54 protein-coding genes and 2 pseudogenes (1 of these 56 only partly in view) are annotated in these 57,671 nt (G+C 26.6%); 13 read left to right on the top strand and 43 right to left on the bottom strand.

Features of this window, described 5'->3' with window-relative positions:
- Positions 1-17 precede the first annotated feature (17 nt).
- Both N747_RS04255 and holA read left to right on the top strand, forming a co-directional pair.
- Positions 18-62, top strand: a pseudogene (locus tag N747_RS04255) (DUF4044 domain-containing protein); the annotation flags it as partial.
- 66 nt (positions 63-128) lie between these two features.
- The gene (holA, locus tag N747_RS0100625; protein ID WP_024563381.1) at positions 129-1,100 is read left to right on the top strand and encodes a DNA polymerase III subunit delta; all 972 of its coding nucleotides are present in this window, start codon (positions 129-131) and stop codon (positions 1,098-1,100) included.
- Between the two features lie 8 nt (positions 1,101-1,108).
- Here holA and N747_RS0100620 read toward each other — a convergent pair whose 3' ends face one another.
- The 11 genes from N747_RS0100620 to N747_RS03985 form a co-directional block, all read right to left on the bottom strand.
- Entirely contained in the window at positions 1,109-1,696 is a 588-nt protein-coding gene (locus N747_RS0100620; RefSeq protein ID WP_024563380.1) for an L-threonylcarbamoyladenylate synthase, read from the bottom strand.
- 166 nt (positions 1,697-1,862) lie between these two features.
- Positions 1,863-2,918, bottom strand: a complete 1,056-nt coding sequence (gene prfA, locus N747_RS0100610; RefSeq protein ID WP_024563379.1) for a peptide chain release factor 1 — start codon at positions 2,916-2,918, stop codon at positions 1,863-1,865.
- A gap of 68 nt (positions 2,919-2,986) precedes the next feature.
- Entirely contained in the window at positions 2,987-4,330 is a 1,344-nt protein-coding gene (dnaB, locus tag N747_RS0100605) for a replicative DNA helicase (RefSeq protein WP_024563378.1), read from the bottom strand.
- Positions 4,327-6,876, bottom strand: coding sequence for a 50S ribosomal protein L9 (gene rplI, locus N747_RS0100600; RefSeq protein ID WP_024563377.1), 2,550 nt, complete (start codon positions 6,874-6,876; stop codon positions 4,327-4,329). The genes dnaB and rplI overlap by 4 nt, the downstream gene beginning before the upstream one ends.
- Positions 6,877-6,969: 93 nt before the next feature.
- Entirely contained in the window at positions 6,970-7,209 is a 240-nt protein-coding gene (gene rpsR, locus N747_RS0100595; protein WP_024563376.1) for a 30S ribosomal protein S18, read from the bottom strand.
- A 243-nt stretch (positions 7,210-7,452) separates the two neighbouring features.
- Positions 7,453-7,605 (bottom strand): single-stranded DNA-binding protein, encoded by a 153-nt coding sequence (locus tag N747_RS04195; protein ID WP_275039423.1) that lies wholly within the window; start codon positions 7,603-7,605, stop codon positions 7,453-7,455.
- Positions 7,583-7,717 (bottom strand): single-stranded DNA-binding protein, encoded by a 135-nt coding sequence (locus N747_RS04190; RefSeq protein WP_275039422.1) that lies wholly within the window; start codon positions 7,715-7,717, stop codon positions 7,583-7,585. The genes N747_RS04195 and N747_RS04190 overlap by 23 nt, the downstream gene beginning before the upstream one ends.
- 14 nt (positions 7,718-7,731) lie before the next feature.
- Positions 7,732-8,019: a 30S ribosomal protein S6 gene (gene rpsF / locus N747_RS0100585; protein WP_024563375.1), complete on the bottom strand. Its 288-nt coding sequence runs from the start codon at positions 8,017-8,019 to the stop codon at positions 7,732-7,734.
- A 705-nt stretch (positions 8,020-8,724) separates the two neighbouring features.
- A complete protein-coding gene (locus N747_RS03995) occupies positions 8,725-8,877 on the bottom strand; it encodes a hypothetical protein (protein WP_240992282.1) in 153 nt (50 codons plus the stop codon).
- Between the two features lie 4 nt (positions 8,878-8,881).
- Positions 8,882-9,052, bottom strand: coding sequence for a hypothetical protein (locus tag N747_RS03990; RefSeq protein WP_240992281.1), 171 nt, complete (start codon positions 9,050-9,052; stop codon positions 8,882-8,884).
- Between the two features lie 95 nt (positions 9,053-9,147).
- The gene (locus tag N747_RS03985) at positions 9,148-9,318 is read right to left on the bottom strand and encodes a hypothetical protein (protein WP_240992280.1); all 171 of its coding nucleotides are present in this window, start codon (positions 9,316-9,318) and stop codon (positions 9,148-9,150) included.
- A gap of 977 nt (positions 9,319-10,295) precedes the next feature.
- Here N747_RS03985 and N747_RS03330 point away from each other — a divergent pair.
- The 9 genes and pseudogenes from N747_RS03330 to N747_RS0100510 all read left to right on the top strand — a co-directional run bounded on the left by N747_RS03330 (position 10,296) and on the right by N747_RS0100510 (position 21,377).
- A complete protein-coding gene (locus N747_RS03330; RefSeq protein WP_051345683.1) occupies positions 10,296-10,505 on the top strand; it encodes a single-stranded DNA-binding protein in 210 nt (69 codons plus the stop codon).
- Positions 10,502-10,799, top strand: a pseudogene (locus N747_RS03325) (HU family DNA-binding protein). Before N747_RS03330 ends, N747_RS03325 begins: the two are co-directional and overlap by 4 nt.
- 519 nt (positions 10,800-11,318) lie before the next feature.
- The gene (gene nrdE / locus N747_RS0100550) at positions 11,319-13,847 is read left to right on the top strand and encodes a class 1b ribonucleoside-diphosphate reductase subunit alpha (RefSeq protein WP_029783861.1); all 2,529 of its coding nucleotides are present in this window, start codon (positions 11,319-11,321) and stop codon (positions 13,845-13,847) included.
- 386 nt (positions 13,848-14,233) lie between these two features.
- A complete protein-coding gene (gene nrdF, locus N747_RS0100540) occupies positions 14,234-15,286 on the top strand; it encodes a class 1b ribonucleoside-diphosphate reductase subunit beta (protein ID WP_024563372.1) in 1,053 nt (350 codons plus the stop codon).
- Positions 15,287-15,795: 509 nt separating this feature from the next.
- Positions 15,796-15,930: a hypothetical protein gene (locus N747_RS04185; protein ID WP_275039421.1), complete on the top strand. Its 135-nt coding sequence runs from the start codon at positions 15,796-15,798 to the stop codon at positions 15,928-15,930.
- Between the two features lie 979 nt (positions 15,931-16,909).
- Complete coding sequence (mscL, locus tag N747_RS0100525) at positions 16,910-17,347, top strand: large conductance mechanosensitive channel protein MscL (RefSeq protein ID WP_024563371.1); 438 nt, start codon at positions 16,910-16,912, stop codon at positions 17,345-17,347.
- 203 nt (positions 17,348-17,550) lie between these two features.
- The gene (locus N747_RS0100520) at positions 17,551-19,275 is read left to right on the top strand and encodes an ABC transporter ATP-binding protein (RefSeq protein WP_024563370.1); all 1,725 of its coding nucleotides are present in this window, start codon (positions 17,551-17,553) and stop codon (positions 19,273-19,275) included.
- Positions 19,272-21,068, top strand: a complete 1,797-nt coding sequence (locus tag N747_RS0100515; protein WP_024563369.1) for an ABC transporter ATP-binding protein — start codon at positions 19,272-19,274, stop codon at positions 21,066-21,068. The genes N747_RS0100520 and N747_RS0100515 overlap by 4 nt, the downstream gene beginning before the upstream one ends.
- A 114-nt stretch (positions 21,069-21,182) precedes the next feature.
- Positions 21,183-21,377 (top strand): hypothetical protein, encoded by a 195-nt coding sequence (locus N747_RS0100510; protein WP_024563368.1) that lies wholly within the window; start codon positions 21,183-21,185, stop codon positions 21,375-21,377.
- Positions 21,378-22,109: 732 nt separating this feature from the next.
- Here the strand turns inward: N747_RS0100510 and N747_RS0100495 are convergent.
- The 6 genes from N747_RS0100495 to N747_RS03970 form a co-directional block, all read right to left on the bottom strand.
- A complete protein-coding gene (locus tag N747_RS0100495; RefSeq protein WP_024563367.1) occupies positions 22,110-22,301 on the bottom strand; it encodes a hypothetical protein in 192 nt (63 codons plus the stop codon).
- Positions 22,279-22,401, bottom strand: a complete 123-nt coding sequence (locus N747_RS03980) for a TGBp1 family protein (protein WP_240992279.1) — start codon at positions 22,399-22,401, stop codon at positions 22,279-22,281. The genes N747_RS0100495 and N747_RS03980 overlap by 23 nt, the downstream gene beginning before the upstream one ends.
- Before the next feature lie 202 nt (positions 22,402-22,603).
- Positions 22,604-23,515: a DUF2963 domain-containing protein gene (locus N747_RS03715; RefSeq protein WP_024563366.1), complete on the bottom strand. Its 912-nt coding sequence runs from the start codon at positions 23,513-23,515 to the stop codon at positions 22,604-22,606.
- A gap of 216 nt (positions 23,516-23,731) precedes the next feature.
- Complete coding sequence (locus N747_RS03975) at positions 23,732-23,986, bottom strand: hypothetical protein (RefSeq protein ID WP_240992278.1); 255 nt, start codon at positions 23,984-23,986, stop codon at positions 23,732-23,734.
- A 787-nt stretch (positions 23,987-24,773) separates the two neighbouring features.
- The gene (locus N747_RS03710; protein ID WP_240992277.1) at positions 24,774-24,884 is read right to left on the bottom strand and encodes a DUF2963 domain-containing protein; all 111 of its coding nucleotides are present in this window, start codon (positions 24,882-24,884) and stop codon (positions 24,774-24,776) included.
- A 20-nt stretch (positions 24,885-24,904) separates the two neighbouring features.
- Positions 24,905-25,072 (bottom strand): hypothetical protein, encoded by a 168-nt coding sequence (locus N747_RS03970; RefSeq protein WP_240992276.1) that lies wholly within the window; start codon positions 25,070-25,072, stop codon positions 24,905-24,907.
- A gap of 706 nt (positions 25,073-25,778) precedes the next feature.
- Between N747_RS03970 and priA the strand changes: the two genes are divergently transcribed.
- A complete protein-coding gene (gene priA / locus N747_RS0100455) occupies positions 25,779-28,220 on the top strand; it encodes a replication restart helicase PriA (protein WP_024563365.1) in 2,442 nt (813 codons plus the stop codon).
- A gap of 387 nt (positions 28,221-28,607) precedes the next feature.
- The gene (locus tag N747_RS0100445; RefSeq protein WP_029783859.1) at positions 28,608-29,873 is read left to right on the top strand and encodes a hemolysin family protein; all 1,266 of its coding nucleotides are present in this window, start codon (positions 28,608-28,610) and stop codon (positions 29,871-29,873) included.
- Positions 29,874-30,226: 353 nt separating this feature from the next.
- Here the strand turns inward: N747_RS0100445 and pth are convergent, their stop codons facing one another.
- The 26 genes from pth to aspS form a co-directional block, all read right to left on the bottom strand.
- On the bottom strand, positions 30,227-30,793 hold the full coding sequence (gene pth / locus N747_RS0100435) for an aminoacyl-tRNA hydrolase (protein ID WP_024563363.1): 567 nt from the start codon (positions 30,791-30,793) through the stop codon (positions 30,227-30,229).
- Positions 30,794-31,089: 296 nt separating this feature from the next.
- Positions 31,090-31,431, bottom strand: a complete 342-nt coding sequence (rbfA, locus tag N747_RS0100430; protein ID WP_024563362.1) for a 30S ribosome-binding factor RbfA — start codon at positions 31,429-31,431, stop codon at positions 31,090-31,092.
- A 3-nt stretch (positions 31,432-31,434) separates the two neighbouring features.
- Positions 31,435-33,306 (bottom strand): translation initiation factor IF-2, encoded by a 1,872-nt coding sequence (gene infB, locus N747_RS0100425; protein WP_024563361.1) that lies wholly within the window; start codon positions 33,304-33,306, stop codon positions 31,435-31,437.
- 154 nt (positions 33,307-33,460) lie between these two features.
- On the bottom strand, positions 33,461-33,718 hold the full coding sequence (locus N747_RS0100420) for a YlxR family protein (RefSeq protein WP_024563360.1): 258 nt from the start codon (positions 33,716-33,718) through the stop codon (positions 33,461-33,463).
- Positions 33,719-33,723: 5 nt separating this feature from the next.
- Complete coding sequence (gene nusA / locus N747_RS0100415; protein ID WP_024563359.1) at positions 33,724-34,797, bottom strand: transcription termination factor NusA; 1,074 nt, start codon at positions 34,795-34,797, stop codon at positions 33,724-33,726.
- A gap of 244 nt (positions 34,798-35,041) precedes the next feature.
- Complete coding sequence (locus N747_RS0100410) at positions 35,042-36,898, bottom strand: DUF2779 domain-containing protein (RefSeq protein ID WP_024563358.1); 1,857 nt, start codon at positions 36,896-36,898, stop codon at positions 35,042-35,044.
- Between the two features lie 199 nt (positions 36,899-37,097).
- A complete protein-coding gene (gene smpB / locus N747_RS0100405; RefSeq protein WP_024563357.1) occupies positions 37,098-37,556 on the bottom strand; it encodes an SsrA-binding protein SmpB in 459 nt (152 codons plus the stop codon).
- A gap of 262 nt (positions 37,557-37,818) precedes the next feature.
- Complete coding sequence (locus tag N747_RS0100400) at positions 37,819-38,361, bottom strand: inorganic diphosphatase (protein WP_024563356.1); 543 nt, start codon at positions 38,359-38,361, stop codon at positions 37,819-37,821.
- A gap of 73 nt (positions 38,362-38,434) precedes the next feature.
- The gene (locus tag N747_RS0100395; protein WP_024563355.1) at positions 38,435-39,139 is read right to left on the bottom strand and encodes a TrmH family RNA methyltransferase; all 705 of its coding nucleotides are present in this window, start codon (positions 39,137-39,139) and stop codon (positions 38,435-38,437) included.
- A gap of 107 nt (positions 39,140-39,246) precedes the next feature.
- Entirely contained in the window at positions 39,247-40,536 is a 1,290-nt protein-coding gene (gene thiI / locus N747_RS0100390) for a tRNA uracil 4-sulfurtransferase ThiI (RefSeq protein WP_024563354.1), read from the bottom strand.
- A 736-nt stretch (positions 40,537-41,272) separates the two neighbouring features.
- Complete coding sequence (locus N747_RS0100380) at positions 41,273-41,482, bottom strand: hypothetical protein (protein ID WP_024563353.1); 210 nt, start codon at positions 41,480-41,482, stop codon at positions 41,273-41,275.
- A gap of 267 nt (positions 41,483-41,749) precedes the next feature.
- Complete coding sequence (locus N747_RS0100375) at positions 41,750-43,390, bottom strand: nucleoside kinase (RefSeq protein ID WP_024563352.1); 1,641 nt, start codon at positions 43,388-43,390, stop codon at positions 41,750-41,752.
- A 195-nt stretch (positions 43,391-43,585) separates the two neighbouring features.
- A complete protein-coding gene (gene cysS, locus N747_RS0100370; RefSeq protein ID WP_024563351.1) occupies positions 43,586-44,902 on the bottom strand; it encodes a cysteine--tRNA ligase in 1,317 nt (438 codons plus the stop codon).
- 162 nt (positions 44,903-45,064) lie between these two features.
- A complete protein-coding gene (gltX, locus tag N747_RS0100365) occupies positions 45,065-46,414 on the bottom strand; it encodes a glutamate--tRNA ligase (protein ID WP_024563350.1) in 1,350 nt (449 codons plus the stop codon).
- Between the two features lie 105 nt (positions 46,415-46,519).
- Complete coding sequence (gene rpsI, locus N747_RS0100360; RefSeq protein ID WP_024563349.1) at positions 46,520-46,912, bottom strand: 30S ribosomal protein S9; 393 nt, start codon at positions 46,910-46,912, stop codon at positions 46,520-46,522.
- A 4-nt stretch (positions 46,913-46,916) separates the two neighbouring features.
- Positions 46,917-47,375, bottom strand: a complete 459-nt coding sequence (rplM, locus tag N747_RS0100355; RefSeq protein ID WP_024563348.1) for a 50S ribosomal protein L13 — start codon at positions 47,373-47,375, stop codon at positions 46,917-46,919.
- A gap of 499 nt (positions 47,376-47,874) precedes the next feature.
- Complete coding sequence (locus N747_RS0100350; protein ID WP_024563347.1) at positions 47,875-48,417, bottom strand: DJ-1/PfpI family protein; 543 nt, start codon at positions 48,415-48,417, stop codon at positions 47,875-47,877.
- Between the two features lie 146 nt (positions 48,418-48,563).
- Positions 48,564-48,788, bottom strand: coding sequence for a 30S ribosomal protein S15 (gene rpsO, locus N747_RS0100345; RefSeq protein WP_024563346.1), 225 nt, complete (start codon positions 48,786-48,788; stop codon positions 48,564-48,566).
- A gap of 76 nt (positions 48,789-48,864) precedes the next feature.
- Positions 48,865-49,188, bottom strand: a complete 324-nt coding sequence (locus N747_RS0100340) for a cyclic-di-AMP receptor (RefSeq protein ID WP_024563345.1) — start codon at positions 49,186-49,188, stop codon at positions 48,865-48,867.
- Between the two features lie 119 nt (positions 49,189-49,307).
- A complete protein-coding gene (locus tag N747_RS0100335; protein ID WP_024563344.1) occupies positions 49,308-50,009 on the bottom strand; it encodes an ABC transporter permease subunit in 702 nt (233 codons plus the stop codon).
- 12 nt (positions 50,010-50,021) lie between these two features.
- Positions 50,022-51,065, bottom strand: coding sequence for a type 2 periplasmic-binding domain-containing protein (locus N747_RS0100330; RefSeq protein WP_024563343.1), 1,044 nt, complete (start codon positions 51,063-51,065; stop codon positions 50,022-50,024).
- 83 nt (positions 51,066-51,148) lie between these two features.
- Positions 51,149-51,844 (bottom strand): ATP-binding cassette domain-containing protein, encoded by a 696-nt coding sequence (locus N747_RS0100325; RefSeq protein ID WP_024563342.1) that lies wholly within the window; start codon positions 51,842-51,844, stop codon positions 51,149-51,151.
- 95 nt (positions 51,845-51,939) lie between these two features.
- Complete coding sequence (locus N747_RS0100320) at positions 51,940-52,860, bottom strand: RluA family pseudouridine synthase (RefSeq protein WP_024563341.1); 921 nt, start codon at positions 52,858-52,860, stop codon at positions 51,940-51,942.
- A 250-nt stretch (positions 52,861-53,110) separates the two neighbouring features.
- Positions 53,111-55,132, bottom strand: coding sequence for an ATP-dependent zinc metalloprotease FtsH (ftsH, locus tag N747_RS0100315; protein WP_024563340.1), 2,022 nt, complete (start codon positions 55,130-55,132; stop codon positions 53,111-53,113).
- 124 nt (positions 55,133-55,256) lie between these two features.
- Entirely contained in the window at positions 55,257-56,567 is a 1,311-nt protein-coding gene (tilS, locus tag N747_RS0100310; protein ID WP_024563339.1) for a tRNA lysidine(34) synthetase TilS, read from the bottom strand.
- Between the two features lie 9 nt (positions 56,568-56,576).
- Positions 56,577-57,671 carry the 3' portion of an aspartate--tRNA ligase gene (gene aspS / locus N747_RS0100305; RefSeq protein WP_024563338.1) on the bottom strand. 669 nt of this gene lie beyond the right edge of the window, so the window shows 1,095 of its 1,764 coding nt (coding positions 670-1,764); its start codon lies beyond the right edge, outside the window; it ends in the stop codon at positions 56,577-56,579.

Here is a 57,671-nt window from a genome sequence, read left to right as displayed (position 1 = left end):
TTTTATAATAATATTTTTTTGATAAAATAACAATAGTGATAGTGATAATAATGTTGAATTAGATCTTTTACAAAACATTAAAAACAAATAATTAATTAATAATAAAAAGGACAAAATGAGGTTTTAATTTGGAAAAAAAAAATAACATACATTTAATTTGGGGAAAACAAAGGTTTTTTCTAGAAAAAAAAATAAAAAAAATAATTAATGTTTGCAAACAACAACAATTAGATGTAGTTTATTATTGTATGCAAAAAGATCTTTTAACAGAACTGAAAAAAGAACTGCAAACCACTTCTTTGATTGAAAACATATGGAAAAAAGTAGTTTTGGTGGATCACAGTGAAATCTTATTTCAAAAAAAACCTCAAGAAATAGCTTTTTTAATTTCTTATTTACAAAATCCTTACAACAATTTAGATTTATATTTTTTTGCAGAAAAAACAACTAAAACATCTGAAGTTCAAAAAATTTGGGAAAAACATTGTCTTTGCAAAACGACAAAAAGTTTAGAAAAAAAAGATTTTTTTAACTATATCATTGATGTTTTTCAAAAAGATGGTTTTAAAATTGATACAAAAGCTATCCAAGAATTGGTGAGCAAAACTAACCATAATCTTTATTTGTTGCATCAAGAAATAACAAAAATCAAATTATGTCAATCAAATGATAAAAATATAACTTGGCAATTGGTACAAAAAATCAATTCTTTTAATAAAAATGACAATATTTTTGGGTTAATTAATCTTTTTTTAAAACAAAATTATATTGATGCTTATCAAATTTATCAAACCTTGAAAATGCAAAAAATCAATGCTTTTCATGTTATAAATCGATTAACTCATAAAATTAAAGAATTGTTATTGGTAAAAGAATTGTTGCAACAAAAAAACAACCTAGAAGAAGTGCAAAAAGTTTTATCAATTTCACAAGGAAAATTATTTTTTTTAATGAAAGAAGCAAAATTGATTGAAACACCAAAATTAAATGCACTGTTTTTAGATTTAATAGAATTAGAATATAAAATTAAAGCGGGTTTTGTAAATAAAGATATTGGTTTGGAAATGTTTTTATTGGGTAAGCAAAATGTTTTTTTGTAATTTTAAAATTAGGCACATAACTTGCAATTTTTTGATGTCCATAAAGGTTTTAAGATTTGTGAAATTTCTTCTTGAGTAATTGTTCCTTGCCTTAAAATAACTGGTTGAAAAGTGGTTAGATCAACAATAGTGGAAGATATTTTTAAAATCGGATGATAGTTTTTATAAATTAAAGCCACTTTATTGTGATAAATATTAAAAATAGTTTGGTAATCATTTAGTGGAGGATGATTGCTTTGGTTAACAGAAGTGGTCTTTAAAGGACCATTTTTTTTTAAAATTTCCAAAGCTAAAGGATGGTTGGGCATTCTTACTCCTAAAGTTTTTTCCTTTGTTTTAGAAAAATATTTCAAAGTGGTATGCAGAATCAAAGTTAAAGGACCTGGCCAAAAATGCAGAGCTAATTTAAGGCTTTGAGGATTAAATTGGACCAATTCTTTTGCTTGTTGTAAAGATGAACATAAAACAACAATACTTTTATTTAAAGGTCTTTTTTTAATTTGATAAATGTAGTTGAGTCCTTTTTTATCATATAATTTAGCGCCCATACCATAAACTGTATCGGTTGGAAAAATAACAATATCTTTTTGTTTCACGATAATTCCTTTATTTATCTTTATTTATCTTTATTTATCTTTATTTATCTTTATTTATCTTTATTTATCTTTATTTATCTTTATTTATCTTTATTTATCTTTATTTATCTTAAACTAATTTTTTTAATTGAATGGTTTTGTTTTTGCAAAAGAAATTGCATCAAAACTAACTTTGGGTAAGTTGTTCTTTTTGGGCTTCATAAATCAAAGGTTCAATAACTAAATCGAGTTTACCTTCCATAATGATATCTAATTTTTTTAAAGTAAGTCCAATTCTGTGATCTGTTATACGATTTTGGGGGTAATTGTACGTTCTTATTTTTTCACTTCTTTCGCCAGTTCCTACTAAATTTTTTCTGTGTTTGTTTTCTTCTTCTTGTTTAGCAGTTAACATTTGGTTATAAATGCGTGTTTTTAAAAGGGTAAATGCTTTGTCTTTGTTTTCGTGCTGGCTTTTTCCTTCTTGACAAGCAACACTGATTCCTGAAGGTACATGAGTAAGTCTAACAGCTGATTTAGTAGTGTTTACTGATTGTCCACCAGGTCCGCTAGAATTAAAAGTGTCGGTGCGAATGTCATGCCAATCAATTTTTAATTCTAATTCTTCTGCTTCAGGAACTACCAAAACAACAGCAGTAGAAGTGTGAATTCGCCCTTGGGTTTCGGTAGCAGGAACGCGTTGGACGCGGTGCACACCTGATTCATACTTTAAAAAAGAATAAATGTTTTGCCCAGAAATTAAAAGTTCTACTGAAGAAAGACCGCCTTTGATACTGGGATTTAGATTTAGGATTTCGACTTTCCATTTTTTGCTTTCGGCGTATTTAACATAGGTTCGTAGCAAATCAGCTGCAAAAAGATTCGCTTCGTTGCCACCAGCTGCACCTTTAATTTCTAAGACAACATTTTTTTTATCAAAAGGATCTTGTGGTAAAAGCAAAATTTTTAATTGATCTAAGGTATTTTTTTTTTTTGACAAAATATTATCTTTTTCTTGACGTGCTAAAATCAATAATTCTTGGTCTTGTTCGGTTTCTAAAATTATTTGGATTTGAGTAAATTCGTTTTCTAAATTTAAGTATCCGTTAAAAAGTTCTACTATGGGTTCTAATTTTGATAAATTTTTTAAAATGTTAATTTTTTGGGTTATATTTTGTTCGTTTAACAAAAGTTTTTGTAAATCTTGATATTTTTGTTTTATTATTTTTAATCTGTCAATCATATTTACCTCTTTATTTTTTAAAAAAGAATGGGGGTAAAAAAAATATTTTAATTAATCAAAATGCTTTTTTATTCGTTTATATTATGTTCTATTTCTGAAAAAAACATATAATCAAAATTAAATTTAAATTCTCTAATGCCAATTGATCCTTGACGATTTTTGGCAATAATAACTTGAGTGTGTCCAGAAGAATCGGGTTTTTTGTTTTTTTCATAATATCCTTCGCGGTACAAAAACATTACAATATCAGCGTCTTGTTCAATTGAACCTGAATCTCTAATGTCAGCCAAAATGGGACGTTTGTCTTCTCTTTTTTCTACATCCCTTGATAGTTGTGAAAGGGCAATAACAGGGATTTTTAATTCACGTGCCATTTGTTTTAAGTTTTGAGAAATTTCTGCTACTTCTTCTTGACGGTTGTGTTTGTTAGTTTTGCGTATAAGTTGCAAATAGTCTATCATTACAATATCAAGTTTATTTTGACTTTTAAGTTTACGACATTTAGCTTTAATATCTAAAATATTTACCGTAGCTGAATCATCAAAATAAATATTTAAATCATCCATTTTTTCCATTGATATTTCTAACAAAAATTTTTCTTCTCTGTTGGTGTTACCCAATTGAATTTTTTTGTGATGTATTTTTGATTGGGTGCTTAACATTCGCATAGCTAATTGTTCATTTGACATTTCTAAACTAAAAATAGCAATATGAGGGGATTGAGAGTTGTGTGTGGGGTTAGCAATTCTGAGAGCTAAATTAAGCATAAAAGTACTTTTTCCCATGGAAGGACGAGCAGCTAAAATAATAAATTCTTCAGGTTTAAATCCTAAGGTAATGTTATTGAGATTTTCATATCCAGTGGAAAGACCTACTAAATCTTTATGACGTTTGGCAAGAATATTTTTTTCTTTAATTTCTTTTAATAAAATTTTTAATTTTAATAATTCGCTGGTTTTTTTATTTTTGGTTAAATTAAAGATTTTTTCTTCCGAAAAATCCAAATATTCTTGGACATCAATGTTTTCGTATCCTTTTTGTGCTAATGAAGTGACAGTTTCGATAATTTCTCTTTTTAAAGCAGTTTCCTTAATTAAATCAATGTATGTTTCTATATGTTGAGTAGAAGGCATCAAATCAGATAATTCATTTAAATAATCGATATTTCCTATTTTTTTTAATAATTTTTCATTGTCTAAAATAACACTTACTGAAGAATAATCAATTTGTTTGTTATTTTCATGCAAAGTTTTCATTGCTCTAAAAATATGTTGATGATTAGGGGTGTAAAAGTCATTTTCTCCAATCATATCTAAGGTAAAAGTTATTTTTTCAGGGTTTAAAAGTAAAACTCCTAATAAAGCGCGTTCTGCTTCAGGACTTGAAGGAGTATTTTTAGAATAATTTGTCATTTGCTTTTTCTTTCAGTTACATTAAGGAAAAAAGTAGCCTTAATTTGATCAGTTAGAAAAACATCAACAGGATAAATACCAATGGCGATAATTTCGCTTTCTAAAGATATTTTTTTGCGGTCAAGAGTAATATTATGAACTTTTAAAAATTCTTCAGCAATTTGTTTTAGAGTAATTTTTCCATAAATTTTTCCTTTAGGTCCTAATTGAATATCTAGAGTAATTTTTTTGTCATCAATTTCTTGTTTTAATTTATGCATTAAAAGTTCATGATTACGTTTTTGTTCTTGTTCTAACATTTGGGATTTTTTAATTGCAGCTAAATTAGTTTTGTCTACTAAAAGAGCTTTTTTATTTTGGATTAAAAAATTGCCATAACCATTATTAACTTTAATAATTTCGTGTTTTTTTCCTTTATTAGGAATATCAGTTAACAAAATAATTTCCATATTCTTTTCACCTTTTTCATATTCTAATTTTAAAAAATGTTTTAAAGTGTCTGTAACTGTTTTGATATTAGTACCTTCTAATTGAGTAGCAGCGCTATTAAGATGTCCTCCACCTTCCATTTGTTCCATGATAGTTTGAACATTAATTTCATTGTAAGAACGAGCACTAATTGCTATTTTATTATCTACTATTTGGGCTATCATAAAAGCAGCATCAACGTTTTGAATGTTTAGAACGCTTTCTGCCACTTGAGCTAAAAAAGAACGATTTTCATAAATTTCAGAACTTTGAATAATAGCAAATCTATCCATAAAAATTTCCATTTCAGAAATCAGTTTATTAATTTCTAAAACTTTGTCAAAGTCTTTACGTAACCAACTTTTAACCTCAATTGCATCAGCGCCTAAATCTTTTAATTTAGAAGCTACTTCAAAAGTTCTAGAGCTTGTACGGTAAATAAAAGAGTTAGTGTCAATTAAAATACCTGCATACATAATGCTTGCTTCAAAAGCAGTAATATGGATTTCTTTTTCCAAAAACCCCATAACTTCAACAAGCAATTCAACAGTTGAAGAAGCAGATGATTCGACATAAGAAAAAACAGAAGGAATAATTTCTTCGGTAGCGCGGTGGTGATCAACAACTACAATATTTGGCGTTAGTGATAAAAGTTCGGGACTATTTACCATATCTTTAGTTTGGGTATCCAAAACTGCAATTAAGGAATTGTCTTTAATCATTTTGGATGCTTGTTGGGTTGTAATAATATTTAGAGATGTTTTTACCTCAGTTTTAATTAATTGATGATAAACGGGGATGAGGCTTTTATCTAATTTTTCTTCATCAAGGATAATATAATTTTTGTTTTCGGGATGGATAGTGGCTGCAATTTTGTAAAAAGCAATGACAGAACCCAAAGCATCAAGATCGGTGTGAGTGTGTCCCATGATAAAACAATGAGGATGTTTTTTCAAAATATCGACCAAATTTTGGGCATTAATACGGGCATGCACTTTGGATTGTTTACTTAAAGAAGCAATTTTAGCACCAAAATATTTAATTTTTTTATTTTCAATATTAACAACTACTTGATCACCACCCCTTTTTTGGGCTAATTCAATTGCATTTTGACTATAGGTAGCAAGTTTTTCATATGACAAATTCCAACAAGCAATTCCCATAGAGAGAGTAACTTTTAATTGATATTTGTGAGAAATGTTACGGATAGTATCCAAAATGCTAAATTTATTTTCTAACATTTTGTCTAAGTTTTGGCGGTTAAGAAGAAGTAAAAAACGATCGTCTATCAATTGTTTTAAATAACCTTCATAAGGTTCAATATAATCAGATAAAGCACTTAAATATTCACCCTGTATTTGTGATTGTTCTGAAAGATCATAACGAATTAAGGATTCTGCTAAATTATCAAAAGCAATCATAGCAAGAGCTAAGGTTTTTTGTAAAAATAAATGTTTAATTTGTTCTTTTTCGGTAGCATCAAATAAGTAAAAAACACTTAAATTTTTTTTATAAAAACATTCAAATTTTTGGTTTTTCAAAGTGATGATTGTTTTGGGAATTGTATCAGAAGCACTTATTAGTTGTGCCATATTTTCATTAATTTGAGTTAAAGGGGAATTAATTTCAGGGTTTTTTAAAATAAAACTAGCATAAGGATTTATCCACTGAATTTCTTGACTAGAAATATCAATTAAAACAATACCAATAGGAAGTTCGTTGATTACTTCTTCTCCAATTTGACTTACGTGAAAAGATAATTTAGACCATAAAGAAAGTTTGTTTTTTAATCTTTTAATTTGTGCGTTTTTTTTAATGTGAAGCAAAAAACTGATAACAAAGGATGCTAAAATGATTTTTCCAAAAAAGTTAAAAATGAAAAAAATGATTTTACGACGCATACTATTCATTTCGCTGGCAGTATTTTGGCTTGGATTTTGATTGTTGGTTAATTGATTAATTGTTTCGATAATTTCTTGGATATTTTGGAAATCCAAACAAAAAAGAATTAAAACCAAAACAACAATTACACAAGCAATTACAATAAATTTTGTGTTATGTTTATTTTTAGAAAACATAATTTTTGCCCTCATTTGCATTTAAATAATTAGATAAAATTTAGTTTTAATATTTATAATTAATAAAAAAAACAGGATGCAAACCCCCTGTTTTTATTGTTGGATAAAATTAATTAAAGCCATATGGCGAGCTCTTTTAATAGCAATTGCCAATTGACGTTGCCATCTAGCAGAAGTATTTGTTATTCTTCTAGAAAGAATTCTTCCACGGTCAGTAATAAATTTTTGTAAAAGCTCTATGTCTTTAAAATCAATTTTAGTTACTTTGTTTTCAGTAAAAAAACAAACTTTGCGACGTTTTTTAAAAGTATTTTTTTTGTTATTAAATTTCATTTTTAGCTCCTTTTGAAATTGAAAATATTTATTATTATCATTATTGTTGTTGTTTATTTTTTTGTATTTTTATTTTTGTTTTAATATTTTTTGATGTTTTAAAGATTTGGTTATGATATTGTTTTTGTTATTTTATATCAGTTAATTTAAGAATTATTTTTAATTGGAATATTGTTCATAATTGTTATTAGGATTTTTTTTAGATTCTAAGAATTGAATATTGTTACAAAAAACACTAGTTTGTCAATTAGTTAAACCGTCTTTTTCCCAAGTTTCTACTCTAATACTTCCTTCAACACCTATTAAAGCGACTTTAGAAATGTATTTTTCTAAATTTTCAGCTTGTTTACCAAAAACAGTACAAGTGATAAAATTAGTTTTTTTCGCTAGAAGCACTTACAATTCCATTAACTGCCAAAGTAAATTTAACAAAATAAGTATCACTATTAGTATTTTTTAATTCTGGATCTTTGGTAATGCGACCTACCAAAATAACTTTATTAATCATATGAATTAAACTCCTTATTCTTTATCTTTGATAACGATAAATCTAATAATTTCTTCAGTAATTTTGACAATACGATTAAATTCTAAAACAGCATCATTATCTGCTTTTACCATTAACCAATTGTAATATCCTTTTTTATGATTATCAATAAGATAAGCTAGGTCTTTTAATCCTATTTCGTTTTGTTCCAAAATTTGATTTGGGGCTTGTAAAAAAACATTTTGCAAAGTGTCATTAATTTTTTTAACGTCTTTGCTGTCTAAATTGGGGCGTAAAATATACATTATTTCATATTTTTTCATTTTTTCTCCTTATGGCCTACGCGGTCTTTATCTCTAAATTGTAAAGACAAGGAATAAGCATTTTATTTTATAATTTATAAGACATTAATATTATAACAAAAAAATATTTTTTTTGAGTTAATTAGATGACAAAACTATAATATTTGTAGGTTTTTTTAGTTAAAGATATTATTTTTTTTATCAAAAATTAAAAATTTATTAATATTTATTGATTGTGATTTGTTTGTTGTGATAAAAAATAAATTTCTAACATAAAACATAAATGAAAGTAAAAAAACCAACTTAAAAATTGTCTCAATTTTATATTTAAATTAAATAAATGAAACATTTAGGTAAAAAGATATATTTTTTTATAATCAAATCTTTTCCGGAGTTTCTTTTTGATGTTAAATTACTTTTATAAAGAAGTAATAATTATAATTAACTGTTTTTGATTATAAATAAAAAATCCATTTTTTGTGTTTAATTATTTTATACCTTCTAATGTTTGATCAAAACTCCATTACACAAGGCAAATAAGCAGCTAGCGCTTCAATATATGTAAGTAAGTCCTTGAGTTTCAAATAAAGATGCATTAATAAATAAATTTTCTAATTGATAATAAATCCCCTAACTTATCATAAGCAACAAACCCTAAAAAAATAATTTTGTTATCTAAGTTAAGTATTTTATACATTGTATGTGTTGTATAAACTAAAGGCAAATTTAATTTTGTTTAGCTAAAAGTCCTAAAGAATCTACCCCAAATTCAGTATGAACATGAATTACATCCAAATTAAGGGCTTTGATTTTAAAAAGATGTTTTTTATAGCTTAAAACCCAACGATGATATTTAAAAATTTTAAAAGGAAATGGCATTCTTTTAATTCTTATTACGCGAGAATCTTTTTTCTTGTTTGATTTTGGGAAAGTTAGTTTTAATGATATAGACTTCATTTTCCAAAACTTCCAAACCTTCTCTTAGAGAATCAACAGAAACAACAATAACACTAATTAAATGTTTATATGCATCGGTAAAAATTCCTATTTTCAAGCAAAAATAATCCTTATTATTGTCATTGTCATACTTTTTTATTTTAATAAAAAAAACAACAATAAAAAAATAATTTTATATTTTTAAAAATTTTATTATTCAATTTTTGCCAAATCAAAAAAATGAATTACTTCTGAGGCAAAATATAGAGATCCTTTAATTAACAATAAATCTTTGCAATTTTGAGTTTGGTTTTGTTGTAAAAAATCCTTTAATTTGTCTTGCCAAACAAAAACTTTTGTAATTATTTGTGGAAAAACTAACAAATATTTTTTGTACTAATTCAATACTATTTGAATTATTAAAAGTTGTTAAATAAATGTGGTCTTTGGGAATTCTTAATAATTGGTGCAATATAGAAACTATATTTTTGTTTTTCAAAGTAGAAAATAAAATAGAAATGCGGTAATTGCTAAATTGTTTAATTGTTGTTTGGACTAATTTTCTTACTGTATGCACAATTGTGAGTACCACCAAAAATAATTAAAGAATTTGAATTTAGTTTTTTAATTCTGGCTGAAATTTGAGTTTTGCTAATACCTGTAAAAACATTTTGTTCCAAGAAAGAAAGTTTTTTCAGCTGACAAAATAAATAATAAAGTTTGATTGCCATTGTAGTATTTGCAAGTTTATATTTTTCTATTTTTTTGAAAAGCAATTTTCTTTAATATATGTAGGCGATTAATGAAATATTAAAAAAATACCAACTTTAAGTTGGTTTCCTTATTGTTTCAAAATCTTTTTCTTAATTAGAGTTATAAAAATAAAAAAAGGAGATTAAAATGGCGAGAAATTACATACGTTATTATTTCAGTAAAAAATCTTTTAGAAGAAAGAAATTAACCTTAGGTAGTTTTTTAAATATTGTTTTTTACCTATATTAGGTATCGTTATTCTTGTTGTTGTTTGTTTTGTTTCAAAAGGTTATTTATCAATAACTAAATAATTATTAAAAAGAAGATTTAAAATAAGACTTTAAGAAAAATTTTAACACTTATTGCTCTTGCCGGTATATTTGTTTTGCTTTATATAAGTTTGGTTTTATTGTTCCTGATACAACTAAAATAACATGGATTAAATAATATTAAATTTATAAAAAATAATAAAGGAATATAATTAATATAATTAATATGATTAATAAAATTATTTTGGTAGATAGTATTACCAAAGACCCATAATTAAGAAATACTAATAGTGGTACTTATGTTGTTAACTTTACTTTAGCAATTAATTGAATTGGTAAGTGCTTCTAGCGAAAAAAACTAATTTTATCACTTGTACTGTTTTTGATAAACAAGCTGATAATTTAGAAAAATACATTTCTAAAGGTGCTTTAATAGGTGTTGAAGGAAATATTAGGGTTGATAATTTGGAAAAAGTAGATGGTACAACTGCTTGGAAATTTAATTTTATTTGTAATAGCGTTCAATTTTTAGAATCTAAAAAAATATGAATAAAAAAGAGTTAATTAAATCAATAGCTGAGATAAATAAAACCTCAATTTCAAAAACAGAAGAATTTTATAATACATTGAGAAATTCTCTAATTAAAGCAATCAAATCAAATGAAGAAGTGGTTTTATCCTCTAAAATCGGCAAATTTCATCTTAAAACCAAGAAAAGCTTACATCGGTATAAACCCTAAAACAGTGAAAAAACTCAAAATTCCTTGTGCCAAAAACAGTTTTTGGTTTTTTAAAATGTCAAAACCAATTAAAAATAAAGTCAAAACACTTAAATTAAAATAAAAGGAGAATTATAAAAAAATATGAGCGATGCCGCCATGAACGAATCATACCAAGGAATTTTCCTTTAAAGACCGTTCTAATTATTCCAAAACTTTAGACAATTAAATATTTTTAAATAATATAAAGACCAAATTTTAAGTTGGTCTTTTTTTCAAAGGGTTTTCTTGCATTTCTAAAAGCCCATTGCATGTTTTGCTTCCTCCTACATTCATGTTTTTCCTTCTTTTTTCATTTATGTATCTGTTCAATTAACTAAATAGTTTAGTAGATAAAATATTTATTTTATACTGAAACGAATTATTTTGACGAATGATTTTTGTCCAAAAAAAATGTATTTTCAAGCTATTTAATGCCACTATATTTTGTTTCTTTTGATATAATATTAATATAAAATAAATATTATCAGATTAATAATATAATCCACACAAATTTAATTTATTAAACTTATTGAAATGCAAATATTAATTAAATCAAACTGCAAAAAAATCAAAAAAGCCAAAGAAGCAAAAGGAGTTTTTAATGCCAGCCTTATTTCCTAAAAAAATTAAAGTTATTTATGATGGTCTCTTGCAAGGTCAAGTTTATGAAATGGCTCAAAGTTTAGACTTTTCCTTTCAACACATCCAAGATGTTGTTTCCAAATTAACCGATGAAAACTTTTTTTTAATTACTCGCAGTGTGAAATTTGGACAAGTATCTGATGATGCCAAAACTTTTTTAGATAAAAATGCTACCAAAGTAATAGGTGTTGCTGTGTCTGGCAACAAAAATTGGGGCAAAAACTATGGCAAAGCAGGCGACACTATCGCTTCTACTTATAATGTGCCTTTGGTTCTCAAATTCGAAGGTTCAGGAATGCCAGAAGAAAGAGCTTTTTTAAAAAAATGGATTGCTTGCTATTGTAACGACCAAAAATTGCCTTCTTATCAATACTCACCCCAATCCACCCCCCAAAAAACCGTCTTGCCACCTTGGATTACACTAAACAATCAAATTATTGACGAAAAAGGAAACATCAAAGACCTCAATAAAGACAAAGAAGCTTTACAAAGTTTTTTGCAAGAAGGAGTTTTCCCCAAACTAAAACGTTTTTCCACTTTACAAGAAAAATTAACTTTTTTACAAGAAAAAGAATATTATGAAAGCACTTTTTTGCAAAAATATACCTATTCGCAAATCAAAGAAATCTACCAAATTGCTTACCAAAAAAACTTCATTTTCCCAACTTTTATGGGAGCTTTCAAATTTTATCACGATTATGCCCTTAAAACTCGTGACAAACAACACTATTTAGAAACCTACGAAGACCGCTTGTCAGTAAACGCCCTTTATCATGCTAAAGGTGACTTTGCAATTGCCAAACGCCTCATTTTATCTTTAATCAACCAAGACTTTACTCCTGCAACTCCCACTTTGCTTAATACAGGCAAAAAACATCGTGGCGAATTTGTCTCTTGTTTTTTGTTAGAAGGTGGCGACTCTTTGAATGACATTGCCCGTATTAATGAATTTTCGATGCAACTTTCCAAAATTGGCGGTGGTGTTTCGATTAACATCACTAATTTGCGTGCCAAAGGTGAATCTATCAAAGGCATCAAAGGTGTATGCAAAGGTGTTGTAGGTGTGTGCAAATTATTAGACCACATTTTTCGTTATGCCGATCAAATGGGACAACGTACAGGCGCTGGTGCTGTTTATTTGAATGTTTTTCACGCCGATATCATTGATTTTTTAAGTACAAAAAAATTAAGTGCTGATGAAGATGTTCGTGTCAAAACTTTATCTTTGGGCGTTGTAGTGCCTAATAAAATGATTGAACTTGCCCGCAATAATGAAGTTATGTATACCTTTTTCCCGCACACCGTTTTCCTAGAATACGGCCAAAATTTTGCTGATATTGCAGTTGATATGGATTATTGGTACGACATTTTAGTTTCTAATCCCAAAGTGCAAAAAAAAGCCATCAATCCACGCCAACTCTTAGAACTTATTGCCCACATGCAAGGCGAATCAGGCTATCCTTATTTAATGTTTTGCGATAACACAAATCAAGCAAACACTTCAGATATGAAAGTCAAGTTTTCTAATTTATGCACTGAAATCCTTCAACCCACTATCACTTCACATTACAAAGATTACCATCAAACCCAAAAAGACGAAATCGGTATGGACGTTTCATGCAATCTAGCATCAGGGCACATGGGAAATATGATTACTAACAATACCATTCAAGAAACTGTTTTTATGGCAATGGAAGTAATGAACTGTGTTTCTGAAAATACCAACATTAGTTATGTTCCAGCTGTTGCAAAAGCCAATTTTCTTAACCGCAGTGTAGGTTTTGGAATTATGGGTCATCACGGCTTTTTAGCTCAAAACTACATTGCTTTTGGAAGTGAAGAAAACAAAGATTTAATTGATGTTTTTTTCAACGCTATTAATTTTTACAGCCTCCTTCATTCTTGCAATAAAGCTAAAACCACAGGTAAAAAGTTTTATCATTTTGAACAATCAAAATATGCTGATGGTAGTTATTTTGACAATCGCGGTGAAATTTTACCCAAAACTACCAAAATCAAAAAAATGTTCCAAAATATCACCTTACCCACTCAAAGCGATTGGCACCAACTAAAACAAGATGTCATGAAATTTGGACTCTACAATTCTCATCGTCTTGCAGTGGCTCCAAACGGATCAATTGGATATATTATGGGAGCAACTCCTTCCTTGACTCCCGTAAAACAATTAGTAGAGGAACGAACCTATGGAAATTCCAAAACTTACTGTCCAATGCCTGCATTAAAACAAGCTTCCTTTATGTACACCACTGCTTATAAAATGAATAAATACGACCTCATTGATGTTATTGCTATTGCTCAAAAGCACGTTGATCAAGGTATTTCATTTGAACTTGGAATTACATCTGATATTACTACGCGCGAATTACAAAAATACTATCTTTACGCTCATCACAAAAAGATAAAAACCCTTTATTACACACGAACCCAAAAGCTAAAAATTGATGAATGTGAGGCTTGTGGCGTTTAAAAAACCCATATAAAACCGAATAAAAAATAATTAATGGAATAAAACTTTGATTAATAAACTATATTTATAAATCTCAGTTAAGTTTGATTGCTTCTCGTACTTGGTTTTTGTGATTTTGTTTTTTTGCTAAAATAAGGCTATCAAATGGATAGTCTTTTTTTATTCTTAACAATAATTTATTTTTTGTATCAACTCCTTTTATATCAAAATAAATAGTTATATTATTTTTCCAAAATATAAATATTAACTTATTAAAATACAAATCTTACCAAAATTAATTCTTCATTATTTTCCAAATTATAATTCTACAAAATAAACCTTTCAATTTTATCTCAATTAATTTATACTTAAAAAACAAAAACTCAAAAAGAAAAAGGAGTAAATCAATGAAAACCAAAAATTCCCAACCCCAAACAACTTTCAAAAGCCCTTTTCAAGGAGCTAATTGGAATGTGTTAGAAGACAAATATACCCATTTTTTTTATGAACAAAATTTAAGTCAATTTTGGCGTCCTGAAGATATTAGTTTGCAAGGAGATCTTGCTGCTTGGAGCGAACTTGCCTTAGAAGAAAAAACTGCTTATTCCCGCAATCTTTTAGTTCTTACTTTTTTAGATACTTATCAAGGTGATTTAGGTATGCCTGTTATTTCTCGTTCGTTAGAAGAACACGAACACCAAAAAAAAGCTACCCTTAATTTTATGGGAGCTATGGAAAATGCAGTACATGCTAAAAGTTATTCTAATATTTTTATGAGCTATTTAACTAACAAAGAAATTAATCAACTTTTTTTGTGGGGCAACCAGCAAACAAATCTTCAAACCATGATGCAAGTAATTGTAAAAGTTTATGAGGCTTTGGAAGACCAGATTTATTTGAAAAAACAAACTGACTTTCAATTTGGTGAATTGGAATTTAAAAAAACTCAGTGGAAAGCTATGGCAGTATCGGTTTTTTTAGAAACTTGGCTGTTTTATAGTGGTTTTTACTATCCTTTATATTTTTATGGTCAAGGAAAATTGATGCAATCAGGAGAAATTATTAATTTAATTATTCGTGATGAAAGTATTCATGGTGTTTATGTGGGACGTCTTGCAACTGAACTTTATCAACTGTTTGATAAGCCCACCAAAAAAACTTTAAAAACATGGTTAGATGATTTGATGCAACAACTCTATCAAACACAAACCTCATTAGTCAATGCCATTTATTATAAATTAAATTTAGAAGATGATGTTAATAAATTTGTGCGTTATAATGCCAATAAAGCTTTAATGAATTTGGGTTTTGATGCTTTTTTTCCATCCGAAAATGTAAACCCCGTTATCATTAATGGACTTAATACTGAGACTAAAACTATGGATAATTTTTCTATGAAGGGAAATGGTTATCAAAAAATGCGCTCTGAGGCGTTGCAAGATGAAGATTTTTATTTTTAAAAGGAATAATCAATAATAAATAATATTTAGTTTTATAATAATTCCTTTATTTTTTATACTAAAATAAGTATTTTGTGTTGCAAACTAGATAATTATTCATTTTGATTTATATATTTTATAATTTTAAATCAAATGAAGAGGTGTTTTGTTAATCATTTAGGAGAATTAAATAATTTAGATAGATAGGGTGTAAATACAATATATATATAATTATTGAATTTATGATAGGATTTTTAATTATTTTATTATTGTTTTAATTCCTTTTTTATTAGAAAAGAAAATTGATAATTTAAAAATTACTTACCCCAATAATTTAAAACATAAAATCATTATAAGAATTTTAGAACTTATATTAATGTTTGTTTTTTGTATTTTTTTATTTATTTTTAAGATATTTTAAAATATTAAATACCCCCCCAGTTAATTGGATTTTTTTTAGTATTATGCTTTTTTTATCTTTCTTATTTATTACTGTTGTTTCACAATCAATTAATAGTTTAAAGAAATGATTGAAAGAATCCCAAAACCAAGAACAAAAAGAAAAAACATTAATTCAAATTAAAATTTTTGAATGGTCTAGATTAGTTGCTAGTATTTCTTATTTGTTTACTATCTTTTTATTTTATTATTTTAGTTTTAAGTAATTAGGAATTGAGTTTAGAAGATTTAATATTGTGTTTTTAATTCCTTTCTTAATATCTAGTTTATTAATGTGATTATAGATGTTTTAATATTGTTTATTGTCAATTTGTTGTTCTAATTCATCGCTTAAACGGTTAATTTTGTTTGCTTGTTTGTTGATGATTTGGTTTAAGTGGGTGATTTCTTGTTCTTTTTGGTAGATAGTTGCTTGATATTCTTTTTCTTTTTGTTGAAAATTATTAGTTAATTGGTTGATTTTTTTTGGAGTGCTTGTTTTTTTCTTGTTCAGATAAAGTTTGGTTGGTTATTAATTCTTGATTTTTAGTTTCAATTAGGGATTTTTGTGCTTGGAGTTGGTTTTGGAGTTGTTCGGTCTATATTTTTCAAAATTTATTTTTTGCAATATTAGTGATTCCTATTTTAGGTAATATATTAATTTTTGTTTTTGGCTAATTTTTTTATATCAAATTAAAAAAATCGAATTTATATCTAAACATAAAAACTTAATTAAAACATTATTTTTTATTTCTTTGTTGGCTAATATATTTTTAGGATTTTTGTATTATGGTATAAATTTAATTTGATAATAATTGTTTTATCTTTAATATTTAGTATTTTTACTTTAATTATGGGCACTTTAATGTGGATTATAACTTTAGAAAATTTAGATCTTTTTATTAAAGAGAGGATGTACAAAAAATATGAATGTATAAATTTATTAGTATTTTATTTTTAAGTTTTATTCAAATTTTTGCTTCTGTTTTAAACATAAATTCATTTTGTAAAATTGCTATTTTCATTTTTTTGGTCCCCTTTTAGATATTTTGCTATTTTTATAATTAAAAAATGTTATAATAAAAATGTAAAAATCCCTTTTATTTAAAGTGTTAAAGGTTGGTTTTTTATTGGTTTGTCTTTTGTGACTTGAAAGTAGTATTGTTTTGTGTTTTTTTAATTTTTTATTAAAAAAGGAGTTTTAAAATGATAGAAAATTATAATTTTACCTCTAAATCTTTACAATTTGCTAAAGGTTTTAAAACTTTTATTGCCCGTGGAAATGTTATTAATTTAGCTGTTGCAGTTTTAATAGGACAACTTTTTGCCAAAATTTTAAGTTCTTTGGTAGCAGATATTATTATGCCTCTTTTTTCTTTGTTGTTTGATTATACTGGGGCTTTAAAAGATTTGAAATTTGAAATTAAAACTAACACTTATCTTGGTTATGGTAATTTTTTGCAAACTATTTTAGAGTTTTTGTTACTTTCTTTTATTATTTATACTATTTTAAATTTAATGTCGTGGAAAAATCCTTTGCAAAAGGACAAAACCGATAAAAATATGTTGTTTTTACAAGAAAATCTTAATAAAGAAATTGCTTTATTAGAAGAAATTAAAGATATTTTGAAATCAAATAAGTAATTACAAGTTATTATATTATTAACAATAAATATTATTTAGTTGTTATTAAAACAATTATAAGGGACTATTTTTAATAGTCTTTTTTTTTATTACGTTTTATTATTTTAATTATATTTATTACTCTTTTTACCCTTATTATTACTTGAAATAAATTGTAACAAAAAAATTAACCATATAAACAAAGGAATTGTGAGTTTAGACTAATGAAAATTATTTGGAAATATTTATTCAAATACAAAATGTTGTTGTTATTAAATTTAATTGCTGTTTTGTTTGTTTGTTGTAGTGAATTGGGAATACCTTTTATAATTGGTAAGTTTATTATTGATTATAATAAAAACCAACTTGATCCTTTAGCACTTTTAGGGCTTTTAACTTTATGTGCTTGTTGTGGTTTTATAGGGAATTTAATCCTTAATTATTGTGCTTCCAAAGTATCATCCTTGCTTTTTCAAGATTTAAGTGGTGATATTTTTAAAAAAGTACAGACTTTTTCGCCCACTGAGATGAAACAATTAGGTATTTCTTCTATCCTTAACTATACTACTTTGGATGTTTTTCAAGTAATGAATTTTATTTCTGTTTTTTACCGTACTGCTGTTGTATCTCCTATTATGTTTGTAATTAGTGTTATTGCTATTTTTTATGTAGCTTCTTTTTTGCTTTTAGGAATCCTTTTTGTTGCTCCTTTTTTAGTTTTAACACTATTTATTATTCTTAAAAAATCCTATATTTTATCACAACAACAACAAAAAAAATTAGATGAATTAAATGTTATTACTCGTGAAAATTTGATTGGGATAAAATCTATTCGTGCTTTTCGTCAAAGTCAATATGAAACTTCTCGTTTTTCTAAAGTAAATCATAAATATAGTTTTTTTTCTATTAAATTATTTAATTTTATGGTTGCTATTGATCCTATCTTTTATTTGTTTTTAAATTGTTCTATTTTGATTAATGTTGGGGTAGGAGTGTATTTTTTAACCCAAGAGCATCCTGGTTTTACTACAGGTAAACTTCTTTCATGTATTGATTATCAATTTCATGTTTTATTTGCTATTTTGGATTTTTTATTACTCTTTATGATGTTTCCTAAAACTTTGGTATCTGTTAGAAGAATTGAAAATGTTTTAAATATTACACCTAAAATAAAAAATGTTTGCAAACCTTTAAAACCTCAAATACCTTTTAAAACTTTGTCTTTTGAAAATGTTACTTTTACTTATCCTGATGCTACACAACCTATGTTAGAAAATATTAATTTTAGTATGAAACAAGGACAAATTGTAGCTTTTGTAGGTGCTACTGGTTCAGGGAAATCCACCTTAATAGGGCTTATTCCTCGCCTTTATGATGTGTGCGAAGGTACTATTAAAATTAATGATATTGATATTAAAGAATATGATCTTAATTATTTGCGTAATAAAATTAGTTTTATTTCTCAAAAAAATGTTTTATTTAAAGGAACTATTAGAAGTAATTTAGCTTTTGGTAAACAAAATCCTCACGAAAACCAAATGACAGAAGCATTGCAAATTGCTCAAGCTTATCAAATTGTACAAAATAAAAATCATAAATTTAATGAAAGAGTAAGTGAATTAGGCACTAATTTTTCAGGTGGACAAAAACAAAGACTTTCTATGGCAAGAGGATTTCTTAAAAAACCTGATATCTATATTTTTGATGATTCTTTTTCAGCTCTTGATTATAAAACTGAATATGAAATTAGAAAAGCTTTTTTTGAAATGAAAGGCCAAACCTTAGTTTTAATTGTTGCTCAAAGACTTACTTCTGTTATTAATGCTGATAAAATTATTGTCTTAGAAGAAGGAAAAATGAAAGCTATAGGGACTCATCAAGAATTAATGAAAAATTGTCTTCTTTATCAAGAAATTGCCAAATCCCAAAATTTAGAGGTTGTTGTATGAAAAGAATTTTTAGATATTTAAAACCTTTTAAAAAACAAATTAATTTAGGACTTTTCTTAATTTTTGTATCCTCCCTTTTTAATGTTTTTTTGTTTTATTTTGAAGGTAGATTTATTACTGATGAAATTCAAAAATATTATAAAGATTGCAGTTCCTTTTCTGTTCCTTTTTTTGGCAACAATATTATGCATTATATTATCTTTATTTTATGTGTTAATCTATTTTTATATTTTGTTGTTGTTATGTGTCGTATCTTTTTTAATAAAATGTTAATTTCATCTATTCATCAAGGGATGAGAGATTTGCGTCAAGATGTGCAAAAAAAAAATCATCGTTTACCTATTAAATACTTTGATTCTAATACTTTAGGAAATATTATGAGTCGGATGACGAATGATATTGAAGTTATTTCTAATGCCTTACAACAATCTTTTTCTATTATGTTAGCTTCTTTTTTAATGATTGTAATGATTGTTTGTTTTATGTTTGTTTTACATTTTTTTTTAGGTATTATCGTCTTTATGATGATTCCTTTTTCCTTTTATGCTATTTATAAAGTGTTTACTAAATCACAGAAAATATTTATTCAAAGGTTTGATGCATCAGGGAATTATCATGGTTTTTTACAAGAAAAATATACTGGATATAAAGAAATTATTTTATATAATCAACAAAATACAGTTATTAAAGAGTTTAGTTATCAAAGTAAATATTTAGAAAAGTTAGTTTTTAAATCTAATTTTTTGTCTGGATTAACTTCGCCAATTGTATGTTTGTTTACTCATTTTACTTTAATTGCAGTTAGTATGATGGGTTTTTTTTTGATTGAAGGCCATCATAATACACCTCTTTTTTTAACTAAATTAGGAGTAGGAGTTATTGGAATAGGGCTTTTTAGATGTTTTTTACAATTTGTTTGGCGTTTAGGCAACCCCATTATTGAAATAGGTCATATGTCAGTTTTATTACAATCTGCTAATGCTGCTTCTAAAAGAGTATTTGCTTTTTTAAATGAAATTGAAGAAGCTCCTGAAGTGCTTAAACCTCAAGTTATCGCTAATCCTCAAGGAGAAGTTGTTTTTGAAAATGTTTCTTTTGGTTATAATAAAAGAGATATGTTATTAAGGAATATTAATTTTGTTGCCAAGCCAGGACAAACCATAGCTATTGTAGGTCCTACAGGTTCTGGTAAATCTACTTTAATTAATCTTTTAATGCGTTTTTATGATATTAATGCAGGGTCTATTAAAGTTGATGGAGTTGATATTCGTGAGTTAAAAAAAGATAATTTAAGAACTATTTTTGGAATGGTATTACAAGATACTTGGTTTTTTAAAGATACTATTTGGCAAAATATTAAATATGGTAAACAAGATGCAACTGATGAAGAAGTAATACAAGCAGCCAAACAAGCTCAAGTTAATTATTTTATTAATACTAAGCCTAATGGTTATCAGATGCAAATTAATGAAGAAGCAGATAATTTGTCTCAAGGAGAAAAACAATTAATTACTATTGCAAGGACTATTTTAAGTAATCCTAAAATATTAATTTTGGATGAAGCTACTTCTAATGTAGATACTAGAATTGAAATTTTGTTACAACAAACTATTCAAAAGTTAATTCAAAATAAAACTGCTTTTGTTATTGCTCATAGATTGTCTACTATTGTTAATGCTGATAAGATATTAGTACTTAATAGAGGGGCTATTATTGAACAAGGAACACATCAAGAATTATTAAATTATAAAGGATTTTATTATAAACTATATCAAAGTCAATTTCAAAAATAAGATATAATATTAATATTAAATATAAAGACCAAACTATTTATATAGTTTGGTCTTTTCCTTATTTGTAAGTAATTATTTTATTATTTAAAGATTGTTTAATGTTTAGGAGGTGATATGTTACGCCTTGCAAGTGTTTTTAAAATACTTTTTGGTTCCTTGTATTTTGAGTGGAGTTTATGTCAAAGTATAGGAATTACTTTAATTATGAAAAATAATGCTACTATTGGTGGGAATAATGTTATTCAGTTTATTTTAAAAAATAAATTAAAAATTTCTTTTTCTCTACTGTATTGTGAAAATATGGATTAATTATTTTACTTTGTTTTATCTTGGAATTTTTTCAACCCGTAATAATAAAACTTACGCCAGAAAAAATTTATTTAAATTATCTTAATTCCATTATTATTTTTTGATGATTATCTTTTTAATTTATAAATTGTCATCTAAAATGCCAATTCCACTAAGTAAGAAAAACAAATCTAAGAAAACTAACAAATTTTATAAAGCTAAAATAAAAAAAGCAAAAACACGTAATTACAATAAGAATAAAAATGCCTAGTTTTAATAATATAGAGTATTAAAAATACAAACACTTTAATTAGAAACACACATATGTTAAATTCTAAAGATAGTTTTTTAATAGATTAGCAAATGTTAAGTATACAAACCAATAAAAAGTAATACATATTTTTCTTTTTATGGTTTTTTTTAATATTTGCACTTATAAACTCATATTTATTTATTTATATATATATAAATATATACTTTTGTAATTTGTATTTTAATCCTTGCATTTATAATTACAGACCTTTTCTTTTTAGGTTTTGTTTTTGCCCTAGTTATTACATCTTTAATAGCAGTAGTTAGTTTTTCTTTTGTTGTTAGTGCACTAATCACTCATTTATTTTTATTAATTAAACATAAAGATAGTATAAATTAAACCATTATTTCTTTCAACAAATTCAATAAAATCACTAATTTCAATTAATAAACCATCAAAAGTTATTAAATTATAATAATTTAACTTTTCATAATACAAATTTAATAACAATTCAAAAGATTTTTTAAAACTTTATTATCAATTTTAATAAATGAATAACAGTTTTCTTTTTGAAAAAATGTTCTAATTTCATAATTATCTTTTAAATATTTTTCTAATTCATCATCATTATAAGAAGAATAATCTTCTTTTAATGATAAAAATAATTTATCATAAATAATATTTAGTAGCATTAGTAGATACCAAAATTAAAGGTTTTTCTTTTTCTTTTTTTCTTAATTTTTCAATTAAAATGGTAGTTTTGCCAGAACCAGCTACACCATGTATATACATGCAAGAAGCATCTGAATTAATAATATCTTTGTGTTCTTTTGATAAATCTAAATGACATCTTGTTCTCCTTTATAATATTAAAAACTCCCTAAATCCCCTAAAGGGGACTTTATAAGAGGTGTGTAATAGATATTCTAACGTTGTAACGGCTGGCCGCCTAGTTCGCTCTGCTCGTCTTTGAATACTTTTATATTTAATTTATTTAACTATTCAAACTAAATCCAGCAGCTTTTAATTCTTGCACAGTAAATCCAGCAGTTTTTAATTCTTGCAAAGTAAATCCAATATCTTTTAATTCTTTTGTAGTAAATCCACCATCTTTTAATCCGTATGCAGTATATCCAGTAGCATCTTTTAATTCTTTTGCACTAAATCCAGAATCTCTCAATTCTTGTGTAGTATATCCACCATATCTTAAATCCTCAATAGTATATCCATCATCTTTTAATTCTTTTGCACTAAATCCTAAATCTTTTAATTGAGAAATATCAGCAGATAATTTCTTAAAATCTGAAATATTTTGATAAAGTTTGGTTTTAAAAAATTTAATTTTACCATTTTTATCTATTTCTTTAAATTTTTCTTCATTATCATCAAATTCTTCAATGTAATTATCAATATTTTTACGTTTCATTAATTTTTCATTAACAGGATTATATTCCATCCAAACACCATCTGATAAAGTTTTTTTAATCATTTTCCCATGAGAACCATATATGGTCACAGTATGGTATTTATCAGTTGACTTTAATAACATACCGTTATTAGGTTCATATTCCCAAATTGTATCATCTTTATCAATTTTTTTAACTAATTTATGATTAAATAAATTATAATATTCTTTTGTTCCATCTTCTCTTATAAATTCATAAGGAACAGATTTTAAATGATTTATTTCAGATTGTAATTCCTCATTTTTTTTATGTAATTGTTCGTTTAATTCATTAGCTTTTTTCTCAATATTCGCTTCCAATAAAAATCGTCTTTCTTCGGTTTCTAAATGACATTTATAAGCAATCCCACCTATCCAAAACACAAAAAAAAGTAATGTTCCAGAAGTAATTAAAAAGGGAATCATTTTATAATATTTATTGCCTATTCTAAAACTTGACATTTTTAAATCTCTTTTCTATTATCAAAAATAATTAAAGCGTTTTTTTTATCACTTTCAAATACCCATAAATATAGGAAATTAATGAAAAATGATAAAACAAAACTCAATATTATTATAACTTTTTTCAATAAAAATAAAAAGAATTTTAAAACATTTAAAATAATATCTAATATTATTAAAACAATTTTAAATAAACTATTACCAATAACAACAATATTAAAAATAAAAATTAATAACATTTAAAAGAATATCAACATTATTTTTTAAAGTTCTTTGTGTTACTTCTGCTATTAAAGACGACACGTCTTTAACAGCAGAAGTAACAACTGGCACTGCATTAACCATTATAGAAATAATTCTTGTCAATCCTGCTACAGAAGCGATTGAAGTAAAACCACCCACAGAAGTTAATAATACTAAATTATCTAATATATTAGGTATTTCTTTTAAAAGAACCAATAATTCTTTCATAATTAATTGAAAAATTTCAATAATTAATATAAAAAATAAAAATAAATAGTTAAATAATTTTAAATGATAAATTAAAGTTGTTAATTGTTCCCATATAAAAATAAATATAGTTTTTATAATATTATAAATATTAATAAAATTATTATTCCAACCAACATTAAAACCAAACAAAAAAGATGATTTAGTAAAAAAATACTATAAAAAATAATATATAATAAATAAAAAAAATCTTTAAAATCAAAAGAAATTAAATATTTTAAAAAATTAAAATTTCATATAAATCATTATTATTGTTTTCTTTTTTTCTTTTTCATCAAAAATACCTTCAGAAAAATTAAGATTTCCGTATTCTCCAAATTCTTTAATCATTGTTTCAACATGTTTTCTATATACACCTAAATAATTTCCCATTTCACTAACACTAATTCTACCTTTTTAAAGATAATGATTCACTATATCTCGTAATTCATCACTAAAATCATATTTACTTTTCAATTCTTTAATATACAAATAAAAATAATAAATTAAAAAAAAACAAAAATCATTGAAATTAAAGAAATAAATATTTTAGATTAAAAAACATTAATTATTAATTGTTGTATATCCATTAATCATTCCTTTCTATAAAATTATTTAAAATATTTAATTCCTTTATTATTTCAAAAATAACCCAAATAATTAATATAATTTTTCTTTGCTTATACATTATATGGATAAGTTTTTAATCTATAATAGTTCCGTCGGAATTGTAATAAGTTTCTTTAATAATTTTATCACGAGAGTTATATTATTCAATACAATCAATTGTTTTACCATCAATTTGATAATAAACTGCTTTAATTCTTTTACCTGTATCTTGGTTATATTCTTCAATATAATTAATTATTTTACCATCCATTTTATAATATGTTTTTTTGATTAAATTACTTGTGTATTTGTTATATTCTTCACAATATAATCAATTATTTTACCATAAGATTTATAATGAGTTATTGAGGGATATTTAAGTAATGGAGTTTGATGTTGTTGTTGTTGTTCTATTTTGTCTCTAATTTCTAATTCTTTATTATTTTTCAACCTTTTCATAATCTACTTTTTAAAAACAATGAATTATACTTTATTCAACATTTAAATAATGCATGTAATTTTAGTTGAATCAGGAACAATAATGCCAAACTTATATAAAACAAAAATAAATATACCACTAAGGGCAATAAGTGTTAAAACTTGTCTTAAAGTCATTTTATTATAATCCTTTCTTTTATATACTTATAATAATTACTTAGATAAACTCAAATAACCTTTTGAAGCAAAATAAAGCAAAAAAGGTATAACAATACCTAAAGTAGGTAAAATCCAATATGTAAAAAACTTCCTAAGGTTAATTTATTTCTTCTAAAAGATTTTTTACTGTAATAAGAACGTCTGTAATTTCTCGCCATTTTAATCCTCCTTTTTTATTTTTATTTAATAAGAAAAATATTTTTTAGTATTTAGAAACAATAAAGAAAGTTTTAATTTATACTTTAATCCTGTAAGAAAAACTTTATCTATTTATAAAAAAATATAACATATTATAAATAGCTTACAATTTTAATCAATAAAATATTATAGTTCAAACAACAACAAACAGACATAATTAGAAAAAACACATTAATTACATTCAACCAAACCTTAAAGAGACTTTTTTAAAATTCTTTTTTTTATTAATCCTAAATGATTTATAATTTTGTTATAATTGAAGTATTAAACACACAAACACCAAAGCAATAAGGAAAGCAAGTATAAAACATTGATAGCTGAAATAATTATAGATATAAAAACTACATATCAAGGAATCAACAAACCTTTTGATTATTTGGTACCACCCCATTTTGAAAAGATAATAAAAAGGGCAATGAGAGTTGTTGTTCCTTTTGGTAATGCTAATTTACAACGCTTAGGCTACGTTATCAATTTAAAAGAAAATAGCCAATTCAATAAGAGCTTAAAAGAAATAATAACTATTTTAGATGAAACTCCTTATTTTAATCAAGAATTTTTTTTATTATCTCAAGAAATGTTAAAAACTCCTTTTATCATTAAAGCCTTAGTTTATGAAACTATTTTCCCCAAAGAATTTGTAAAATCTTTTTTAAAAGAAATTAAAATTATAAACAAGGAGTTTTTACCTGAAAATCTCAAAGGTTTTTTCACAAACAAAAATAAACTTTTTTTAAATCCCAAAAATAAATCCCAAGAAAAACTTTTAGAACATTTCACAAAACTATCTAAGAAAAAAATTGTCATAATCAAAGATATTTTACAACTCAAAGAAAAAAACACTGAAAAAAAAATATGCATTTACCACCTTAATCCAAAATCAAGCGAACAAAAAGACACAAAATTAACACCCAAACAAAAAGATTTTGTTGAAAAATTAAAACAATTAAAACCTTTGAAAATGTTAAATAAAACAAACTCAAATGAAATCAAACATAGCAAACAAAAAATAGAAATTCAAGAAATCACAAGAAAAAAAGCCTTAGAATTAACTTCAAACAGCATTATTCAATCATTAATCCGCAAAAAAATCATTTTACAAAAAGAAAAAAAAATAAGTATAATTTTGAATCACAACTTTGATTTACTTACAAAAGACAAAAAAATAACTTTGAATGAAGAGCAACAACAAATATTGCAAAAAATAAATCTTAACTGCCATAAAACTTATCTTTTGCATGGAAAAACGGGATCAGGAAAAACTGAAATTTATCTCCATTTAATTACCAAAGTTCTCAATCAAAATAAGCAAGTTTTATTATTGGTACCCGAATTAATATTAATAGCTCCTTTAATGCAACGTCTCCAAGCCAAATTTACAAACAAAAATATAGCTATTTTACATAGTTATTTAAGCCCCAAAGAACATTTAGACCAATTTTTAAAAATCAAAGAACAACAAGCCTGCATTGTTTTGGGAACTCGTAGTGCTATTTTTGCTCCTTTAAATAATTTAGGAATTATCATCATTGACGAAGAACACGACGAGGCTTTAATAGAAAAAGAGCGCGCCACTTATGATGCAAGAAACTTAGCACAAATAAGGGCTAAATACCACAAAATTCCTTTAATTTTAGGAAGCGCAACTCCTTCTTTGGAAAGTCATTATCAAGTTTTACAAAAAAATTATCAACTTTTAAGCCTTACCAAAAGAGCTTTAATTGATGCTTTTCCACCCATCGAACTTGTTGACATGAAAGAAGAATTAAAAAAAGGCAGTTTAGAACCTTTTTCCCAAACCCTCCAAAATGCCTTAAAGGAAGTTATAGCCAAACAACAACAAGCCATTTTATTTATCAACACCAAAGGTTTTGCGCCATTTGTTTTATGCCGTTTTTGCGGCTTTGTCCCAAAATGCCATAAATGCAACAATAGTCTTACTTTTTATCAAAGACAAGAGCTATTAAAATGTAGTCATTGCAACTATAAAGAGCAATTTACAACAAAATGCAGACGCTGTTCCAAAGAACAAATAAAAGAAGTCGGCGTTGGTATCGAATACATCGAAGCTTATCTCCAAAAAGAATTTTTACATGCAAGGATTATCAAATTTGATTCAGATACTATCACAAAAATTGGTCAATACGAAAAATTATGGAAAGATTTTAATCAAGAAAAAGCAGATATTTTGTTAGGAACTCAAATGATTGCCAAAGGACTTGACTTTCACAAAGTTACTTTGGTAGGTATTTTAATGGCGGATTGTTTACTCAAAATTCCTAGTTTTAAAGGCTCAGAAAAAACCTTTCAATTACTCATCCAAGCAGCAGGACGTTGTGGCAGAAAAGAAAAAGGAAAAGTAATTGTACAAAGTTATAATGTAGATCATTTTGCAATTAATGCAGCGGTTAAATATGAAGAAAAGAGTTTTTTGAGAAAACTTTTAGAAGAAAGAAAAATGTCACAAAACCCTCCATTTGGATATATCAGCAAAATTTTAATCTCTCATAAAGATTTTAAAAAAACTTTTGATATTGCTTACCGCATCAAAGGGGTATTGGCAAATCGTTTTTCACATAAAATAACTGTTTTAGGTCCTGTTTTGTCACTTATTCCTAAAAAAAATAACCGTTATCGCTGTTTATTGACACTAAAATATAGCATTTGGCCTTTGAATCTAGATTTTATTTTGGAAAACAACATTCACCAAGATGCTTTAATTATTTTTGATAGGTTCGCTAATTTATTGTAAACAAATTACAAAATCAAAAAATAAATTAAAATTTTATTGAGGAAATAAAAAGCAACACCAAAACAAAATTACCATTCTTTTTTATTGCTTTTCAATATTTCCTATTAACAAAAAAATATGTACTAAAAAAATCCAGCAAAAACAATGCAAAAGCAACAATTATTTCACTTCACAAATTGACATTTTTTATTATTTATGTTAAAATGAAATCAGTTAGTTATTAAAAATATAAATTAAAGGTGAGGTATTGTTTCAAAAACATATGGAAGATAGTGATAGTATAAAATTTAGCACAATAAATATCTTTAAAAAAAAGACGTTTGTAAATAAAAAATCAAATTTAGCAAATAAAAAATTGTGCATTAATGCTAAAAAGTGTTTTTTCTTATGAATCCGATAGTCATATTGATTATTTTAATCGCATTAAATGCTTTTTTTGCAGCTTGCGAAATATCTTTTATTTCTACTAACGAAAGCAAAATTGAATTAGATATAAAAAAGGGAAATAAAAATGCTCTAAGGGTAAAAAAAATCAAAGCCAAACCAACCACTTTTTTATCAGTAATTCAAATTATGATTCATATAATTACTTTTTTTCAAGGAAATATTGTAACATCTTATTGGCTAAGAGAGAAAGAGGGTCATTTTTCATTACATAAAATCGGAATTGAGGCTTTAATTATTACTCTTTCTATTATTTTTGGAGAATTAATTCCTAAACGCATAGCAATGCATGCACCTTCCAAAATTGCTTATCTTTTTTCTGGTTCTATTTCCTTAATTGCTTGGTTAATTACACCTTTAGTTTGGATTTTGACTAAAGTAAGTAATCTTTTTCTTATTGTTTTAGGGCTAAATCCTAACAAAAATAGCATACAAGTTTCGGAAGACGAACTACGCTTAATGTTAACTTCAAGTTATAAAAAAGGCATCATTGACAAAGATGAAAATAAAATGATTCAAAATATTTTTGAATTTGATCACACAAACATTTCTGAAGTAATGCGTCACCGCACCGAAATAGTTGCAATTGATGTTGAAATTACCAAAAAAGAATTAATTAAAACTATCCAAAATGAAAAATACACACGTTTCCCAGTTTATGAAAATAGTATTGATAATATTATAGGCATTTTACATGTTAAAGATATTTTTAATTATTTAATGTCCTCAAACCCAAATAAAATTTTTGATTTGAAAAAATTCATTAGAAAACCTTATTTAGTGCAAGATGTCCAAAATACTAGAGAAATATTTCGCGAAATGAAAAAAAACAAAACCCATATAGCAATAGTAATTGACGAATATGGTGGCACAGCTGGAATAATTACTTTTGAGGATTTAATTGAAGAGATCTTAGGTGAAATTTCTGACGAATACGACAACGAAGAGCTAATGATTAAAGAAGTTGCCAAAAATGAATATATTGTCAATGGATTTGTTAATTTAGAAGAAGTAGCAGAAGCAATTAAATTAGAATTTAATACTGAAGATTACGATACTTTAAGTGGTTTTTTAATAGGCAAATTGGGAAGATGCCCCAACCAAAATGACAAAAATACCGAAATCATTTATAAGAATTTTAAATTTAAAATCTTAAAACACAATGATAAAGTAATTTCTCAAATCAAAATCACAAAAATAGATTTATAACAATAAACAAAATACAACAAAACAAAATACAACAAAACAAAATACAACAAAACAAGTTTTTTAATAGGCAAATTGGGAAGATGCCCCAACCAAAATGACAAAAATACCGAAATCATTTATAAGAATTTTAAATTTAAAATCTTAAAACACAATGATAAAGTAATTTCTCAAATCAAAATCACAAAAATAGATTTATAACAATAAACAAAATACAACAAAACAAAATACAACAAAACAAAATACAACAAAACAAAAAGAGCAAATATTTCTCATATTTGCTCTTTTTTTATACCTTTATAAATTTGTTCAATTAAGAAATCATTTATTTTCAAATAAATAATAAGTAGTAAAAATCAAAGTTTAGAATTATAACCATTCATCAAAATATTAAAATCAACATCTTGAATAAAATTAAATATAATTTTATTAATAATATCGATGTTTTTTAAAATGTTTTTTTGAATTCTTGAATTCACAGGTGTTAAAAGATATTGATCCAAAGGCATGCAAGAATCTAAACTGACTCCTATTTTTAACCTTTTAAATTGTTTAGTGCCTAAACGATCAATAATATTTCTTAATCCGTTATGCCCTCCATGACCACCTTTCATTTTTAACTTTAATTTTCCTTCATCCAAATAAATATCATCTACAATAACTAAAATATTTTCTATCTTAATGCGATATTTATTTATAATTTTTTTCACCACTTCACCTGAAAAATTCATATATGTTTGTGATTTAATCAATAATGCTTGATAATTATTAAAATTAATTTGATAAATGTGGGCATTTGTGTCTTCCTTCAAGATTTGATATTTATTTTGACTTAAAAAAGAATCAACAACAGCAAAACCAACATTATGACGAGTATTTACAAATTTGGTACCTGGATTGCCCAAACCTACAATAAGTTTCATTATTGTCCTTTCTTTTTGTTGTGTTTTATTTATTTCATTTTATTATTTATGATAAGCAAAAACACAAAACAAAAAACCGTTTACAAATTTACTTTTGCAATTATATATTTGAATTATTTTACTAATTACATTATTTTTTTGAATTGCACAAAGAAAAGAAGTTTTAATTTTTGTATTTTGTGATCAAATTATTTTTCAATAACGACAATAACAAAATGCCAATACCAATTAAAAAAAGATGCCTTCATTAAAGCATCTCTTATATAAATTATTGAAACAAATAACAAAGAAAGAAATTATTTATTAATATCTTTTAAAATATTTTCTATATGACGCCCATAAGATAAAGATTTATCATATTTAAAAACTAAATCAGGGATTTTACGAAAATTTTTAATTTTTTTAGCTAATTCCAACCGAATAACAACTTTATTTTGTTCAATAGTTTCTTCTGTTAATTTCAAAACAGTTGGATCATCACTTAAAATAGTGTAATAAACATTAGCAAAAGACAAGTCTTTTGTTACTTTAACATCGGTTAAATTAATATATCCTATTTGTTCGTCTTGAATAATATCATTAATTAACACCAATTCTTTTTGAATTAGACTGGATAGTCTTTCAGCTGTTGTTACCATTTTTTATTCCTCTACTTTGCTTAGTTTAGATGTTTCTATTATATCATTAATTTCAAAATCATTAAAACCATCAAGTAAAATGCCGCACTCATGACCTTGTTTGGCAAATTTAATGTTATCTTTGAGATGTTTTAAGGATGCAATTTTACCTTTAAATAAAACTTCATCATTGCGCATCACTTTAGCAAAATCGCTATTATTGACAATACCTTGTTTAACATAACAACCAGCAATATTACCAACTTTGCTAATATTAAAAATTTTTCTTACTTCTACTTTGCCAGTAACCACTTCTTCAAAAGTAGGCTTAATCATAGATTTTAATTTTTGTTCAATATCTTCGATAATGTGGTAAATAACATTATGAATAGTAATTTTTACTTCTTGTCTTTGAGCAGATTTGAATGTAGAAAAAGCAGGTTTGATATTGAACCCCATTAACAAACTGTCTGATGATTTAGCAAGAGCAATATCTGTTTCTGTGATTGTTCCAACAGTAGCGCGCAAAAGTTGCACTTTAAGATCAGATACTTTAATTTTGGCAATCATACCTTGAAGTGCTTCCAAACTGCCTTGAGTATCGGCTTTTAAAATTATATTTAGTTCTTGCGGTTTTTCGGTTTCTAAGTCTTGTAAAATATCTTCTAAATTAAGAGGTGAAAGAGTTTTGGCTAAAGTTTCTTTAGTTTGGGATTTTTTTTCAGCTACAATTTGGCGTGCTTGTTTTTCATTAGTAACCGCATAAAAAATATCTCCTGCTTGAGGAACTTCTTTTAATCCTGAAACTCGCACAGGTTGCGAAGGTAAGGCTTTGGTTAGTGTTTTTTTGTTTTCATCTTCCATAGAACGAATTTTTCCATAAGAAGTTCCAGCAACAACGATATCGCCTACTTTGAGGCTGCCATCACTTACAATAAAAGTAGCCACAGGTCCTAGAGATTTATCAAGGCTTGCCTCAATAACCGTTCCTTGAGCTTTTTGATCGAGATTAGCTTGTAAATTTTGGATTTCACTAACTAAAAGAATAATTTCTAATATTTTTTCCAAACCTTCTCTTTTTAAAGCAGAAATAGCAATATAAGGAGTGGTGCCGCCCCATTCTTCAGGTAATAAATCATAACTAGATAATTCTTGCATAATTTTTTGTGTATTATTGTTTGGTTTATCAACTTTATTTAAAGCAACAATAATAGGAATTTGGGCTTTTTGAGCGTGTTTCAAAGCTTCTAAGGTTTGTGGTTTGACACAATCATCAACTGCTACTACCAAAATACAAATATCAGTAATTTTAGCTCCTCTAGCTCTCATCTTATCAAAAGCTTCGTGTCCTGGAGTATCAATAAAAGTTATTTTATTGCCTTGGTATTCGACTTGATAAGCTCCTATGTGTTGTGTGATGCCTCCAAATTCTTTATCAACTACACGAGTTTTTCGAATGGCATCTAATAAGGTAGTTTTACCGTGGTCAACGTGTCCCATAATAATTACAATAGGAGGTGTTTTTTGTAAATTAATTTTTTGGTTGGGTTGGATTTGAGGTTTGGATTTAGTTAGGGGAGGCGTTTGTGGTTGAAGTTGTGTTGAGGTTTTTTCTTTTTGGGGTTCACTTACTTTAATATTGTAATCTTTGGCTAAAAGTTCAACAATATCTTTTTCTAAAGTTTGATTAACATCTGATTTAAGTCCTAATTGTAATAATTTTTTAATTAAAACAGCGCTGGTAATGCCAAAAACTTGAGCGATTTGAAAAACTTTGTCTTGGGGATTAAAAACATAGTTTTTACTAGCAAAATCGTTTTGCAAATCTGTTTCCTTGGATAATTTAGGGGTAGTTTTGGATGAATTTTCATTATTTGTTTTTTTGTTAAGGGTCATTTACATCCCTCCTTTAATTTTAATAATTTTGAATACATAAAAATAAAAAATTGCAAAATAAAAAATAAATTTAGTACAAAATAAAAAGTGTGAAGTGTGAAATGAATAAAGATATTTCAAAGATGGAAAAAATGGATAAATATAAAAATATTTACTAAGTTTGTGAAGCAATTAATTTTAAAAGGGTTTGATATATTTCTTCAGGCACTTGGGTTTTGAGTTTTTTATCTAAAAGTTTCTTTTTTTGCGACAAAATAACATATTCAGGTTTTAAAGTTAGATATGCTCCTCTTCCTTGAAGTACTAAATTAAAATCAACAGCTACTTTTCCTTGTTTAGTGCTATTTATTCTAATCATGTTTTTGATATCTTGAATTTTTTTAGAAACTATACAAGTGCGCAAAACAGTCATTACAATTAAATTAATCCTTCTATTTGAGCTTGATCTAAGGTTTTGATATCAATATTCCACTTAGTTACTTCTACTGCTAATTTAACATTTTTACCTAATTTACCAATCGCTAAAGAAAATTGATCGTCAGGTACAATTGCAAGAGCGTATTTGTTAATGTCGTCTTTGATAACAACTTGAAGGCATGAAGCAGGTTTGAGGGCATTTGCAATAAGTTCTTGGGGATCGTCGCTCCAAACAAATAAATCAACTTTTTCACCTTTAAGGATTTTAATAACATTTTTAATACGATTGCTTCTTTCGCCAATACAAGAGCCAATGGCATCTACTTGAGCATCACAAGACAATAAACCAATTTTGGTGCGCTCGCCAGAAATGCGGGCAACCCCTGCAATTTTAACAATGCCTTCTTGGATTTCAGGAATATTTTCTTCTAACACTTTAACTACAAGTCCCACATGATTGCAACTGACAAAAATCTTAGGCCATTTAGTAGTTTTTCTTACCTCTGACAAAAAAACTTGAATTCTTTCGCCTACTTGCATTTCATTATTAGAAGCAATTTCTTTTTTAGGAAGTAAGGTAGTAATTTCTTTTTCTAATTCCAAATTATAAAATTTGTCGTTTTCTGAAATAATTTTAGCACTAATTAATTTGCCTTCTTGTTGTTTGAAAAAATTATAAATGTTTTCTCTTTTCTTTTTTGTAAGTTCTTCGTTGAATTGATTTTTAAATTCTTTAACAGCGTATAGATTAAAATCTTTAGGATCAACTTTAATATCAATTACTTGACCTATTTTGGCATGAGGCTTGATTTGTTGGGCTTCTTCAAGAGTAATGGGAGTTGACTCTTTTAAATTAATAGTGCTCATAGTAGCTTCGTCAGCGACCAAAAATTGTTTATATAAAATAATTTCGCTTTTGTCTTCTTTTAACTGGATTTTACAACTTTTAACTTTATGATTTTTTTTGCAACCAGAAATCAATCCTTTAGCAAAAGCACCAATAACTTGGTCTTTATCTAAATCTCTTTCTTGAGCGATTTTATCTAAAAGTTTAAAAAAATTCTTACTAATCAAACGATACCTCCTAGTAAATGCATCTTGTTAGGTTTGGAAAATATTTAAAATTAACAAACGAAACCAACTAAACAAGATACAAAATAAAAAAAACAGTGATTTTTTACAAGCACCATTTTTATCTTTTAATGAAAAAAAATAACTCATAATATAATTATATCATTTACCCAAAGTAAATAACAATTATTTTATGCATCATTAAGGAATTTTGTGAGTAAAAAGGAGATAAAAATAATAAATTTGGCTATTGGACAATATCTTTAGGAGTTAAATATAAGAAATTAGGTTTTTTGGTTTGGCTAATAAGTCTTTTCAAAATTTTTACCATTACCCAAGTATCTTGTTTACAATATTGTTCTAAGGCTTGAAATTGCGCTTGGAATTGCAAAGGAGACATTTGAGGCAGTTGAATATAAGTTAAAAAAGCCTCAATACCATTTTGAATAACTAAATTTTGATAATTCAGATTGCAAAATAAAGGAGTAATTTTTTTAATAGAAAAAGAACCTTGCAAATGGGGATGATAAAAATTAATACCTGCGGCTTGTTCGGAATCAAATCCTAAGTTTTGATAAAAAGTTTTTCTGCCTTTTAGAAGGTCTTTAAGGTCAAAAATACGTGTAATAAGATTTTGGATTTGAAAGGCATATTCAGGAAAAAGCAAAGATAATTCTTGAAGTTGTGTTTTTTCAAAAGCTTTATGATAAACAATAATGGAGCCTCCATCATCTAAAATGGCATTGGTTAGTTTTTCTAATAAGATTTTTCTGTGATCAGAGTGATTGGGTGCCAAAAAAGAAACGTGATTTTTATCTTTATCGCACAAACCAGGGGATTTTTCGATGTGCAGTGAAAATTGAAATAAAGATTGAGTGTAGGGTTTTTCGCCCTTAAATCTAGGAAAAGGACAAGGAAAAGATTCAAAATCTAAATAATAAAGAGGATATTTTAAGGTTTGCAAACCTGCTTTAATCTTATCAAAACAATAATAAGGAAGCTTTTTTTGGGTAACTTTTTGTTGCACTTTATTATCAAAACGATTCAACCAAGAAAAAGGGATATCAGAAACATGATAATATTGTTGCAAAATTAACTGTTGTATTTCGTATTTTTTTTTATTTTTGGAGTCAAAAAAACCTAAATGATTATAAAAATAAGTAAAAATACTGTCTTTGGAAGGGATTTTTTCATAAAAATGAAGAATTTTTTCAGGCAACAAATAAAAAGCAGAAGTGTTTTTGGGTTTGGCAGTTTTGGAAGACAAATAAGAAAATAAAAGATTGGCATCATTTTCTAATATTTCAGTTCCTTGTTGTGTAATCAAAGTCAAATCAATAAAAGTAAGCAAGTTAGGATCCAAAGACTTATTACAACTTTTGTCATCCAAAACATAATCCGAATTAAGAACTACCAAATAATACTCTATTTTTTTCTTTTTTTGTGCCTCAGTTAAATTATTTTCAATTACCCATCTTTGATAAGTTAAATCATAGATGTATTTTCCTTCTTGTGATTCAGGATTAAAAAAAGTTTGCATTTTTTTTTGATAAGATAGATTATATTGGTTGGAAACCTTGCAAAAAGGCGATAAGGTGTTAGGGCTTGTATAATGGAAAAAAGGAATTTTTTCTTTTTTATCGTTTACAAATTGCAATTTTAAAAATTTTTTGCTAGTAGTAGTTTTAGTTTCAAAAATACGAATAGTGGTTTGGTCTTCTTGATATCCATCTAAAAAACAATAAAATTGATATCCTTGTTTATTCATTTGAAACTTTTTTTGTTGATGAGTTTCTAGAGAAAAAATAACTTCTCCTGGAAAATGTTTTTCCAAATAAGAACCTACCAAAAGCTCTAATTTTTTGTAATAAGGTTGCATAATGGCTAAATGTTTTTGGTTTAAAAAAACTTGATATTCGTCTTGCTCGCTTAGATTTTCTTTTAAAAAAGCAAGTTTTTTAGCATAAGTTTCTTCATTAATTAAATCTTTGAGTTCATTGGAAAAATCCAAAAGAAACTGAGATTTATTTTGATATAAAAACTTAAAATTCAAATATTTTAAAACTTTTAAAAACTTAATAAAACGAGTTTTAGAAATTTTCATTTATGTGTCCTTAATTATTGTCTAATTTGATATCTGCATAAAAGCAAAAAATACAAAATAATTGATTATTTTGTATCATTATTACTGCAAAAATTTAAATTGTTATAAAAAAGATTGTTAAATTACAAAAAAATACAAAATATTAAGCAATTTAAGTGTTTTTAATTGGGGATTTTTAATCATTAAAAAATACAAAGAGTTATTGTTTTTGATTAAAATTTTTTAATGTTTTTTGAATACGTAATTTAGCATCAAAATCTTTTAAAGCATTTCTTTTATCATGTTGTTTCTTACCTTTAGCTAAGGCAATTTCTAATTTAACTAAATTTTTATTAAAATAAACTTTCAAAGGAATAACAGACAATTTTTCAGTTTTAATTTTATTTTTAATTTGGATAATTTCATGTTTTTGCAACAAAAGCTTTTTAGTTCTATTTTCATCATATACCAAACAACAACTAAAAGGATATTTTAAAATAGTCATATTCACTATAAAAACTTCTTCATTTTTGATATGAATATAGGAGTTTAATAAATTAATTTTTCCTATTCTAATCGATTTTACTTCGCTTCCTAATAATTTGATTCCTGCTTGATATTTTTTCTTTTCTAAAGAATAATCATAAAATGCTTTTTTATTAGTGATAATTGTTTTCATAATTTAAACTTTTCCTTTACAAAATGAAATAAATGCAATAATCAAATTTGAGTTAGTAAGTATTTTTTCAAAAATAAGTTTGTTATACAGTAAGTATTTATCACCAATATTATTGTGAAATCTTTTTTTCTTTTTCAAACAATTTAATCAAATATAAATCAAATATTTAATTATAATTGAGTCTTATCAAAACTAAAAAAATCATTTTTTCAAAACAAATAAATGTTATTTGCAAAAATATAATAAGGCTCTTATTGCTTTTTTATTTCTTTAAAGAAGGTTTAATAAATTTTTGATAAGTTAAAAGACTTGTTTCAATAGCACTAAATGCTGCTTGTTTATCTTGTATAGCTTCAATAACTACTTTTTTCTTTTCTAAAGTTTTGTAATTTTCAAAAAAATGCTTAATTTCTGCAATCATGGGCAAAGGCATATCTTTTAAATCTTGTAAATGAGAAAAATAATTATCAAAAACAGGAACTGCAATTACTTTTTCATCTAATTCATTATTATCAATCATTTTAATTATTCCCAAAGGACGACATTTTACCAAAGTCATATGATCTAGGATTTCTTGAGATAACACCAAAACATCTAAAGGATCGTTGTCTTCACAATGAGTCAAAGGAACAAATCCATAATTAATCGGATAACGAAAAGCAGTTGTTAAAAAACGATCAAGCAACAAAAGACCTGTTTCTTTGTCAATCTCATATTTTTTTTTACTTCCTTGAGAAATTTCAATAACTACTATAAACTCTTCTTTAGTAATTCTTGCAGGATTAATATCATGTAATATATTCATTTTTAAACCTCTTTATTATTTTATTTATTTTATAATTTTATTTTTTTGCAATGAAATCTTTTATATTTGGCAATTACAAAAGATACATTAAAATACTTCCTGCAACTGCAACATTTAGGCTTTCGACATTTTGAGTGCAAATATTTACAAAATAATCAGAAAGGAATTCTGTTTCCGAAGAAATCCCTTGTCCTTCATTACCTAAAACTAATACTTTTTTAGGATGTTTTTTAGCATCTTCCATAGTAATATTGGCTTTTTGGGGAAAAGCACTAAAAATAGAATAGTTTTGTTCTTTAATTTCTTCTAAAAAAGATTTGGTATTTCCTCTTTTTAAGGAAAGCGAAAATAATGCACCTTGACTTGATCTAATAGTTTTTTCATGATAAAAATCAGCACTATGAAAACTAGCAAAAACTTTATTAAACCCAAAAGCACTAGCAGAACGCATTAAAGCTCCTAAATTAGCAGGATTTTGAATATCATCCAAAACTAAAATTTTATCAGACAATAAATTATTCTCTGAAGTAGGTTTACAAAGAGCTATTTGATCAAATACGGTTTTAGTTTGGGATAATTCTTTCATCAAAGAAGTCGCAATAAAAGTCCCTGGTTTTTCTTCATTAGAAGTAAAAATAGCAACAACAGAGTTATTTTTTTGTGCTTGTTCAATGAGATGATCACCATATACTAAAAATTGTTGATACAAATCGCGATATTTTTTTAATTGTAATTTTTTTAATTTTTTAAAAGTAGGATTTTGTTTCGATGTAATCATAAATTGTCCCTTGAATGAAATTAGTAAAACATAAAAATATAAAATTGTTTCCTTTTTATGCTCTTTTTAAATATTATTTTGTTGATTTTTTTATTTTTTGTATTTTACTATTGACTTACAATAGTTTGCTCTTTATTTTGTTCACAAAAATGCTTAATTGCTTGTTTTACATCAAAAAAACCATAATCACAGATGTTAAATTGCAAATGTTGGTCTATATTGAGAGTAATTGTATTTTGCAAAGCATCATTTAATAAGGCAAAATAATCTATTTTTTGCTCTTCTCTTTTAGCTTTTAGAATAGTTGGTTTAGTAGTAGGATTTTTAGGCAAATAAAGAGTACAACAATCATGAAAAGCACGAATAGAAATATCAAAAGTATCAATTTGTTTAGCTATTTTAATTATTTCATTTTTATCCATAGTAACTAAAGGTCTTAAAATAGTCATATTTGTTACTTGAGTGGTTGTCTGCATACTTTCCAAAGTTTGACTTGCTACTTGTCCTACTGATTCACCATTAATTAAACATAAATGATTTTTTTGACAAGCAAATCGAGAAGCTAAACGATACATCATCCGACGCATAATATTAATGATATAAGAATCTAGAACTGTTTTAGTAATTGTTTCTTGCAAATATCTAAAAGGCACTAAATGCAATTTAATTTGATTACCAAAAGCATAACGACTCAAAACTTTAGCTAAATCAATTACTTTTTGAATTGATTCTAAAGGAGTTAAAGGACTTGATTCAAAATGTAATAACTCTACTGTAATACCTTTTTTCATTGCTAAATAAGCAGATACAGGAGAATCAATACCACCACTCATCAAAACAATTCCTCTACCACCAGAAGAAACAGGAAACCCTCCTAAAGCTTGAGTTTCATCACTTTTCAAATAAAGATAAGCATTTTCTTTTCTAATAATAACATTTAAAATAACTTGAGGTTTTTTAACATCAACTATTAATTTATCTTCCAACTGCTTTAAAATTAAAGGAGCAATTTGTTGGGTTAATTCCAAACTTTTTAAAGGAAAACTTTTATCTTTTCTAGTAATTTCTATTTTAAAAGAAGTATTTTTTGTAATTTTTTCTTGCAACAACAAACAAGCTTTTTGAACAATATCATCTAATTGTCTACTTGATTGACTTACTACAACAAAAGAAGAAATCCCCGATACATAAGACAATCTTTTAAGAATTTCTTTTTCTAAACTTACATCATAAATATATTCTAGATAAGCATAGTCATGTTTAAAATATATTTGAACGTTGCAAAGATCTTTAATTTTATTTTGTAAAAATTGCCTTAATGTATTAATGAAAACTTTTTTATTTTTTCCTTTTAAAAATAATTCTCCAAATCTAATTAAAATTTTTTTCTGATACATAAAGTTCCTAACATCAATATTTTGTGTATGAATATTTTTGAATAAATTATATTTAAATATATTTATACACTTAAATATTAAAATATAATAAGTTTTTACAGCTTAATTATAACATGGAATATAACTATTTTTGTGATACAACTGCATATTGATAATTTTTTATCTTGAATACTACAATTATAAATTTATAATCCTCATTTAATAATATATCTTTTTAAAGAGATTGTTTTACTTCTAACTGTTCCAAAACTTATATTTTATATATTTTTGTCTTTTATGAATGGTGATGTAATCACTGGGCATTATTCCTTTTTATTTTTGTTTGTATAATAAAAAGAGTTATTTGGGTAGATTGATTTAAAGGGATTACAGTAAGTAGAATAAAAATAATAACCCCCTAAGAAAGGGGTTATTAGGAATAATAAAATAATATTTATTTTATTTCGTATAGGGTTTTAATAAAAAGTTCGACTGATGTGCGGATATCATTTTGGCATTGGTTTAAACAAATTTGTACAGATTCAATAATTGTATCATGCATATTTTTTTCTTTGATGTGTTTTAAATATTTTTTGATTGGTATTAGTTAATATTTCTCGATTATAATGTTTTATATTATTTTTGTGGTTGTTATAAAACTTACATTTTCAAAAATGTACTTTTGTTTTAAATTTTGGTCTTCTTGTGATAAAGTATTTATATCAAAATTATTAGTTATAGAGATTTAGACTAATAATTATAATTCCGTTTTTGTATCTAGGTCTTGTTTTGAAATTGGATTTCTTTGGTTTAGTGGGGGTTTGAAAATTTGATGGTGAGGTGGATGATTGTAAATTAGTTCCTTGTGAAACTTTTGTAGATGATTGGGTGTTGTTGTTTGTTCTGTATTGAGTTGGTTGGGTTGGTGGATTTGAGTTTTACTTTTTTGTATTCTTGTTGCTTCCATGCGAAATAAGCTGTTCCAACTAATCCCACTAATAAAGCTATTGAAAAAACAAAATTTGTTGTTTTTTGTTGTTTTGTCATTTTTAAATATTCTTCTTTAGGGGGTTTTTAGGGTTTATTTATTTTTGCCCCTTACCTTTTTTATTTTACTCTTTTTTTGAGTAAAAATCGCTCAAAATAGTACTTTTTATCAATAATATATCTTTTTAAACAAAAAAAGATTAACTTTTTACAAAAGTTAATCTTTCCAATTTAATTATAAAATAATCTAAAAATAAAAAGGACTACCACCAATAAATTCTTTTAACAAAGACTCATGAAAAACTAAATTAGAATCAAAAGATTTAAAAAAACTTAACAAATTTAAAAAATACTGAGCTTTATCAAAATACTTACTTGTTTCAGGAATTTGCAATAAAAAAGGAATTAAATATGGTTTTAAAACATTAAATTCATAAATTAATTCGGAATTAAAAATAAAATCAGCTTCTTGTTGATTAGGATAAATCCATCTAAACTCCCCTTTTCTCACAGAATCCCAAAACTCAAAAGTCCTTAAAATAGTAGTATTCCTAGAAATATAATCTCTTATAGCTCTCCTTAAAAACCTAACATCGGTTAAATGTAAAGGATTGTGTAAATCTAGTGATAATTGATGTTGTGGGGCAATATAGATTTGAAATTTTTGTAATCTTGGAATAAAAGGAGTAAGTTTAGGATTTATGGCATGCATTCCTTCTACTAAAATAATGTGATTATGGGTTTGAATATCTTTTTGGGTATGACTACGAGTAACAAAATCAAATTGAGGAATAGTAGTTTTTTTAAAAGTAATCAAATCATAGATATTTTGATTAAATAAAAGAATATTTAAGGCATCAATGCTTTCAAAATCAAAGGAAGTGCCATCTTTTTCTTTGGGAATATCTTTCAAAGGCAAATAATAATTATCCATAGCAATAATAAAAGTAAAAATTCCTAAAGCTTGCAATTGTAATTGTAATCTTTTAGCAAATGTAGTTTTTCCACTAGAAGAAGGGCCCGAAATATTAATAATTTTAAGATTGGAGGAACGTTTAGCAATTTGGATACTTAATTGTTGCAACTGATTTTGATGATTAATTTCTGCAAGATTAATTAAATTGAATTGGCTTTTAGCAGTTTGAGCAAAATGATTAATTTGGGAAACATTTTGTATTTGAATAGTTTTTTTAAAAGACAAACTTTGAATAAGCATTTGTTCGAATAGAGGCTCTTTTTGAAAAGGAGGAATTTTTTCATCACTAAAAGGAGTTACAAATTGAATAACAAACCCATTTTTATGATAAAATAAATGATATTTATCTAAATAACTAGTGTTGGGAACTAAACCTTGATACATATAATTACAATAGTTTTGGCAAAAATAAAGGGTTACAAAGGAAGGATTTTTTTGTTTGAGGAGACTAATTTTATCCCCAAAACCCAAAGATTGATAAATTTGCAAGGCTTTTTCAAGAGGCAATTTCTTTTTTATAATATCTAATTTTTGAGATACCAATAAGAGCATTTCTTCTTGGATTTGTTGAAACATTTCTGTCAAAAAAGTAATTTCTTTAGGAAAAGATACCAAAATACTAGAAGAACTATAATAAGTAAAATGTAATGAAATATTTTCAAAAAGTTTGTAAGATGCCATAGCAACTAAATATCTTAAACTAGCTTCATAAATATTTACAGCCGCAGCGTTCCAAGTGCCTAAAAAAGTAATTTGATTGGTGGGATCTTGCAATTTAAAGGTAAGTTCTTTTAATTTATTGTTTACTTTGGCAGCATAAACATTTTTAAGGTTTAATTGATTTTTTAAAGTCTCTAAACTGGTGTTTAAAGGAACATTTAAAATGGTTTGATTATAATAAACTTTTAGCACGATTTCCTCTGATACTGATAATATATTAAAAACCTCAATTAAGAGGTCTTTTTCTAAATAAATAAAATTATTGCAATGTTTGTTGATTGAAATAAATAATATTGAAAAATAAAAAAAGGTAAAAAAATAATTAAAATGTGGGAGCATGAATGAAAAATGATAAAGATTGCAAAAAAAATAAAAAAGGGTAATTTTTTAAATAAAACCTTTATCTAATAATTGTTTTCTTAAAATATCTGCTTTAATAAAATCTCTGCATTTTCTTGCATCTTGCCATAAAAAATATGTTTTTAAGTCTGTTTTTGTTGGTTTTTTAAATAGAATTGCAATTCCTAAAGTATTTAAAATTAATAATAAAGAATTTTGAAATTGGGATAACTTATCCAAAATTTGGGTTTGATGGGTTTGTTTAATTATTTGTTCCATTAAATCAATTACTTTATGAGTAGCAAAATCATCTTGCATTAATTGATGAAATAACTGCATTATATCTTGGTCTAAGGCTTGACAAGAAAATTGATTCACTTTTAAATAAAAATTATTTTTAGTTAAAAAATCAGTTATTTTTTGGTATTTTTTTTGAGTTTGTTCCATCAAATCATAACTAAAATTAATTGGCTTACGGTAATGAGTACTTAAAATTAAAAGCTTTATTATACAAGGATTGTATTGTTTTAATAAATCTTTACACCAAATAATATTGCCTAAAGATTTAGACATTTTTTGATTTTGATAATCTAATCTTTCTACATGCATAAAAAAATTAGCTAGTTTTTGATGACTATGGGCGTATGTTTGGGCAATTTCATTTTCATGATGAGGAAATTTTAAATCTGTTCCTCCTCCATGAATATCCAAAGGCAATTTAAAAAGTTGTTCAATCATAGTTGCACATTCAGTATGCCAACCAGGACGCCCCGCAAACCAAGGACTTGGATATGTGATGCCTTGCGAAGTTTTTTTCCACAAAATAAAATCTCCTGGAAATTCTTTTTGGAGGTCTAATTGTTTACGTACATTTTGTTTAAGTTGGGATAAATCTTGTTTTTTGAGTTTACCATAATCAGTAATTTTAGATACACGAAAATATATTCCTTGATCAGTAAAATAAGCAAATCCTTGGTCTAAAAGAGTTTGAATGTAGAAAATCATATAATTGATATATTGGGTAGCTTGAGGTTTAAAATTGATGGTTTGGATGTTTAGGGTTTCAAGGAGATTATTAAAAGATTTAATATATTTATTGGCTAAATCTTTTTCCAAAACTTGGTTTTTAAGGGCATTTTCAATAATTTTATCATCAATATCAGTAATATTTACTACATAATATACCTTAAAATTAAGCATTTCTAAATATCTTTTCACTGTATCAAAAAAAATTAAAGGTCTAGTGTTTCCTAAATGCAGGTGATTATAGACAGTGGGTCCGCAAACATAAATGTTAATTTGGGGCGGATGGGCAGGTTTAAAAAATTCTTTTTTGTGAGCTAAAGAGTTATAAATTTGTAGCATTAAAGAAATCCTTTTTTTGGAAATGGCATAAAGAAAAATGAGGGGGGCGAAATAAAAAATAAGGTTTTAAATTGCGATGGAAATGAATTATATAAAATAAAATGATAAGTAAATAAAAATTAATTACTAAATATATAAATATTATTTTCCAAATGGAATTAATTAGAATTTTTGGGCTTGTTCTAAAATATAAGATAAATTTTTAAGTACTTGTTTTTTTCCTAATAATTCTAATAAAAGGGCGATATTTGGACCATGCATTTTACAAGTAGTTCCAATGCGCAAAGCCATAAAAAGTGTTTTTTTAGCAAAATCATTTTGGTTAGTAACTTGTTTAATGGCATCAGAAATAACATCTTTTTCAAATATAATAACATCAAAAATATTATAAAAAGTTTTTAAAATTAGGGTTGTTTGGGGATTAGTTTGTAAAAAATGTGTAGCTTCTTGTGATAAGGAAGGTTTGGTTTGAAAAAAAAGTTGATAAAAATCTGTTATTTGTTGCATATAATTCATTCTATCTTGAAACAAAGACACAAATTTAGTCATCCACTCTTTGTCATTTGTAGGAGCAGTTGTAAGATCTAAATATTTTTTTTGCATAATAAATGATGCAATTACTTCTGGAGTTAGTTTTCTTAAATGTTGATTATTCAAATAATCTAATTTAGTTTTATCAAACATAGCAGGAGCTTTATTGAGGCGTGCCACATCAAATAAATTAATTAATTCTTGAGGACTTAATATTTCGGTTTGGCTTAAAGGACTGAATCCTAATAAAGATAAAAAATTAAATAAGGTTTGCGGTAAGTAGCCTAATTTTTCATATTGTTCAATAAATTGCATAATATTAGCATCTCTTTTGCTTAATTTTTTTTTGTTGTCATTAAGAATTAAGGTCATGTGAGCAAATTGAGGAAGATGCCATTGGAAAGTTTGATAAATCATAATTTGTTTAGGAGTGTTAGTGATGTGTTCTTCTCCGCGAAAAATATGAGAAATCTGCATTAAATGATCGTCAATAACAACTGCAAAATTATAAGAAGGATAGCCGTTTGATTTGATAATAACCCAATCTTCAATTTCTTGACTTTGAAAAGTAAGTTTGCCTCTAATTAAATCATCAAAGGAAAAAGTTTGATTGGTAGGAACGCGAAATCTTATTGCAAAAGTAGTTGTATTTTCTTGAAATTCTTTGTAAGCAAGACCTTGATCAAGTAGTTTTTGGGCGTATTTTTGGTAAATGGCAAGTCTTTCTGATTGGCGATAAGGTCCAAAAGGTCCTTGGATATCGGGCCCTTCGCTCCAATCAATTCCTAACCAACGTAAATTTTTTAATTGAGAAGCCTCACCACCTTTAACATTGCGGGCAAAATCAGTGTCTTCGATGCGGATAATAAACTCTCCTTGATTATGTTTAGCAAACAAATAATTAAATAAAGCAGTACGAGCATTTCCTATATGTAAAAAACCAGTAGGGCTTGGAGCATAACGAACTTTAATTTTTTTCATAGTTACAGTAAGGGTTTTCCTTTTAATTTAAAATCGATAAGGGGGTGTTGGTGTGGTAAAAAAATTAAAAAAAAGGAACTTTTTTACAAAGTTCTTTTTTGTGGATTAACGTTTGGAAAATTGTGGTGCTCGACGAGCTTTTTTTAAACCGTATTTTTTACGTTCTACACAACGAGAATCGCGAGTTAATAAACCAGCCTTTTTTAAAATGGCTCTTAATTCGGGAACACTTTCAATTAAAGCTCGGGCAATTCCTAAACTAATAGCGCCTGCTTGAGCTGAAAGTCCTCCACCATTTACATTCACACTTACATCAAAAGCTTCTCTTTTTTCAGTTAATTCTAAAGGTTGAATCATTTCTAGGCGTGTTGCAAGTAACGGTAAATATTTTTCAAAATCTCTAGTATTGATTGTAATTTTGCCAGTACCATTAGTTAAAATAACTCTTGCCACAGCACTTTTACGACGACCAGTACCAAAATAATTTACTTTTTTCATATAATTAAACCTCTAAACTTTCTGGTTGTTGCGCTTGGTGATTATGGTTTTGTTCGGCATAAACAAATAATTTTTTACCAATTTGTGAACCTAATTTAGTATGAGGAACCATCCCTAAAATTGCTTTTTCAACCATTCTTGTAGGAAATTTACGCATCATTTCTGAAGCTACAACTTTAGTTAAACCACCAGGATAACCTGAATGTTTGTAGTAAGTTTTTTGTTGCCATTTTTTTCCAGTTAAATGAATGTAGGCAGCATTTACAACAATAACATAATCGCCATTGTCTACGTGTGGAGTGTAATGTGTTTTGTGTTTTCCTTTTAAAATGGAAGCCACTTTGGTAGCTAATCTACCTAGGGTTTTACCCTTAGCGTCTACTAGGTGCCATTTAGGTTTTACTGTTGTTTTATTAGCCATTAAAGTTTTTTGATTGTTTTTTGTTTGCAATTGTTCTGTCATGGAATTTTCTCCTTATTATTAGTGAAAAAAGTGATTAATTTTATGTGTATATTTATTTTTTGTTTTAAAGCTATGAAAAAAAGTTATGAAATCTTTTGTAATTTAGATATGAAATAATCTTAATTATTATAATATAGTAATTTTTTATTTTCAATATTCTCTTAATATTTTACTAAAATAATGTCATTAAGTCAAGTAAAAAAATTATTTTATCAACTTTTTTAAAAAATAATGCATAAATTGTGTAAAAAAATGAAAAAAGATAACAATAATTAGATGATGCTCAGATAATTTTGATATTTTTTATACAAATAAAAAGCTCCAAAAACTACGTACCACAATGAAAAAAACAACAAAATTAAGTTAATAATAAATAAAAGTGTGTGTTTTTGAAATTTAAAATTTAAAATTTAAAATTGGGAAGTTGTTAAATAAAATATTTTTTTGAGGCAAAAAGATTAGTTTTTAATTCTTAATTTTGATTTGCTACACACATTTACTAAACATTAAGGGAATTTTTAAAAGAAAAAGCAAAATCTTTGCCTTTCAGCACTTCTACTAAAGCAAAAACAAAGTCAAAGACAGTTATAGGGGAACGAGAAGTTACAAATTTATCACTAATAACAGCTTTTTTGTCTGGCAAATAAGTACCTTCAATAAAATGATTACAAGAAGGAAAACAAGTAAAAGAATGGTTTTGTAATAAATCTAGTTTGCCTAGAAACATAGGAGCGGCGCAAATAGCTCCAATAACTTTATTAGCATCAACAAATTTTTGAATTAATTGCAATAAAAAAGTTTCTTTTTCAATAATTTGTGCTACGTAAGGTCCTCCAGGAATAACTAAAAAATCGTATTCTAAAGGATTAATGGTAGCCAAATTGGCATTTGCTTTTACACAAAGACCGCTAGAAGACACAACTTCTAATTGGGGATTTAGAGTTGCATTTGTTAAAGGAAGCGCTACGCGATTTAATAAAGCTCTTGTGACTAAAGCCTCGCAATCCTCAAATCCATCATATAAAACTAATAAACCTTTCATAATGTTCTTTGTTGTCTCCTTTTTTTATTATTTGTTTAGTTGCATGTGTGTGTGTAATTTTTTTGGGGGTTGGGGTTTAGTTAATTTAAAATTAAATGCAAAGGAAAATAAAAAAATACCACAAAAAAACTGTGATATTTTAATTATTAATTTTGGTTTAATAAATATTTTACTAAATTACGTCTTTTGCTGTTTTTCATAAACAAACCTCTTTTAGAGTGAAAATCATGAGGGTGTTGTTTTAAATGTTCACTTAATTGTTTGATTTCTGCTGATAAAATAGCAATTTGAACTTCAGATGAACCTGTGTCTTTTTCAAAACGTGAATTTTGTTTAATAATTTCTTGTTTTTGTTCTTTTGTTAATGCCATGTAAAAACTCCTTTTTTAATTTAAATTTGCTTGAATTTAATAGGTTTTAGGTTTTATAAAATTATTAATGTTAATGTTAAACTTTTAAAAATTGGTCCACATCAAGAACAAAAATCGTTGCTCCACCCACAGAAACTTCAGTAGGAAAAGAATTATAAGCACTAAACTCATTTATGATATTGTTTGGAATCATTTGAGTTTTTTTATGAGAATGGGCTTTTATAATTTCTAAAGCTTTGGATACTTGTTCTTCTTTGACTCCTAAAATAAAAGTTGCATTAGCTTCTTTTAAAAAACCTCCTTTAGTAGCTAATTTAGTTGTAAAAAAACTATTTTCTATTAAAGATTGTTGTACTTTGTTAGCATCGTGACTAGAAACGATAGCTATAATTAATTTCATATTATCCACAAGAGTATTATACCTTATTTTTCTTTATTTGATGAAAAAAAAGACTAAATTGTGGAAAAAAATGACCAAAAAGTGGGCGGGAAGAAAAAAATGGTAAAAATTTGATGTGATTAGTGTTTATCAATGGCAAAAGCAATTCGATTTCCTACAAAATAAACTGTTTGGGTTAAAATAAATGTAAGCAAAACAGATACTATAATTAAATCAAAACGAGTAAAAAAAGGTTCAAAATCATAATGTCCGTTATAGCCATTATCAATTGCAACTGCTGCAATACCTTGATGCCCTACAATTTGCAAAACAGAAGAATAAGCAATGGAAGTGATAAAAATAGAAGCTAGTTTTAAAATGATATCAGAACGGGTTTCTTTTAGTAAAAATTTAGTCACAAATTGAAATTTAGTTGCCCCAAGACTAAATGATGTTTGGTATAATTCTGGATTAGTAGTTAAAAAAACTTGTTCACAATTGCGAGCAAAAAGAGGAGCAATAACCAAGACTAAGAAAAAAAGAGCAGTACCAAAGCCATAACCCATGCGCAAATAAGGAATTAAAACTAATTTTAATAATAAAACAATTAAGATTAAAAAAGGAGTAGAAATGAAAAAATTCATCAAACTATTTAAAATCCAATATCTTTTATAATGTTTTTGTATTTGGAATAAATATAATAAAACTCCTAAAATAAGCCCTAAAAAAAAAGCAATAAAACAACCTATTAAAGTAATTTTAAGAGTTTCTTTAAAACCATTACATACCAATTTATTTTTAGCTAAAACATTCCACAAACGAATAAAAATATTATTTTCCATTAAGTTTTTCCATTAATTAGAAGCAGGAGCAGCGCCTGTTTTGCCTAAATATTTATCTTTAATGTTTTTACTTATTTGTTTAACTTCTTGTCTTGGAATCATATAAAAATTGGTTGCAAATGGATTTGATTCCATATATTCAATAGCTTCTTCTTCTTTTAAAATATCTTTTAAAATTTTAATTTTCCAGTCATTTTCATTATTATTAGTAGTTACTAAAGAAATGGTATAAGAATAAAGAATATCATCTAACTGAGTGGGCTTTTGCATTATGCCTAGTGATATAAATTTATTTATTCCCAATCCCATAACAGTAGGATAATTAAGACATAAATCAAAATCATTAGGAGCGAGAAATCTAGATGTAATTTTGTTTAATTCCGGTTCAGTAGTGTATTCTATATCAGGATATAAATCAGTAGATTTAAAATCTGTAGTTTTTAAATTAAATTGTTCTTCAATGTTAAGAGTGCGTCCTGGTTTTATTTCTTCTATAATTTTTAATTCTTGCAACACGCGCAAAGCTAAAGAACGTTGAAAATTATCTTGTGGAATCAAAATTTTAAGTTTGCTAGGATGGTTTGTTTTTTGAATTATTTCTAAATTATTAAAAGTATTAGGTTTAGCAAAAAGCCCAAATTTAGCTAAATAAACTACTTGGCTAAACGTTAATTTATCTTGATCTGGGATATTTGATTGTTCTTTGTTAAAAATATTTAGATCATGTACATGAGCGTCTAATTTGGCATCAACTTGTTTGTTTAAAAGCAATTCATTGGTTTGTTTAAATCCCAAACTTAAATATTGAACATCTAAATCAATATTGTATTCTTTTAAACGGTCTTTGGCATATCCCTCTAAAAAATCTTTAATAGTTGGCAGAGCAGTTGCTACTTTTAATTTATGGGTTTGTTGGTTAGAAGGGTTATTAGCTAAAGATTTTTTAGTATCCCAAAAAAAATAACCCAAAAGTAAATTAAACAAAAAAGAAATAGTTAATAAAGCAAATAATAGATTTTTTTTAGTTTCGGAAGATAAAGAAGATAGTTTAAACATGTAATGTGTCTCTTTTCTAAATAATTTTATTTATTAATATTTTGTTTGACAAAAACATTTGTATGATAAAAAAGGATAAAAATTTAGATAAAAATGTTTTTATAAGAAGTAGCTTCAAATTTACAAGAAGGATTAAGGGTAGCAATTTTAGCTAATTTTCCTTGTTCCAAAATAGCTACACGGTGACACAAACTTTTAATTACTGCAACATTATGAGAAACTAAAACAATTGTAGTTTTTAATTTTTGATTGGTTGTTTGCAATAATTTCAAAATCTCTTGACTTGTCATTTCATCCAAGGCAAAAGTAGGCTCGTCACAAAAAATAATTTTAGGTTCGTAAACTAAGGAACGCGCAATGGCTACACGTTGTTTTTGTCCGCCCGAAAGTGTTTTAGGATAGGCAGTTATAAATTGGCTAAGTCCTACAAAATCTAGCATTTCATTTACTTTAGTAGTAATTTGTTTTTCAGGAGTGCTTCTTATTTCTAAAGGAAGGGCAACATTTTCAAAAACATTTAAATTACTCAAAAGATTAAAATTTTGAAAAATCATAGCACTTTCTAGATGACTAAAAGTTTTTTGAATGGAAGAATTAGCATTTTTATCAGGCAACATAAATCCATTCATAATTTTTAATAACGTAGTTTTGCCAGAACCCGAAGTTCCTACTAACCCAAATATTTCGCCTTTCAAAACTGCAAGTGAAATATTTTGTAAAACTGGAAGTTGTTGTTTTTTAAGGCAAAAAGTTTTCGAAAGATTATTAATTTTAATCATAAATAATTCCTTGTTTATTGTTTTTTTGAATTTAAATGATTGAAAAGTGGGTGAAAAAAATGAAAAACTCTAAAACACAAATAATGAAGAAAAGTTTAAAAAATGCAATTATAGTCATTAAAAGTTTGTAAAAGTTTTTCAAAATTAGCAGGTAAGGATGCTTCCAAAATAAGATTTTGATTGGTGATAGGGTGGTTGAATTTTAGTATTTTAGAATGCAAAAATTGACCTAAAGGAGTAATATGGTGTGATGATCCATAAAGTAGATCTCCTACAATGGGACGTTTTAGGAAGGAAAAATGTGTTCTTAATTGGTGAGTTCTTCCTGTTTCTAAATTACATTCCATCAAAGAAAAATGAGAAAAGCGTTGCAAAGTTTTAAAATGAGTAACAGCAGTTTTACCGTCGGGCATAACTTGCATTTTTAATCGATTATGAGGATTTCTTCCAATAGGCAGTTTGATAGTGCCTTTATCTTCTAAAAAACCTTCAATTAAAGCCCAATAAATTTTGGTAATTTTTCTTTTTTGGAACGCAATTTGTAGTTTTTCGCTTACATAATTAGTTTTGGCAACAATTAATAAACCAGTAGTATTTTTATCAAGTCTATGCACGATACCAGGTCTTTGGGTATCTATATTACTTAAAGTTTGAAATTGGTGTAACAATCCATTAACTAAGGTTGTTTCTTGAAAACTTAAAGAAGGATGCACTACCAAATTGGCAGGTTTATTGATAACTGCTAAATAAGAATCTTCATAAATGATGTCTAAATTAAGATTTTGAGGATTTTGTAAATTAATATATTCTTGAGTTTGAGGGATGATAACCATAATGAGGTCTTGAGGTTTTAGCAAATAACTTTTTTTAGAAGGTTTGGTGTTGACCAAAACTTGTTGTGCCAAAATTAATTTTTGACATTGACTTTTATTTAAATTAATGTGAGTTAATAAAAAATGATCCAAACGTTGAAATGCCTCACTGGCAGAAATAAGAAACTCTTTTTTTTCATTCATGTAAAAGGCCTTGTTTTCTAAAAGTTAAAAAATGTAGTAAAAAGGTTGTGTTGCAAAAAAATAAAGACAAAATAATAAAAAGGTTAAAAAATCAATAAAAAGCATTAGTGATAAAATTAAATTATCATAACGATCACCAACTCTAAGCAAACTTAAAATTGGTGTTAATTGTAAAGATATTTTTGGTTTTTTGTAAAAAAGCTGTTTTTAGAAATGAAAAAAATAGATTTGAATTTAAGTTTATTCGGAGTCAATCTGTTGAAACAACTTCTTCAGAAGTTGTTTCCTTATTGTTTGGATTTGATTCATTTAATTCTTGGTTGTCTAAATTGGTTATTGTTGTTTTCAATTCATCATTTAAAGAAGTTGTATCAGTGCTATTTGTTTCATTGTTGGAAGACATTTGAGAAGTTGGTTGGATTGGGGCGTTGGCTTCTTCTTTTTCTTTTTCCCACCAAGCAATTTTTCCTGTAGCTACAATTTCGTCAATATCTCTTTTATTAAGAGTTTCAATTTCAAGTAAATATTTGGCGATTGTGTCAAGTAAATCTTGATTTTCTTGAATAATTTTTTTGGCTTGTTGATAACAATTAGCAATAATTTTTTGAATTTGTTGGTCAATTTCTAAACCTTTAGGATCAGAAAAATCATTTTGAAAAGTGTTTCCTGAATATTGCACTGGTCCTAAATCACTCATTCCATATTTAGTTACCATCAGTTTAGCTATTTGTGTAGCGTGTTTAAAATCGTTATAAGCGCCGTTAGAAACGTCATCAAACATTAATTCTTCAGCAACACGTCCGCCCAGAAATGAAGTAATTTGGGCCAATAGGGCTTTTTTGGAAGAAAAAAAAGTTTCTTCTTGAGGAAGCATTAAGTTGTATCCGCCTGCATTTCCACGTGGAATAATGGTGATTTTTTGCACTATTTGGGCAAAAGGAATTTTGATTCCAATAACAGCATGTCCTGCTTCGTGATAAGCTACCATATGTTTTTCTTTGTCATTATATTTTTTAGATTTTTTAGCAGGTCCAATTAAAATACGATCTAAAGCTTCACTAATGTCTTTTTTATTGATAAAAGTAGCATTTCTTCTAGCAGCTAATAAAGCAGCTTCATTTAATGTTCCTTCTAATTGAGCACCACTAAAACCTGGAGTTTGTTTGGCTAATTCTTCTAAACTGATTTCTTCTGAAAGTTTTTTATTACTTGCATGTAATTTTAAGATAGCTTCACGGTCTTTAACGTTTGGTAAAGTAATATTAAATTGACGGTCAAAACGTCCAGGACGCAAAATAGCTGAGTCAAGAACTTCGGGTTGGTTAGTAGCTGCAATAACAATAACACCCATTTTTTGGTTAAAGCCGTCCATCTCTACTAAAAGTTGGTTTAAGGTTTGTTCAGAACCGTTGCTCCCACCAATATTGGAGCCTCTTTTTCTAGCAACTGCCTCAATTTCATCGATAAAAACGATACAAGGAGCTGCCAGTTGAGCTTCTTTAAAAAGATCTCTAACACGCGAAGCTCCAACACCTACATAAACTTCATCGAAATCAGAACCCGAAGCAGCAAAAAAAGGAACGCCTGCCTCACCTGCAACTGCTTTGGCAAGTAAGGTTTTTCCTGTTCCGGGAGGTCCGTACAACAAAACTCCTTTAGGAATTCTTGCTCCCATAGCAGCATATTTACGCGGGTTTTTTAAAAAGTCAATCAATTCTGACATTTCTTCTTTTTCTTCATCAGCTCCTGCTACATCTGAAAAAGTAAATCTTTTTTGATTGATAATAACTTTGCGACTTTTAGCACCTTTTTTACCAGGGGTTGATGCCAAAATTTCTTGTCCCATTTGTTTGATAGTATCTGCAAAAAAGAGAAAAAAACAGTAAAAAATTAACATTGTTAAGCATTGTCTAAATACCCAAAAAGCAAGTTCATAACCATTCCAAGGTCTAGGATCTACAGAATAGGTGTCATATTTGTATTTTCCGTTTGGTTTTTTTTCAAATACTTTATCACAAGGTATATTAAAAAAATCAATTACTCTACCATTTGTAGTGGTAACTACAATGTCACAAAAAGCAGAGTTAGCAAAAATGGGATTATACTTTATTTTTTCAATTTCGTTTTTTTGTGCAAGTTCATCAAATGTATTGTTATCTTTTTTTTCGTGCTTAGTAAAATAACAATAAATAAAAGTTGAACCTATTAAAATTACAGCAAAATAAAGGACGCCCATATGGAATTTTTTAAAAATTTTATCAAAAAATGACATAAATTAACCTTTCTTGCAAGAAATTATCTTTGGGTTAAACATTAAAAAAATAAAATATTTTAATATTTGGAGTTTAAATTCGGGATGGATGTAATTTCTGCATTTATTTTTTTGATTCTCATTTTTAATTTGTTTGAGAAAAACAATTTGAAGAGGTAAAAAAGTTTTTAAAAGCTAAATAAATCCTAGATTGATTTCCTAAAGTTAGGTTTATATATAAGTGAGGAATAAATAAAATATTGTCTAAATTATCTACTACTAACCATAAATTATTTCTTTGAATAAGAGGAACTTTTTTTTCAATTAAAAATTTTTTCAATTTTTTAGTGCCAAAACTAAATTTTAATGTGTCTTTGGGTTGGCGCAAACGCACTTTTAAAGGAAAGCTAACTTTTTGAGGATTATAATTGAGGGATTGTAACAAAGGACAAACACAAACAAGACAAAGATTACATGTAGAAACACACAACAAAGGTTTTGTTAAAGCAAAGGCGAGCGGTAGTGTGGGTTTCATTAATGCAATATGTTTGTAATCCTTAATTAAATGCCACTCGGAATTAAGATGCCAAGATAAATTAGGCTTATAAGGATTGTTAATGCCTTTGATTATATTTTGGATAAAAATAAAACTTTTAGTAATATTTTGTTTTTCTAATAATAATAAAATGATATCTTTTTGAATAACTAAATCAAGGTTTAAAAAAGGCGCAAGTGCAATAAAGTTTGTTTGGTTACATATATGATTTGTGTGTTTTGTAAGAAATAAAAGAGTTTGTTTGCGAATAAAATTGTGGGCTTGCAAAAGAATTTGTTGGTATTTTTGGATATTTTGCAAAAAACCAGTTTTAATTTTTAAGTAAGGAATAACTTTATGCCTGATTTGGTTTCTTTGATAGGTAATTTTTTGATTGGTGTAATCTTCCAAAAAAGGAATTTGATAAAAAGTAACATAACTTATGATTTTAGCTTTGGGAATGTATAAAAAAGGTTTCAAAAAGATGAAATCTTGCCAAGAAGTTTGGATCTGCATGCCACTATAACCTAGCAAAGTGCTGCTTCTGCTTATTTTTTGTAAAATAGTTTCTGCCAAATCATCTAAATGATGGGCTGTCAAAATAAAAGGGGTTTGGTGTTTTGTAGCTATTTTCATTAATTTTTGTTGCCTTAATAAACGTGCTTGGGCTTGAAAGTTTTTTTGAGGGGAATTTATTTCAAAATAATGGAAGCCAAGGGAGTTTTGGAGACAATAATTTTTAACTAATTCTTTATCTTGCCAAGCATTGGAACGTGTTAAATGGTTGAAATGCACAACTTGAAGTTTTATTTTTTGTGCCACCAAATAATGAAGTAAAGCCATTGAATCAATGCCACCACTTACAGCTATAATATAGGTTTGATTGGCATCTAGACTACAAGCGAGTTTAATGGTTTTCATGAAACATCCTTAATTACAATTACATTTGAGTTTGAGTTTTAGGGTGTTGAGTTGTTCTTGGTCAACTGCGCCGGGAGCTTCTAACATCAAATCTTTAGCACTTTGGGTTTTAGGAAAGGCAATGACATCTTTGATATTATTGGTTTTGGTAAACAACATCACAAGACGATCAAGACCTAGGGCAAGTCCTCCATGAGGTGGAGTACCGTATTTAAGGGCTTCGACTAAAAAACCAAAACGGTTTTGAACTTCTTCTTGTGAAAATCCTAAAAGACTAAAAATTAATTCTTGCGTTTGGGGATTGTTAATTCTTAACGAACCACCACCCACTTCATAGCCATTCCAAACTAAATCATAGGCTTTGGCAAGGGCTTTTTGAGGATTGCTTTTCAAAATGGTAGAATCACAAGGAGCAGTAAAAGGGTGATGTAAAGAGTAAAGACGGTTTGGAGGGTTTGAGTTTTCCAAAGTAAGATTTGGTTGGGATAGGTCTTCTTGAATGGTTTCAAATAAAGGAAAATCAATAATCCATAATAACGCTTCTTGAGTTGTATCAATCAAAGATAAATCAAGGGCTAGTTTGGTGCGAAAAATACCTAAAGCTTTTTGAATAATGTCTTTTTTTCCAGAAACGACAAAACAAATTTCTTCATTTTTTAAAAAAGAATCATCTTTAATAAATTGAGATATTCCACCTATAATTTTATCATTTTTTTTAACAAAAGAAAACAATTTCAAGTTAAAATGTTTACTAAAAAACAATTGATACTCATCTAGTTTAAGGCGTGTCAAAACTGCTGTTTTGGAAACTTTAAATCCTTTAATGTTGCATGATGAAAACATATTTGGGGGACAAGTATTAGTATCAAAAAAAGCAGTAAAATCTGTAATTTTAAGGGGGTTTCTTAAATCTGGCTTATCAGAACCATAAAGTTCAAAAGTTTGTTGATAAGTTAATCTTAAAAAGGGTTCAAGAAGTGGTTTTTTCCAAATATTGGCAAATAAATCTACTATAATTTCTTCCGTTAAGGACATAATTTCATCTTGATTTAAAAAAGATGTTTCAATATCAATTTGACTAAATTCAGGTTGTCTATCAGATCT

It is taken from the genome of Candidatus Phytoplasma tritici, assembly GCF_000495255.1.
Lineage (GTDB): Bacteria > Bacillota_I > Bacilli_A > Acholeplasmatales > Acholeplasmataceae > Phytoplasma > Phytoplasma tritici.
Note: the sequence above shows the minus strand (reverse complement) of the source record. Positions and strands in the feature narration are given on the sequence as shown.

Coding starts and splice junctions, on each gene's coding strand:
- prfA (WP_024563379.1), bottom strand. CDS start 2,918: ATGATTGACAGATTAAAAATAATAAAACAAAAATATCAAGATTTACAA.
- dnaB (WP_024563378.1), bottom strand. CDS start 4,330: ATGACAAATTATTCTAAAAATACTCCTTCAAGTCCTGAAGCAGAACGC.
- rplI (WP_024563377.1), bottom strand. CDS start 6,876: ATGTTTTCTAAAAATAAACATAACACAAAATTTATTGTAATTGCTTGT.
- rpsR (WP_024563376.1), bottom strand. CDS start 7,209: ATGAAATTTAATAACAAAAAAAATACTTTTAAAAAACGTCGCAAAGTT.
- N747_RS04190 (WP_275039422.1), bottom strand. CDS start 7,717: ATGATTAATAAAGTTATTTTGGTAGGTCGCATTACCAAAGATCCAGAA.
- rpsF (WP_024563375.1), bottom strand. CDS start 8,019: ATGAAAAAATATGAAATAATGTATATTTTACGCCCCAATTTAGACAGC.
- N747_RS03995 (WP_240992282.1), bottom strand. CDS start 8,877: ATGCCATTTCCTTTTAAAATTTTTAAATATCATCGTTGGGTTTTAAGC.
- nrdE (WP_029783861.1), top strand. CDS start 11,319: ATGCCAGCCTTATTTCCTAAAAAAATTAAAGTTATTTATGATGGTCTC.
- nrdF (WP_024563372.1), top strand. CDS start 14,234: ATGAAAACCAAAAATTCCCAACCCCAAACAACTTTCAAAAGCCCTTTT.
- mscL (WP_024563371.1), top strand. CDS start 16,910: ATGATAGAAAATTATAATTTTACCTCTAAATCTTTACAATTTGCTAAA.
- N747_RS0100520 (WP_024563370.1), top strand. CDS start 17,551: ATGAAAATTATTTGGAAATATTTATTCAAATACAAAATGTTGTTGTTA.
- N747_RS0100515 (WP_024563369.1), top strand. CDS start 19,272: ATGAAAAGAATTTTTAGATATTTAAAACCTTTTAAAAAACAAATTAAT.
- N747_RS0100510 (WP_024563368.1), top strand. CDS start 21,183: ATGTTACGCCTTGCAAGTGTTTTTAAAATACTTTTTGGTTCCTTGTAT.
- N747_RS0100495 (WP_024563367.1), bottom strand. CDS start 22,301: ATGCTACTAAATATTATTTATGATAAATTATTTTTATCATTAAAAGAA.
- N747_RS03980 (WP_240992279.1), bottom strand. CDS start 22,401: ATGTATATACATGGTGTAGCTGGTTCTGGCAAAACTACCATTTTAATT.
- N747_RS03715 (WP_024563366.1), bottom strand. CDS start 23,515: ATGTCAAGTTTTAGAATAGGCAATAAATATTATAAAATGATTCCCTTT.
- N747_RS03975 (WP_240992278.1), bottom strand. CDS start 23,986: ATGAAAGAATTATTGGTTCTTTTAAAAGAAATACCTAATATATTAGAT.
- N747_RS03710 (WP_240992277.1), bottom strand. CDS start 24,884: ATGGATGGTAAAATAATTAATTATATTGAAGAATATAACCAAGATACA.
- N747_RS03970 (WP_240992276.1), bottom strand. CDS start 25,072: ATGAAAAGGTTGAAAAATAATAAAGAATTAGAAATTAGAGACAAAATA.
- N747_RS0100445 (WP_029783859.1), top strand. CDS start 28,608: ATGAATCCGATAGTCATATTGATTATTTTAATCGCATTAAATGCTTTT.
- pth (WP_024563363.1), bottom strand. CDS start 30,793: ATGAAACTTATTGTAGGTTTGGGCAATCCAGGTACCAAATTTGTAAAT.
- rbfA (WP_024563362.1), bottom strand. CDS start 31,431: ATGGTAACAACAGCTGAAAGACTATCCAGTCTAATTCAAAAAGAATTG.
- infB (WP_024563361.1), bottom strand. CDS start 33,306: ATGACCCTTAACAAAAAAACAAATAATGAAAATTCATCCAAAACTACC.
- N747_RS0100420 (WP_024563360.1), bottom strand. CDS start 33,718: ATGACTGTTTTGCGCACTTGTATAGTTTCTAAAAAAATTCAAGATATC.
- N747_RS0100410 (WP_024563358.1), bottom strand. CDS start 36,898: ATGAAAATTTCTAAAACTCGTTTTATTAAGTTTTTAAAAGTTTTAAAA.
- smpB (WP_024563357.1), bottom strand. CDS start 37,556: ATGAAAACAATTATCACTAATAAAAAAGCATTTTATGATTATTCTTTA.
- N747_RS0100400 (WP_024563356.1), bottom strand. CDS start 38,361: ATGAATATATTACATGATATTAATCCTGCAAGAATTACTAAAGAAGAG.
- N747_RS0100395 (WP_024563355.1), bottom strand. CDS start 39,139: ATGATTACATCGAAACAAAATCCTACTTTTAAAAAATTAAAAAAATTA.
- thiI (WP_024563354.1), bottom strand. CDS start 40,536: ATGTATCAGAAAAAAATTTTAATTAGATTTGGAGAATTATTTTTAAAA.
- N747_RS0100380 (WP_024563353.1), bottom strand. CDS start 41,482: ATGGAAGCAACAAGAATACAAAAAAGTAAAACTCAAATCCACCAACCC.
- cysS (WP_024563351.1), bottom strand. CDS start 44,902: ATGCTACAAATTTATAACTCTTTAGCTCACAAAAAAGAATTTTTTAAA.
- gltX (WP_024563350.1), bottom strand. CDS start 46,414: ATGAAAAAAATTAAAGTTCGTTATGCTCCAAGCCCTACTGGTTTTTTA.
- rpsI (WP_024563349.1), bottom strand. CDS start 46,912: ATGAAAAAAGTAAATTATTTTGGTACTGGTCGTCGTAAAAGTGCTGTG.
- rplM (WP_024563348.1), bottom strand. CDS start 47,375: ATGACAGAACAATTGCAAACAAAAAACAATCAAAAAACTTTAATGGCT.
- N747_RS0100350 (WP_024563347.1), bottom strand. CDS start 48,417: ATGAAAGGTTTATTAGTTTTATATGATGGATTTGAGGATTGCGAGGCT.
- rpsO (WP_024563346.1), bottom strand. CDS start 48,788: ATGGCATTAACAAAAGAACAAAAACAAGAAATTATTAAACAAAATTCA.
- N747_RS0100340 (WP_024563345.1), bottom strand. CDS start 49,188: ATGAAATTAATTATAGCTATCGTTTCTAGTCACGATGCTAACAAAGTA.
- N747_RS0100335 (WP_024563344.1), bottom strand. CDS start 50,009: ATGGAAAATAATATTTTTATTCGTTTGTGGAATGTTTTAGCTAAAAAT.
- N747_RS0100330 (WP_024563343.1), bottom strand. CDS start 51,065: ATGTTTAAACTATCTTCTTTATCTTCCGAAACTAAAAAAAATCTATTA.
- N747_RS0100325 (WP_024563342.1), bottom strand. CDS start 51,844: ATGATTAAAATTAATAATCTTTCGAAAACTTTTTGCCTTAAAAAACAA.
- N747_RS0100320 (WP_024563341.1), bottom strand. CDS start 52,860: ATGAATGAAAAAAAAGAGTTTCTTATTTCTGCCAGTGAGGCATTTCAA.
- ftsH (WP_024563340.1), bottom strand. CDS start 55,132: ATGTCATTTTTTGATAAAATTTTTAAAAAATTCCATATGGGCGTCCTT.
- tilS (WP_024563339.1), bottom strand. CDS start 56,567: ATGAAAACCATTAAACTCGCTTGTAGTCTAGATGCCAATCAAACCTAT.